This window comes from Bacteroidota bacterium (assembly GCA_013360915.1).
Classification (GTDB): Bacteria; Bacteroidota; JABWAT01; order JABWAT01; family JABWAT01; genus JABWAT01.
In genome coordinates this window covers 1-57,671 of sequence record JABWAT010000015.1, presented here as the reverse complement: position 1 = coordinate 57,671, position 57,671 = coordinate 1, and the positions used below count along the sequence as shown (strand labels likewise).

51 protein-coding genes and 2 CRISPR repeat arrays are annotated in these 57,671 nt (G+C 46.4%); of the genes, 24 read left to right on the top strand and 27 right to left on the bottom strand.

What is annotated here, in order from left to right:
• Nucleotides 1–393: 393 nt before the first annotated feature.
• The 9 genes from HUU10_13020 to HUU10_12980 all read right to left on the bottom strand — a co-directional run bounded on the left by HUU10_13020 (nt 394) and on the right by HUU10_12980 (nt 8,787).
• Nucleotides 394–1,089, bottom strand: coding sequence for a hypothetical protein (locus tag HUU10_13020; protein NUQ82528.1), 696 nt, complete (start codon nt 1,087–1,089; stop codon nt 394–396).
• A gap of 82 nt (nt 1,090–1,171) precedes the next feature.
• Complete coding sequence (locus HUU10_13015) at nt 1,172–2,059, bottom strand: hypothetical protein (protein NUQ82527.1); 888 nt, start codon at nt 2,057–2,059, stop codon at nt 1,172–1,174.
• A gap of 50 nt (nt 2,060–2,109) precedes the next feature.
• Nucleotides 2,110–3,969, bottom strand: a complete 1,860-nt coding sequence (locus tag HUU10_13010) for a DUF2075 domain-containing protein (GenBank protein ID NUQ82526.1) — start codon at nt 3,967–3,969, stop codon at nt 2,110–2,112.
• Nucleotides 3,970–3,971: 2 nt separating this feature from the next.
• Nucleotides 3,972–4,310, bottom strand: coding sequence for a nucleotide pyrophosphohydrolase (locus HUU10_13005; protein ID NUQ82525.1), 339 nt, complete (start codon nt 4,308–4,310; stop codon nt 3,972–3,974).
• A gap of 26 nt (nt 4,311–4,336) precedes the next feature.
• Complete coding sequence (locus tag HUU10_13000) at nt 4,337–4,873, bottom strand: hypothetical protein (protein NUQ82524.1); 537 nt, start codon at nt 4,871–4,873, stop codon at nt 4,337–4,339.
• Between the two features lie 10 nt (nt 4,874–4,883).
• Nucleotides 4,884–6,029, bottom strand: a complete 1,146-nt coding sequence (locus HUU10_12995; protein NUQ82523.1) for a hypothetical protein — start codon at nt 6,027–6,029, stop codon at nt 4,884–4,886.
• On the bottom strand, nt 6,026–7,117 hold the full coding sequence (locus HUU10_12990) for a glycine zipper family protein (GenBank protein NUQ82522.1): 1,092 nt from the start codon (nt 7,115–7,117) through the stop codon (nt 6,026–6,028). The genes HUU10_12995 and HUU10_12990 overlap by 4 nt, the downstream gene beginning before the upstream one ends.
• A 64-nt stretch (nt 7,118–7,181) precedes the next feature.
• Entirely contained in the window at nt 7,182–8,222 is a 1,041-nt protein-coding gene (locus tag HUU10_12985; protein ID NUQ82521.1) for a sigma-70 family RNA polymerase sigma factor, read from the bottom strand.
• Nucleotides 8,223–8,304: 82 nt separating this feature from the next.
• The gene (locus tag HUU10_12980; GenBank protein NUQ82520.1) at nt 8,305–8,787 is read right to left on the bottom strand and encodes a hypothetical protein; all 483 of its coding nucleotides are present in this window, start codon (nt 8,785–8,787) and stop codon (nt 8,305–8,307) included.
• Nucleotides 8,788–9,019: 232 nt separating this feature from the next.
• Between HUU10_12980 and cas2 (HUU10_12975) the strand changes: the two genes are divergently transcribed.
• The 17 genes from cas2 (HUU10_12975) (at nt 9,020) to HUU10_12895 (ending at nt 31,569) form a co-directional block, all read left to right on the top strand.
• The gene (gene cas2, locus HUU10_12975; GenBank protein NUQ82519.1) at nt 9,020–9,286 is read left to right on the top strand and encodes a CRISPR-associated endonuclease Cas2; all 267 of its coding nucleotides are present in this window, start codon (nt 9,020–9,022) and stop codon (nt 9,284–9,286) included.
• 3 nt (nt 9,287–9,289) lie between these two features.
• Nucleotides 9,290–10,390, top strand: a complete 1,101-nt coding sequence (gene cas1 / locus HUU10_12970; GenBank protein NUQ82518.1) for a CRISPR-associated endonuclease Cas1 — start codon at nt 9,290–9,292, stop codon at nt 10,388–10,390.
• Nucleotides 10,391–10,571: 181 nt separating this feature from the next.
• A CRISPR array of direct repeats spans nt 10,572–12,799; the repeat unit is 30 nt; unit sequence ATCTGCTTTTTACCATAGTGGAATTGCGAC.
• A gap of 1,312 nt (nt 12,800–14,111) precedes the next feature.
• The gene (locus HUU10_12965) at nt 14,112–14,894 is read left to right on the top strand and encodes an ADP-ribosylglycohydrolase family protein (protein ID NUQ82517.1); all 783 of its coding nucleotides are present in this window, start codon (nt 14,112–14,114) and stop codon (nt 14,892–14,894) included.
• 89 nt (nt 14,895–14,983) lie between these two features.
• Nucleotides 14,984–15,313 carry a hypothetical protein gene (locus HUU10_12960; GenBank protein NUQ82516.1) on the top strand — a complete coding sequence of 110 codons (330 nt, stop codon included), beginning with the start codon at nt 14,984–14,986 and terminating at the stop codon, nt 15,311–15,313.
• A 24-nt stretch (nt 15,314–15,337) separates the two neighbouring features.
• Nucleotides 15,338–16,114, top strand: coding sequence for a hypothetical protein (locus tag HUU10_12955; protein ID NUQ82515.1), 777 nt, complete (start codon nt 15,338–15,340; stop codon nt 16,112–16,114).
• Nucleotides 16,111–16,908, top strand: coding sequence for a hypothetical protein (locus HUU10_12950; GenBank protein NUQ82514.1), 798 nt, complete (start codon nt 16,111–16,113; stop codon nt 16,906–16,908). The genes HUU10_12955 and HUU10_12950 overlap by 4 nt, the downstream gene beginning before the upstream one ends.
• A 165-nt stretch (nt 16,909–17,073) precedes the next feature.
• Nucleotides 17,074–17,802 carry a CRISPR-associated endoribonuclease Cas6 gene (gene cas6 / locus HUU10_12945; GenBank protein NUQ82513.1) on the top strand — a complete coding sequence of 243 codons (729 nt, stop codon included), beginning with the start codon at nt 17,074–17,076 and terminating at the stop codon, nt 17,800–17,802.
• A gap of 20 nt (nt 17,803–17,822) precedes the next feature.
• Nucleotides 17,823–20,396: a type III-A CRISPR-associated protein Cas10/Csm1 gene (gene cas10, locus HUU10_12940; GenBank protein NUQ82512.1), complete on the top strand. Its 2,574-nt coding sequence runs from the start codon at nt 17,823–17,825 to the stop codon at nt 20,394–20,396.
• 2 nt (nt 20,397–20,398) lie between these two features.
• Nucleotides 20,399–20,863 carry a type III-A CRISPR-associated protein Csm2 gene (csm2, locus tag HUU10_12935; protein ID NUQ82511.1) on the top strand — a complete coding sequence of 155 codons (465 nt, stop codon included), beginning with the start codon at nt 20,399–20,401 and terminating at the stop codon, nt 20,861–20,863.
• A gap of 2 nt (nt 20,864–20,865) precedes the next feature.
• On the top strand, nt 20,866–21,549 hold the full coding sequence (gene csm3 / locus HUU10_12930) for a type III-A CRISPR-associated RAMP protein Csm3 (protein ID NUQ82510.1): 684 nt from the start codon (nt 20,866–20,868) through the stop codon (nt 21,547–21,549).
• 13 nt (nt 21,550–21,562) lie between these two features.
• Nucleotides 21,563–22,639: a type III-A CRISPR-associated RAMP protein Csm4 gene (gene csm4 / locus HUU10_12925; protein NUQ82509.1), complete on the top strand. Its 1,077-nt coding sequence runs from the start codon at nt 21,563–21,565 to the stop codon at nt 22,637–22,639.
• The gene (gene csm5, locus HUU10_12920; protein ID NUQ82508.1) at nt 22,636–24,120 is read left to right on the top strand and encodes a type III-A CRISPR-associated RAMP protein Csm5; all 1,485 of its coding nucleotides are present in this window, start codon (nt 22,636–22,638) and stop codon (nt 24,118–24,120) included. The genes csm4 and csm5 overlap by 4 nt, the downstream gene beginning before the upstream one ends.
• A 1-nt stretch (nt 24,121) precedes the next feature.
• Complete coding sequence (locus HUU10_12915) at nt 24,122–24,484, top strand: CRISPR-associated protein (protein ID NUQ82507.1); 363 nt, start codon at nt 24,122–24,124, stop codon at nt 24,482–24,484.
• Nucleotides 24,481–25,527 (top strand): CRISPR system precrRNA processing endoribonuclease RAMP protein Cas6, encoded by a 1,047-nt coding sequence (cas6, locus tag HUU10_12910; protein ID NUQ82506.1) that lies wholly within the window; start codon nt 24,481–24,483, stop codon nt 25,525–25,527. Before HUU10_12915 ends, cas6 (HUU10_12910) begins: the two co-directional genes overlap by 4 nt.
• Nucleotides 25,528–25,533: 6 nt before the next feature.
• Nucleotides 25,534–27,909, top strand: a complete 2,376-nt coding sequence (gene cas1, locus HUU10_12905) for a CRISPR-associated endonuclease Cas1 (protein ID NUQ82505.1) — start codon at nt 25,534–25,536, stop codon at nt 27,907–27,909.
• A gap of 103 nt (nt 27,910–28,012) precedes the next feature.
• A complete protein-coding gene (cas2, locus tag HUU10_12900) occupies nt 28,013–28,270 on the top strand; it encodes a CRISPR-associated endonuclease Cas2 (GenBank protein NUQ82504.1) in 258 nt (85 codons plus the stop codon).
• Between the two features lie 465 nt (nt 28,271–28,735).
• Nucleotides 28,736–29,919: a CRISPR direct-repeat array (repeat unit 37 nt; unit sequence ATTTAGAGAATTGATTTACCCGTGAGGGTATTGCGAC).
• Between the two features lie 213 nt (nt 29,920–30,132).
• Nucleotides 30,133–31,569: a hypothetical protein gene (locus HUU10_12895; GenBank protein NUQ82503.1), complete on the top strand. Its 1,437-nt coding sequence runs from the start codon at nt 30,133–30,135 to the stop codon at nt 31,567–31,569.
• A gap of 3,091 nt (nt 31,570–34,660) precedes the next feature.
• Here HUU10_12895 and HUU10_12890 read toward each other — a convergent pair.
• The 10 genes from HUU10_12890 to HUU10_12845 all read right to left on the bottom strand — a co-directional run bounded on the left by HUU10_12890 (nt 34,661) and on the right by HUU10_12845 (nt 44,775).
• Entirely contained in the window at nt 34,661–36,487 is a 1,827-nt protein-coding gene (locus HUU10_12890; GenBank protein ID NUQ82502.1) for a hypothetical protein, read from the bottom strand.
• A 78-nt stretch (nt 36,488–36,565) separates the two neighbouring features.
• Nucleotides 36,566–38,278: a radical SAM protein gene (locus HUU10_12885; protein NUQ82501.1), complete on the bottom strand. Its 1,713-nt coding sequence runs from the start codon at nt 38,276–38,278 to the stop codon at nt 36,566–36,568.
• A gap of 430 nt (nt 38,279–38,708) precedes the next feature.
• Nucleotides 38,709–39,425, bottom strand: coding sequence for a hypothetical protein (locus HUU10_12880; protein ID NUQ82500.1), 717 nt, complete (start codon nt 39,423–39,425; stop codon nt 38,709–38,711).
• A gap of 45 nt (nt 39,426–39,470) precedes the next feature.
• Nucleotides 39,471–40,052, bottom strand: a complete 582-nt coding sequence (locus HUU10_12875) for a hypothetical protein (protein ID NUQ82499.1) — start codon at nt 40,050–40,052, stop codon at nt 39,471–39,473.
• An 11-nt stretch (nt 40,053–40,063) separates the two neighbouring features.
• Complete coding sequence (locus HUU10_12870) at nt 40,064–41,734, bottom strand: AAA family ATPase (protein NUQ82498.1); 1,671 nt, start codon at nt 41,732–41,734, stop codon at nt 40,064–40,066.
• A gap of 291 nt (nt 41,735–42,025) precedes the next feature.
• Nucleotides 42,026–42,619, bottom strand: coding sequence for a hypothetical protein (locus tag HUU10_12865; protein ID NUQ82497.1), 594 nt, complete (start codon nt 42,617–42,619; stop codon nt 42,026–42,028).
• Between the two features lie 186 nt (nt 42,620–42,805).
• The gene (locus HUU10_12860; GenBank protein NUQ82496.1) at nt 42,806–43,534 is read right to left on the bottom strand and encodes a hypothetical protein; all 729 of its coding nucleotides are present in this window, start codon (nt 43,532–43,534) and stop codon (nt 42,806–42,808) included.
• A gap of 107 nt (nt 43,535–43,641) precedes the next feature.
• Nucleotides 43,642–43,803 carry a hypothetical protein gene (locus HUU10_12855; protein ID NUQ82495.1) on the bottom strand — a complete coding sequence of 54 codons (162 nt, stop codon included), beginning with the start codon at nt 43,801–43,803 and terminating at the stop codon, nt 43,642–43,644.
• A gap of 95 nt (nt 43,804–43,898) precedes the next feature.
• A complete protein-coding gene (locus HUU10_12850; protein ID NUQ82494.1) occupies nt 43,899–44,213 on the bottom strand; it encodes a hypothetical protein in 315 nt (104 codons plus the stop codon).
• Between the two features lie 7 nt (nt 44,214–44,220).
• Nucleotides 44,221–44,775 carry a hypothetical protein gene (locus HUU10_12845; GenBank protein NUQ82493.1) on the bottom strand — a complete coding sequence of 185 codons (555 nt, stop codon included), beginning with the start codon at nt 44,773–44,775 and terminating at the stop codon, nt 44,221–44,223.
• Between the two features lie 257 nt (nt 44,776–45,032).
• Between HUU10_12845 and HUU10_12840 the strand changes: the two genes are divergently transcribed.
• The 3 genes from HUU10_12840 (at nt 45,033) to HUU10_12830 (ending at nt 47,409) form a co-directional block, all read left to right on the top strand.
• Entirely contained in the window at nt 45,033–45,368 is a 336-nt protein-coding gene (locus HUU10_12840; GenBank protein NUQ82492.1) for a hypothetical protein, read from the top strand.
• A 93-nt stretch (nt 45,369–45,461) separates the two neighbouring features.
• A complete protein-coding gene (locus tag HUU10_12835) occupies nt 45,462–46,274 on the top strand; it encodes a hypothetical protein (GenBank protein NUQ82491.1) in 813 nt (270 codons plus the stop codon).
• Nucleotides 46,275–46,848: 574 nt separating this feature from the next.
• Entirely contained in the window at nt 46,849–47,409 is a 561-nt protein-coding gene (locus HUU10_12830; GenBank protein NUQ82490.1) for an IS1595 family transposase, read from the top strand.
• On the opposite strand, the gene HUU10_12825 is transcribed toward HUU10_12830, so the two are convergent.
• The 7 genes from HUU10_12825 to HUU10_12795 form a co-directional block, all read right to left on the bottom strand.
• Complete coding sequence (locus HUU10_12825) at nt 47,410–47,979, bottom strand: hypothetical protein (protein NUQ82489.1); 570 nt, start codon at nt 47,977–47,979, stop codon at nt 47,410–47,412.
• A gap of 88 nt (nt 47,980–48,067) precedes the next feature.
• Nucleotides 48,068–48,406 carry a hypothetical protein gene (locus HUU10_12820; GenBank protein NUQ82488.1) on the bottom strand — a complete coding sequence of 113 codons (339 nt, stop codon included), beginning with the start codon at nt 48,404–48,406 and terminating at the stop codon, nt 48,068–48,070.
• Nucleotides 48,406–48,735, bottom strand: a complete 330-nt coding sequence (locus tag HUU10_12815; GenBank protein ID NUQ82487.1) for a DUF1232 domain-containing protein — start codon at nt 48,733–48,735, stop codon at nt 48,406–48,408. The genes HUU10_12820 and HUU10_12815 overlap by 1 nt, the downstream gene beginning before the upstream one ends.
• A 54-nt stretch (nt 48,736–48,789) precedes the next feature.
• Nucleotides 48,790–49,530 (bottom strand): hypothetical protein, encoded by a 741-nt coding sequence (locus HUU10_12810; protein ID NUQ82486.1) that lies wholly within the window; start codon nt 49,528–49,530, stop codon nt 48,790–48,792.
• A gap of 126 nt (nt 49,531–49,656) precedes the next feature.
• Nucleotides 49,657–50,829: a PD-(D/E)XK nuclease family protein gene (locus HUU10_12805; protein NUQ82485.1), complete on the bottom strand. Its 1,173-nt coding sequence runs from the start codon at nt 50,827–50,829 to the stop codon at nt 49,657–49,659.
• A gap of 296 nt (nt 50,830–51,125) precedes the next feature.
• Nucleotides 51,126–51,644, bottom strand: a complete 519-nt coding sequence (locus HUU10_12800; protein ID NUQ82484.1) for an alpha/beta hydrolase — start codon at nt 51,642–51,644, stop codon at nt 51,126–51,128.
• 32 nt (nt 51,645–51,676) lie between these two features.
• Entirely contained in the window at nt 51,677–53,623 is a 1,947-nt protein-coding gene (locus HUU10_12795; GenBank protein NUQ82483.1) for a DUF2779 domain-containing protein, read from the bottom strand.
• Between the two features lie 216 nt (nt 53,624–53,839).
• Between HUU10_12795 and HUU10_12790 the strand changes: the two genes are divergently transcribed.
• Nucleotides 53,840–54,832: a WYL domain-containing protein gene (locus HUU10_12790; GenBank protein NUQ82482.1), complete on the top strand. Its 993-nt coding sequence runs from the start codon at nt 53,840–53,842 to the stop codon at nt 54,830–54,832.
• 25 nt (nt 54,833–54,857) lie between these two features.
• Here HUU10_12790 and HUU10_12785 read toward each other — a convergent pair whose 3' ends face one another.
• Complete coding sequence (locus tag HUU10_12785) at nt 54,858–55,289, bottom strand: hypothetical protein (protein NUQ82481.1); 432 nt, start codon at nt 55,287–55,289, stop codon at nt 54,858–54,860.
• A 336-nt stretch (nt 55,290–55,625) separates the two neighbouring features.
• Between HUU10_12785 and HUU10_12780 the strand changes: the two genes are divergently transcribed.
• Genes HUU10_12780 through HUU10_12770 form a run of 3 tightly spaced genes read left to right on the top strand, consistent with a single transcriptional unit; the run spans nt 55,626 to nt 57,315 of the window.
• The gene (locus tag HUU10_12780; protein NUQ82480.1) at nt 55,626–56,600 is read left to right on the top strand and encodes an alpha/beta fold hydrolase; all 975 of its coding nucleotides are present in this window, start codon (nt 55,626–55,628) and stop codon (nt 56,598–56,600) included.
• A complete protein-coding gene (crcB, locus tag HUU10_12775; GenBank protein ID NUQ82479.1) occupies nt 56,597–56,974 on the top strand; it encodes a fluoride efflux transporter CrcB in 378 nt (125 codons plus the stop codon). Before HUU10_12780 ends, crcB begins: the two co-directional genes overlap by 4 nt.
• A gap of 2 nt (nt 56,975–56,976) precedes the next feature.
• The gene (locus tag HUU10_12770) at nt 56,977–57,315 is read left to right on the top strand and encodes a DUF190 domain-containing protein (protein ID NUQ82478.1); all 339 of its coding nucleotides are present in this window, start codon (nt 56,977–56,979) and stop codon (nt 57,313–57,315) included.
• Nucleotides 57,316–57,671 lie beyond the last annotated feature (356 nt).

The window sequence follows — 57,671 nt, the reverse complement described above, 5'->3', positions numbered from 1 at the left end:
TTGTTCCGGTGCCTTCGAGCGGTCCCCGAACGAAGCCGAGGGGCAGGCACCGGAAAAACCCGGACCCTGAGGTTCTCGAAGGGTCCGGAAGGAAATGCCTTCTAATCCGGTGCCTTCGAGCGGTCCCCGAGCAAAGCCGAGGGGCAGGCACCGGACACATTCCCTCATCCTTCCGACCAAAAATCCGTCCTACCCCACTCATGCCTGCAGGTATTGCACCGCCATTGGGGTGAGTCAGGTGAAATACAACACCCGCCCATGACAATCTCACCAGCCTCGGCCTTTTTCCATACCTCTGGATTACTTATCGGCATTCCATATTGAAATCGGGCCACTTTATCAGAACCGCATTGCGGGCAGACGGTTGGTTTTTTGGATTTGCGTTTCATGGGGTTACCAGACTTTTACATTCAGTTTTTCCAGAGATTTTCCCAATTGAGTGAATGCCAGATTCAGGTGTTCGGATTTTTTTCGATCAACCAGAAAAAATCCGACCTGCCCCGTTTGAATAACCCGCACGCTGGTGGCACCACAAATCATTTTTAACTGGTTGATTCGGTTTGGAATGTAAACATCCCTTTTCACCCGTGGGAAATGCTGATAAATTAAAACCGGTGCCTGATCAAGCAACCGGGTAATTTCATCGAAATACACATACCGGACTGACCTGATACTGTTTTTTGATGTGGAAGGAATCTCCATTCCGTTATCTGGATCCAGGAAAATGAGACCCGAACCGTTTATCACTGATTGTGCTTGCTGCCAATATGCTTCCCGGCTTCCATCTGCTGGCATTGGAACCAGTTTATCAAAATAGCGGGCGTTGGGAATCAAACCAATGGCATCCAGATAACCGATTTTAAGGTGTTCTCTCCCTTTATTGATGTCAATAAGCTTGTCATACAGTTCCGGATCAAGTGACTGAAACTTCTCTGGTTTGTTTATATGATGTTTTGTTCTCCCATCCGTACTTCCATCATCCGGCGTCAGCATCCAGATCACACCAATCTGGCGGGTAACCGCAGATAATTGCCGAAGAATGTAATACTTCAGAAAATCGTGGGTATCACCGAGGTATTGGAGTTTCATTTTCTAATTACTTTGGATGATTTAATTCAGATTCTTTTTAAATGATACATAGTTAAAATGTTTTCTGCCAAGTTTTTACTTATCAGGAAATTATCGCTGCTTTAATCTTGTCAATACAGAACCCTAGTTTTTCTCGTCTTTCTAAACCTGTGAAACGAAGAACCTTGAATCCGAGTAATTGAAGATCTCTGTCAATGTTCCTGTCTCTTGTTGCATCTTCCTCTCGTCGCTCATGATAGGTGAACCCATCTGTATAAATGCAAAGGCTTGAAGTAGTTTTAAAATACTTATCTTCCTCCCTTTTTTCTATAAAGAAATCCGGCTTTGTTAGAATTTTACGTTTGTCTAATTCATTGAGATATGGATGAACTGATCCATCCCTATAAATTTGTTTCTGCAATTCAGGAGTTATACCCTCATTTGCCAACGCCAGCAAGAGAATTCGCTCCAAAGGACTTTCAACTACCTTCACACATTCAAAACAAAGTTTGCCATCAAACTTACAACTCCGATTGCTTTTCTTGAATGCATCTACTTGATTTTTACATTCCGGAATATTCTGCTTAACCTTTTCTATCTCTGATACAACTGATTTCAACTCTGTTTTTATCTGAATGTCAGTGAATCCATATTCCTTCATTTTCCTGAATGTGTGATTTTCTATCGGATCCTTCCACTGAAAGACACATTCATAGCAATCGATGTATTTCAAACGACAAAACTTGCATATTTTCTCAGAGACATGCTTCTTAACAATTATTCCAGCATCCTGCTTGGAACAACCAAACCTTTCAATCAACCTATCAAATCCAAGAAATTTTTCGATTTCATCTCGCAATAAAAGTAGGTCACCCTCAACTTCATATTTTTCGAGTTCAAAATCGAACTCCCCTTTTTTGTTTTTCAGTATTAGGCTATAACCAAAAACCGATCCATTTAACCGTTCCTTCTTAATAATTGAAAATGACATTAATATTTGTCCTTTCTACTTTTCGTTAAATCTCTGATTTTCCCATTTTGCTATGCCCTGAAATGTTTTTTCAAATACTCATTCGTTTCGACATCCACTGCATACACATAACATCCTTTAATTCCCCGAGTCATTAAGGTACGGTAGGTGTTTTTAATAATCGATCGGATTTTTTCCTTTGCCAGCTCCCCGTGTTCTTTCACCAGTTTCTTATATCCGAATAATGTTTTATCCATTTTTGAACGCTTAGCCGGATCCACCAATACGGTCCCATCTCTGACAATTAAATCCGGACCAATAATTACACCAACGTAATCAACTTCAAGTCCCTGACAGGTGTGGATACAACCAATTTCATTTACAGAATCATGCTTCACGATCCATAAACTGGAATCAACAGATAAATTCCATTTCATGCTGAAGCCAAATTCAGGAAAAACTATATCATCCAGACGAGGGTTGTTCTTACTCACCCAATCCCAGCAATACCCCGCAACCAATCGCGCCCGGTTTGCTTCTTTGTTCTTCTCAAAAATCAGGTCTCGCAGATCACTTGGTGTATCAAGGACACGGAAATCAAAATTTAAGCCGCTAACTGACTGGTTAGCTGTTTCCCTGATCTGCAGCAAGTGATCCAGGAAAGCCATATATCCATCCGAGCCATTACACCTGAATTGGGAAACCAACTCCAATTCTGTAACATCTGCACCTGCCAATGTTGCCCATTTTCTGATTTCGTCCTTACTCCCGATATCCTTCAAGGTGACCCGCTGATCTTCATCGATAAAAAACACCGAACCTTTGGACGCATGGATGATTTCCTTAATTTGGTTATCACCATCTGCCCCATATAACCCGGACTTTTCATTCAGCCGATGGGCTTCATCCACGATCAGCAAGTCATAGGCATTTTTCGGAGCTTCGATAAACCGACCCGATCCCTGAAATAAAGCAGAAAACCGGTTCTTTTTCATGGATCTTGTTAAAACGGACTGAAAGACAGCCCGGGGAGCGGCATTTTTGGTCACGTATTGGGTGATTAACTCCTTTTTAGTAATTGCATTAAGGAGATTAATTGCAATGACTGATTTTCCGGTTCCCGGCCCCCCTTCTACTATCAAGACCTGCTTCGGGCCGGATTGTGCCATGGTCGTAAGATCCAGAGCCGTTTCATAAACCAACTTCTGTTCATCCAGCAAAACAAATTCCTTTCGTCCCGCCATCATTCCGGAAAGCGCATCGATGAGAAACTTCGATGGCCGGATTCTTCCCTGATCAATCCGGTACATCATCTCACCATTATCACCGGTTTTAATAAACTGACTGATAAAGGCACGTAATTTCAACTGATCTTTTTTTAGGAAAACAGGAGCCCGATCGAGGTACTCCTGATAAAATGGATGCCGGATGACATCATCTTCCAGATAATTGTGCAGGTAAGCGCATGGGCGAAGTGAAATATCTTCGCGTTCAACGGTTTCTGAGAAATCCCTGAGCAGGGATGCATAGGAATAAGCCTGATAAGAAGGATGAGCAGTTTCATGAAGACCGCGTCCAAGAGCCGTTTTAACAACACCATCTTTTGGGGTTAATTCAGCAGAAGTCCATTGCTTTAATTCAACAATAACCACATGTCCTTTTTTATGCTCATCCTGGCCCGAAATGATGAAATCAATCCGCTTGCTGGTTTGTGGAATCTGCAGTTCAATGGCAATACCTGCCGAATCTGGAATCACCGGATCATCGATAACCCGGGACATAAAGGTCAGTGAATTCCAATATGCATCCAGTTCCTTTTGTGCAACCCGTCGATGGAGACGTTGAAGCATGGCGTCGGCAATTTTTTGCTCAATCTCACCATGAACAACATGAGACTGAAAGGTTGATTTATTTTCCCGATAAACCAGCATGACTATAACTCGGTATACTTCCTTGACGAACCCTTCGATTTGTCAATGGGATACTTTTCACCATTTATTCTGATTTTTTCTGATATGATTTTCTCAACATCCAGATCATGTTTATGCGCAAGCAGAAGGGCATAGGCAAAAACATCTGCCAATTCCTCGGCCAGCTTTTGTCTGTCAACCTTTTCAATATCCGCCCCGTTTTTCCAAAGAAACAGTTCATTCAATTCTGCTGCCTCGATGGATAGGGCAAGTGCCAGGTTTTTTGAATCGTGAAACTGCTGCCAATTCCGATCATCACGGAATTGAATAAGCAGTTCGGTCAGCTGTTGAAGTTGTGTCATTATAAAGGGTCTTAAATAGGTAATTCTTACCCGATTCTGAGAGAATGGAAGAAACAGATGATTCTTTTCTCAGTTTTTGGGTGACGAGCCCTGAGTACTTTTTCCAACTCTGAAGGAGTTTCAGTTGACTGTTCAGCCAAATACATTTGTGTTCCAATTGTCTCATTCATTTCTGTAATAGATAAAATTGACGCCAATTTCTCAAAATCAACATCAATCTCCTTAAATGAGTTTTTATATTTTACCTCACAAACCCAATCTGCCCTGAAGGTTCCGGTATTCAGATCTGATTCACTTTGATCCTCGCTCAGCAAAATAAGATCCGGATGGTAATTATTTTTGACGTATGTTTCTGCCAATAACCTTGATACTTTAATTTTCCTGCCATAATTGCTATGCATAATTTCGATTGTTTGTCGCGTTTCATCAATTCTGCACTTTAAACGGTGCGCCAGCTCAATCTGCACATCAATTTCCTGAAGGTATCTGTGGGGTTCCATCACAATATCAGCAATCAATTCGTCAACAACTCTATTGATCTTTTGAATCAGGGTTGCATTCACATATACTCCATCAGGTAATTCGCAATTGCGCACCGGGTCGCATGCTCCCCGGATTCCTTGAATAAAACACGATATAATATCCACCGGCTGAATCATACGCAGCAGCCCATTGGCAATGATTTTTTACTTCGGCACCAATAAAACCCATCAGCCAGGATGCACGAAAATTGTCAAATAAAAGATACTTGCATTCTTCCTTCGGAATTTTCCCAAGCCAGTTTTCAAGCCGAAAGTGTGAAATCAAGTCAGCAGAGTATTGGATACCAGCGGGCACAGCCAATGACAATTTCAACGCACCTGGCATGGAGTCTGTTTTTTCGCGACCAATGGTCATTTGGCGGGAACCGGGGACCTGAATCCCTTCCGGCCAGCACAGTGACACCACATCGTCCAGGCTTGAAAGAGGGAAAATGATTGGTGCCTGCATTTTTAAACTTTTACCAACATCACTGGTGGCAGGTACAATCAGTCTGGTCAGGTGTGGTTGTTCATCCGCAAGTATACTTGCCTTGTCAGGAATATGACTGACTGGCAATAACCGGCCGTCTTCACTGACATGACCAGTAAATGCCATGTCGGAAGGAATCGGTTTCTGAATCAGGTAACTGATGAGAAACATCACCAACGGAAGGATCATGGAATCTCCTTCAACGCGTTCCTCAGATTCCCCGGAATCATCCGGTATTGAATAATGACCAAAAATGGTCTGAGCGGACGGCGATAATAGCAAGGTCCATTCAGGCAGAAAACCAGTTAGCACACGGCTGGCCAACCGGATGATCAGATCCCTTTGATCGGCATTAACAAAATTTAGAGTGCCAGGCTCTCTGAAACGGACCGGAAGCACACAACTGATGAAGGGATGGACTGGGTTTACAACTACCACAGACCCATCACCGGGCAGAAGGGCTGCGTCAACAGGTACCGGCGTGGGAATAAGATCCCTTCCTGATCTGGAAAGCATGTCATTCAGCGCCTGAATGGCGGGAGGATGACACTGACTCAGCCGCCCGGGATTGGAAAGAAATGCTTCAAGAAATTGAATCTGATCACGTGAGGGAAGGTTCAAAAAAAAGCCTGCGAGATACTGAACTGCCCGGTTGACACTACCCATTTCAAGCAACCGGTACCAATCCTGCTCTGAAAACCGGTTCATATCACTTTGGAAAAGGCCCGGCGGCCCTTGGGTTTCACCTCAATCCGGATGGGTTTACTGAAAAATGCAGGAAAATCTGTTATCACTGGTATCTGAAAAGCGAAGGCAAGACCGGATTTTCCAAAATGACTAATGGTTTGTAAGGGTAACCCGGTTCCTTCAATTTTTACCCAGTCGAGTTCTTTAACAGAGGCATCGGTAAAGGTTAACCACAATTCCAGATGCCCATCCACCGGTTTTAACCGAAAAAGCAGATCGTCATTTCCGTACAGAACCTCGCCAGTATCAACAAAGGCCTTTAATTTTTCTGTTAAACTTCCCATATGTCTACCACCAAGTGCACCCAAAATAGCACCAATCCCAGGTGCTACTATTCCAGAAATTGCCCCTGAGTTGAAAATTGCACCAATTCCTCCCCCACTACTTGCCGCCAGTTTATTTCCATAGTCCTGAAAACCCTGAATCAACGGCAGGATGGTATCAGCCAATTGGTTATGCCGGGAATCCATTTCCTCCGCCCATTCTAATGCCCGGAATGTCTGCTGCCGCATCCACTCCTGAACGCCCTCCTGATATCCCAGCGGATCTTCCCATTCAATAATATTATGATCCGATAGCCAGTACAGTTCATCATCGTGAATCGAATTCAGATTAACAGTGGATTGTAAAATCTTTTTAGTAATTTCTTCCGGTATTTTTTCTGCATACCGGTTCAATTGGGACTCGTTCATTGTGCCAACGGCTCGGATCATAAAAATTCGCGGGAGTCCCCGCCCGGTCCAGACCGGATCACCAACAGTCCCCTGTTCTGCACGCATGGTGACCGGTACCACACGAAAAAGAAAATTGGTTTCCGGAGAGGGAGTGGTTAATACAAGGACTTTCATTTGCGGATTATCAATCTGCCAGATTTGACCGGATTCGGGCGAACAAATTTCTTCACCTGCCATTAAATCTGAATAGGATTGCTGAATGAATTCTGGTGGCACGTCATTCTGATCCCAATCCGCCCGGGTTGGAAAATTAAACTGGATCATATCGGCGTAGTCAGACCACTGTCTGTCTTGCGAGACAAGTTGATTGGCCAAATCCCCTTCAGTTATTGAGGTTTCCTTCCAAACCCAGCGACGGATGAGGTCTCCCCGATCCCCATCAGAGTCCAGGATAGGTTTCACGTCCATATTTTTCATATAAATCTTTTGTTAATCGTTTAAGGTCCGAAATAAACCGGGTTTCTAAATCCATCAAAAGTTTACCTGCCGATTCGGAATTGTTCCAATCGGGTAAACGGGCCAGCCGCCGGCGCCAGATTAAAGGTAGGCTTTCCGAACCATTTTCATCATTCAAAATCCGCAATTGTTTTTTAAGGAGGTACTCTGCTGAACTTGTTCCTCTCAGAAGCAAAGCATTCTGAACGGATTTGAGCGTAAAATCAGTATTGAACACCAGATACCATGCAGTAGCCACGAGTTCACCAGGCGGTTTACCTGCCATAACCTGATTGACTAATTCAGCGGATACATCAGAAATAAATTCAGTGTATGATAATTCAACGGACGGGTCAGACCATTCGACCCCCTCGTTTAAGGAATTTGACTGGCCGTCGGTTTCTTCATCCTCCCGGGACGAATCGTGAAACAATTCCCGGACAATTCCAGCCTTACTGGTAATTGCATTGGTAACCGATCGTTTCCATGACCATCCGTTCATTTCTGAAAAGGTGAGTGTCAGATTTTCTCTAAGTTGAGTTTTCATTGCCGGCGTCCAGTTGCCTGCCGGTTCCGGAAATTGCTGGTGTTGGGTTGATTGAATCCACAATCTGAGAAAATCATCCGTATCAAATTCTTCCCTGTTCAGTAAATCCGCTGTGCGTGCATAGCGCTTTTTCTGATAAGAGGCCAGAACATGATCATTTTCCAGTTTATCAAGTGCCTCGGTAATCACTTCCTCAAAATTATTGTACCTGGGATTGATGTGTGAGTACCTGTATTCCATCAATTTGTTTCTGGCAACTAACCACAAATAGGATGTCGGATTATCGGGAACAGGTGCACCATTGCTAATTGCCTGCCAGACACTGGAAACGACGTCGGTAACAATTTCATGAATAAAACCATAATCCTTGCGGTAACTGGTGGTATAAACGATGTCACGGACGTACTGATAGAGGAAGGAATGGGTAGCTGCAGACATTTGGCCTGATGTCATACCTTCAAAGATTGATTTGAATTGGTCCTTCTCCTGAAAGGAACGAGAGTGTGGTGTTTGAAAATCTTCACTCATAGCTTTGAACGAACGCCGCCAGTTTTTCCATCAGTTCATGTTTCTTTCCTTCAGAAAGCTTCCCTTTTTTATCAGTCAGCGTTTTCGGCCGGAACCAGAGAAAATGGTCAATTAATGCCACACAGGGTTCATCCACCGGTTCGGAAACCGGATCGAGATAAACGATGACTTCCGCTTGCCGGTTTTTCAATTTGGTGGATAGTGGCACCCACTGAACCGTGCGGGATGGTTCGCTTGGTTCCTGGTTTCCGGTTATGCCCGGCCGGAAGTCGTGATCTGTACGGGTTTTACTTTCATCGCGGAACTGTACCCGGGAATCAGGAACCAGCCAGACCTGGCCCGGCTTCAACCCGGCCACCTTTTCTTCTTCCTCCGTTAAAACAGCCTTCCGCTCCCGGTAGGCTCTGATTTTTTCAACGGTACGGGTAAAGACCTCATCATCCGGATCTGAAAACAAACGATTGAGAAGATTCATAATCAATCTGCTTTAGTTTCAGTTAATATAACTGGAAAGAAATCCAAAATAAACCTCTTATCGGGGTGGGGTTCTCCCGGTAACCCGATTTCCAGGCAGGTCGGTAAGTAGCCGGAAGGGCTGCCGGCCGGAGTTTGGCATTTTCGTTGCAGACACCAATCTGGCCTCATTGGGAGAATCCGATCACAACGTGACGAGGTCAATTAGACAATTTATTAACCAACTAACCATCATGTATCTGATCGCTGTCTATGACATCGGCACCCGGCGGTTGCCCAAAATGCTGAAACTGTTCCGGCAGTATCTGCACTGGGTTCAGAACTCGGTCTTTGAAGGAGAGCTGACCGAGTCACAGGTGCATGTGCTGACTGAACGGGCTGGTGCCCTGATGGATCCCGACACAGATTCGCTCATCCTATACCGGTTCAGCGGCAATAAATACCTCAGAAGAGATATCTATGGATTGCAAAAAGGTCAGACTGACCACATACTGGAGTGAACCATGAAACAAGCTTTCTATTTATTCCACACCGGCCGGCTGCGCCGCAAGGACAGCACCGTCTGGTTTGAACCGCTGGTTGATGAAACCAGTCATGCCGATGGGTATGATGATACCCTGCTGGCTTCTATCGGAGATGAAATGACGCCGGAATGGAGCCTGAAACGCAGTGACCGAAACATCCGCGAAAAACGGGTCATCCCCATCGAGGAAATCGATGCCATGTGGGTCATGACCGAACTCTGCATGAACAACCGGTTTTTTGAACTCCTGTCCAGACATCAGATTCCGCTCTTTCTGGTGAACTACCGCGGAAATGTGACCGGTACCTGGTGGCCTGGCCAAATGGCTGGTGAGTCACCTGTTCTTTTAAACCAGGCATCCAGTATTCTGAAGGCGGAGCAAAAAGCCTATACGGCCTCAGAGATTCAGTTGGCATCGGTGGTAAACATGAGGCAGGTACTCAGGGGTCACCGGTATCACGGTTGCCCGTTTGGCGATTCCATTGCCATGCTTGAAGCCGAAATTGAACAATGGGACCGGCTTCCCGATGAAAGTGCCCGGTTTCTGGCCGAGGCACGCTGCAAAAAGGAGTATTACACTGCTATCGGAAGTCTATTGAATCCGCCATGGACGTTCAGTGGACGTGACCGGCAGCCCCCGGGAGACCCGGTTAATGCGGTGATTTCCTGGCTGAATACCTTGTTGTACGGTACCGTGGCAACCGAAATCGCCCGTGCCGGTTTGCACCCGGGATTGGGCTATATTCATTCAAACCGGGTAAACCGCCAGAGTCTGGCTCTCGATCTGGCCGATATCTTCAAACCCATTCTGGCTGACCGCCTGGCACTTACACTCTTTAACCGCCGGCAATTCTCACCCACCGATTTTGAAACCTCACCCGACAAGGATGGGGTATGGCTTAACCGGGCGGCCCGGATTCTGGTCACACGGGAATGGGAAAACCGGATTAAAACCACTTTGCTTCACCCTGTTCACAAGAGAAGCATGAACTGGAGGCAGATCATCCGAACCGATGCCATCTGCCTGAGACACTTCATTGATGACGGGTCAGATCTGCAGTTTTTTGAACTGCCGGTCTGACCTTGAACCGGGACGTTTTTTAAGGACCAATCGAAACATTCTGTCACCGGATTGTAACAACGGGCCAAAACGGGGTTGTTTTTGTATCCCTCAACATGGGTAAGCGAAGCCTCCCGGCGGGTTGTTCTGCCCAGTTAGTGGTTGAAAAACCGGCAAATCCGTCTTATTTTGGCTATGTCTTATCTGCTTTTTACCATAGTGGAATTGCGACTCAGGAGACAATCGCCGGAGCGGTAACGGCTTCCAAATCTGCTTTTTACCATAGTGGAATTGCGACCTGATGTGGACCCACCTGCCGAACTCGCTGATCATCTGCTTTTTACCATAGTGGAATTGCGACCTATTTAAGCGACTCCCGTCGCTATGGCTACGCCATCTGCTTTTTACCATAGTGGAATTGCGACCTAATTTAGTAAATCTACCGGTACGTTTGTCACGAATCTGCTTTTTACCATAGTGGAATTGCGACGGAATCGACGCCCGGATTGTTGCCTTATGCAATCCATCTGCTTTTTACCATAGTGGAATTGCGACCTCCATAAATCCGGCTTTGACGCTTGTCGTAAATTATCTGCTTTTTACCATAGTGGAATTGCGACTTTCAGGCACAATTTTACCATCAACTTCTACGTCATCTGCTTTTTACCATAGTGGAATTGCGACCTAATGTGGTGGTGAACAAACGCTTCTGCTGGTGATCTGCTTTTTACCATAGTGGAATTGCGACCAATTGGTGACATCCCTTACAATATATATACACACACATCTGCTTTTTACCATAGTGGAATTGCGACATCATCTATATCAATGAAAAAACTACCGCCAACAAATCTGCTTTTTACCATAGTGGAATTGCGACCTTCTTGAGCTAACCTTAAAAAATCTACCATTGGTATCTGCTTTTTACCATAGTGGAATTGCGACACGATGTAATTATCCCATAACTGTCCGGCCGTTTATCTGCTTTTTACCATAGTGGAATTGCGACTAGCGTAATTTAACCGGATAGAGGGGGGTGGGAAATCTGCTTTTTACCATAGTGGAATTGCGACCTCCGATTTTATTGTGATGGTTTCTTCATTGTGAATCTGCTTTTTACCATAGTGGAATTGCGACTCAGAGTCCCGGCGGCTGACAGCGTTTCGAGTTCATCTGCTTTTTACCATAGTGGAATTGCGACCTTTTTGTAACCACGAACCTATCACCAGCCATACTATCTGCTTTTTACCATAGTGGAATTGCGACACTCAGCAAAGAGTCTACTACAATCGTAGTACTAATCTGCTTTTTACCATAGTGGAATTGCGACCATTGTTGTCTCCTTTTTACGTTAATCACGGACTTATCTGCTTTTTACCATAGTGGAATTGCGACACCGGCTGAGAGAAGAGAATATGGTGAATCTGGCATCTGCTTTTTACCATAGTGGAATTGCGACGCGGGTTCTGTATACAGAGACCCGGCCGCCATCTATCTGCTTTTTACCATAGTGGAATTGCGACCGATATCCAATGCCTTAGCAATGGAAACCTTTGTATCTGCTTTTTACCATAGTGGAATTGCGACCATCCCTTTCTTACTATGGTTGGTTTATTTTTGACATCTGCTTTTTACCATAGTGGAATTGCGACCAGGTTGGGCGAATGCATCCGGAAGGCTGTTTGTATCTGCTTTTTACCATAGTGGAATTGCGACGTTTTAATCACCTTAAGAGGCCATTCACCGAAACGATCTGCTTTTTACCATAGTGGAATTGCGACTTTATCTTCAATCACTACAGCCGTAGCGTCTTTAGCATCTGCTTTTTACCATAGTGGAATTGCGACTTGTACAGATATCTTCCAATGCCAATCGGCACGAATCTGCTTTTTACCATAGTGGAATTGCGACCAAACAATTTGACCAATCGTGTGTTTGCTATGTCGGTATCTGCTTTTTACCATAGTGGAATTGCGACATCTTTCCGGTGTATTTGGCATTGCAGACGTTGTATCTGCTTTTTACCATAGTGGAATTGCGACTGAATGTGCTTCTGCCGGTTGGTGTACTGCTCGAATCTGCTTTTTACCATAGTGGAATTGCGACATCCGTACTCTTTCAATAATTCAATTGCTTGAGTATCTGCTTTTTACCATAGTGGAATTGCGACTCAGATCGGTCCGGTGCTGTGATATCCAATTTTTTATCTACTTTTTACCATAGTGGAATTGCGACAGCACAGCATCAATCGCTTTGTCAAAATTCAGTTCATCTGCTTTTTACCATAGTGGAATTGCGACCCATTAAAAATAATGGGTGAAATTATTGGCTTACCATCTGCCTTTTACCATAGTGGAATTGCGACGATCGTTTCCATTGACTAACCCACCCTTTTTTCTGATCTGCTTTTTACCATTGTGGAATTGCTGGCTTTGCCAGTGAGTAGTGATTGGTGATGAGATTAATTCATTAAATACGGGTAAATGGGTTTTCATTGATAACATTCCCAGATACGGGGAGTACTTTTCCTACTCGTCATTCTTTTCTTGTCACTCATTCCCTTTTTTGCCTATTTACTATCGTGGAATGGCCGGCTGCACCAGTGAGTAGTGTGCGTGGCCAAAAATAACTTCTGAGGCTCATGATCTTGTATTGAACAAACAGGCACTTAGATGGGACAAACCGAGTAAAATCAGTGGATTCTGAAGACCGATTCGGATGAGCAGGACCGACTTTTCTGCGGCAATCAGGTTTCACCCAATGAGAAGTATTTTATTAACCGATAGGCAAAAACGGCCATCCCGGATATTGGTTGCGGAACAGGTCACCGAACCTTTCCGGTATGGACAGAAAGAAACCTTACCTTTTTCGGGATAGAAAAATCTGGTAATTTAATCCGTGACAGCCATTTATCCGATCAATTTATTCATGGGGACATCTCTGATCCTGATTTGATAAGTATCATCAGAACCCTGCCGTTTAAGGAATTTTATATTGCATTTCTGATTGTCGGTGTTATAAATGGAATTATCGACAAAAACCTTCAGATAAATACCTGGCGTAACTTTTCTTTATTGTCAGACCATTGCAATTTCATTTTGATTGATACCCTTACCCATTTTGATTGGTTTGATGCCAGGGCTTCAGGAACAACAAAAAGATTATATCACTCCTTTCCAACACAATATTTTTATTCTGCATCCGAGATGGAAAGACTGAACAGAGAAAATGGTATCGAAATAATTGAGCGCATGTCAGAATGTATCGGGTCATTTGAACGAACTCACTTTTTGTTGAGGAAAATAAAAAGGTAAGCCAATAAACATTCAATACATGCTGCGGCTTCTACTCTGTTTTTCTTAACGGGTTGTGCAGTGGGAAGATGCCTCCGCTGGCGGTGCTGACAGTCGGATTCACAATCATTCAATACGGGTAATCAGTGAACGAATCTGCAATCCCGACAAACAGTCATTCCCAGCGGTTGATTAACTTATAGATTCAATTCCTGAAATAGTCCAGAAAGCACACAGGTACTATTTTTATCTGTATTCACATCCCATTACCAATGACATCTTTTATGGACGGGTTAAGAGAAACGCCAATCCGATCAGGTATGTAAACTGCTGAACCACGTTCGGCCAGAATTTCATGTCGTGGCCACTGGTTTCCAGTCCTGATTCATTTTTTGTATGTTTTATATCATGTTGAAAGGGGCCCTGTCATGAACACACTCTCACACACCATTCTTGGTGCCATTGCCGGCGATGTGATCGGCTCGGTTTTCGAATGGGACAATTGCCGGTCCACCAGTTTTCCCCTGTTTGTGACTGAATCGGATTTTACCGATGACACCGTCCTTACCGTTGCCGTCGCCGATTGGCTGGTTCACGGCGGGGATCTTTCCCGTTTGCTGCATGGCTATGCACGGGCCTATCCGGGCAGAGGATATGGCGGCCGGTTTAAAAAGTGGATTCAATCAGAAAAACCACAACCCTACAACAGTTTTGGCAACGGGTCTGCCATGCGGGTCAGTCCGGTGGGATTTGCGGCAACCACGCTCGTGTCCGCCATGGAACTCGCCAGAGAAAGTGCGCAGGTTACTCACAATCATCCCGAAGGAATCAAGGGCGCACAGGCGGTGACTTCTGCCATCTTTCTTGCACGGCACGGGGCCGCTAAAACCGAAATCCGTGAACACATCATTTCTGTTTTTGAATATGACCTTGGGTTCACGCCCGGTTCCATCCGCGACTACTATCAATTCGATGAAACCTGTCAGGGATCGGTACCACAGGCCATCGTGGCCTTTCTTGAGAGCAGCGATTTTGAAAGTGCCATCCGTCTGGCCATATCCATCGGGGGTGACAGCGATACCATTGCCTGCATCACCGGCGGAATCGCCGCCGCGTTTTATAACCACATACCTGACAGCATATACCATGAAGTCACGGAACGGTTGCCCGATGAATTTCTATCGGTGCTGGCGGCCTTTGATCAGAAATTTCCGTTAGCCACCGGCGGCTAAACCGGTAACTGTCTTTTTTTGCTTGCCCGTCTGGAAAACCGGCAGGTTTACTCCTCTTATCAGGAAAACAAGGAATAAACTGAACGGCCATGGAAAAAAAGAACACATCCCCGGTTTTTAAGAAACCACCCGACTTTATGCCCGACGCAATCAAAAAGTATTATCTGACCGAAGAAGAGGCCTTTGATATCATTTACCGGTATCAGCTGGAAATGAAGGCCCGGTTTGTTTTTCCCGGCCAACCGGCTGAAACTGTCATTTATCTGTTCTGCCACAAGGATCACGCTTTTTCCATTCAGAAAAACATCCGGACCGATTCAAACACACACCACATTGAATCCTATTTCATGGTCACACCAGAAGAAGATCCGCCTGCAGGTTCGCTGAATGCCGTCGATACAGGAAATCAACTCAATTAATAATCTGAAGAAGAACAGAATCCGATGAAATCAACGAAGCAATTTCACTGTCCGCTCTGCGGAATTTCAGCAGCCTCGGAGCACCATTTGCAAAAGCACATCAACGGCAGCAGCCGGTATGGCGGACATGATGGCATGGGACGGACCGATCAGCCATCACCAGTTCCCCGGCCGGCACTTTCAGAGCCAGCCGATCCGTTGTTACGGGACTACCTGGTTTTGCTTAACCGATGGCGTGCGGTCCCGAAATACCAGTATGAGCGGGCCACCGGCACCCTGCTGGCTCTGTTTCTCCCTTCCTTTCTCGAATGGAAACTGGGAGGATCGGTTACACTGATCGCGCCGGAATTTCCGCTGAAAAAGGCGGGGTCTGCTCAAAGCACCAATGCTGATTTTCTGCTGAACCGCCGGGATCCCTCCGGTCAGGATGAATGGATTCTGGCAGAACTGAAGACCGACCGGTCCAGCAGGCGGGATGATCAATTGCAGGTTTATCAGGCATTGCTGAAAACAACACCCGGCGTCCTGATGCGTGGACTGCAGCAGGTCGAGGCCCGGTCCGCAAAAAAACAGAAATACCGGTATCTCCGGGGACTGATCGGTTCATCTCCTTTGCCAGACAAGGTCCGGTTTGTGATCATTTCACAAGACCCTGAAAAGGACGCATTTCCAGAGTTTATCTGGCTGACATTCCGGGATTGGCAGGAAATGCCGGCACCACCCAGGTGGGATACCCAATGGCCGTCCGTCCGGGATCACCTGATCGGTCCGCTGGCAGATGAGGAAAAGAGGAGTTCATGACGATCGGGCCAGATATTGTCTACGCCTGTTCCGGTTGCGGAAACCCCCTTGCAGTTGCCAGCATGGACAGCGGGAACAATTTTGATGCCATTTATTATTGCGATGGATCAGTTTACGGACCCGGTATGATGGAAATCTGTGAAATCGGAAAATGTCCCCGATGCCATCAGATTGTCTGGTATGAAAAACTGGAACAGATCGGGAAAATCCGCCGGGTTCCGCCCTGGGAAAGAAAATACCGGAAGGTAGATTTTGAGTTTGAAGGAGAGGTGGAACGAATCAAGGCCGGATTTTCACGGATGATAACCACCGTGGACGACTTTATTGAAACAGTGACCCGTGGGATTTTTGAAACGGATTCCGAAGAAAGGTATCTGCGAACAGGTATCCTTTGGATGACCAATGAGAATGAACGGAACGGCCTTCCTCTTTTTAATGTCGCTGAAACGGAGACCGTTTTACATGAGAACAATCGCCGGCTGTCTGCGCTTCTTGAGGTAACGCCCCCGCCTGCACCGGCCTATTTTAGTATCCGTGACCAGACAGGGATCCACCGGTATCAGTTACAGCAAATGATCATCGGCAACACCTGCATGATCGAACCACTCATCAGTGCCCATCTCCTGCGGCGGAACGGTCAGTTTCAGGCATGCACCGATCTGATCGGTCATCCTGCATGCACCATACCGGTGCCTGTTCAGGAAACACTCAGGCGGTTGTGCCGGCAAGAAGACCGCATTCAGTTTTGCTGGGACGATGAGTACCGGTTTTACCGGGCAGGCAAGCCACGATAACCCATTTATCCGATCCGAAATAAAATTTAATTGACTTTTAATCATTAAAAAAATAAATAATACCCAATTTCATTGTATTGATACTCGGGGAAATCGATGATTTTAAATCTTCAGTGCCGACCGTCGCCAGACGTTTTTTCTCTCCCTTCAGATTATTCGTACCTGATGGCATCAGCCATTTACAACCTGTTCAGAAAAAGCGATCCTGAGTTTGCTGCCTTTCTTCACCATCAGGGCTGGTCCGAAAGTTCCAAACGTTTTAAATTTTACACCTTCAGCCGGCTGAAGGGGGTGGAAAAGGATGCGGTCAACCGTCAGGTCATCATACGGAAACCCGTGTGGTTCCGCTTTCATACACCCCGACATGAAGTCATGGATCATTTTCTGGCTGGCCTGTTTCATGGCAGAAAGCTGGCTCTGAACGGATTCGGCGATCTGAAAGTCGGATTGGTTGAATCGGAACCCTCTCCTCAATATACCGATGAGGAAGCGGTGCCCTGTTATACCCGGTCGCCGATTACGGTACACCGTAAAAATCCGGATGGCTCCAAATGGAACATCCGGCCCAATGACCCGGACTGGGAACAGGCCGTTACCAGCAACCTGCTCGAAAAATACACCCTGTTTTACGGCACACCACCGCCGGAGGGAGCCGGTCCGTTACGGGTAACTGTGGATCACGCGTACTGGGCACCTAAAAATTACGGATTTATTCGCACGGGTCTGGGTCCCGAACGACTGACCGTCTTTGGTTATCAGTGCGCCGTTACCCTGCACGGTCCCGCAGCCTTGAAACAGTTTGCAGTAGAATGCGGATTGGGCGAATCGACTGCCATGGGATTCGGCTGTCTGGAACCGGGGAATCCAGTTCAATCAATTGAAACCAATGTTTAGAAAGGAAATGGGAATCCATCATGTCTGATCGTAACAACGTATACTTCGGGGCGCTGCTCCATGACATCGGAAAATTTGTTGAGAGGGGCAAACTTGAAGAGATTCAACGGGCAGCCAAATCCTATGTGGATCGGGGGGATGCCTCAGAGACCTACGCCCATAAACGGTATTCTGCCTGGTTCATCGATGAATTCCGTTCATACATGCCCTTTCTGACCAACGCTGTTTCCAGTTTCGCCCTCTGGCACCACCGGGGCAATGATCCCACCAAAGGGGACTTCGAATCCATCGATAAAAAGGGGGTCCCTCTTAAACTGATCCGGATTGCCGATGACTGTGCATCAGCAGAACGGATAGAAGATGCAGAATTAATGCCAGAAAAATATCACCTTGCCCGGCTGCAATCACCCTTCCGGGACGTGAATATTGATGTATCGGTCGACGGTAAGATCAGTCAATTGAAGCCGGAAAAAACCAGGTATCTCGATTTTTCCTCCCTGTCGACCGAACGCAACGCTGCCTTCCCCGATCACCTTGAATCGGCAGTTCAGGATGAGAAACTGGTTCCCTATCGCCCATTGGTACAAGAGTTTCTGGAAGCCTGCCGGTCAAAGCCAACAGAGGAGGGCTTACTCTATCTGATGGAGAAATACCTGTCCAATGTCCCGGCACAAACACCGGTGGAATTCAACGGCAAGGAACGCCTCTCTAAACCAGATATCAATCTGTACGACCACAGCCGCGTAACAGCTGCGTTAGCTGTTTGCCTGTATGATGAATATCTGCATGGTTCCTGGAAGGGCAAGGATTCTGCCATTCTTTCAAAGGATGGCTACCATGATCTGCCTGCACCGGTCACCCTTGTGTGTGGAGATGTATCGGGAATTCAGGATTTTATTTTCAATATCCCGTCCCGTCTTCTCGATGAACGGGGAGAAAAAATTTCCACAGCCAAATCGCTGAAAGGCCGGTCCTTTTATGTACAGACTCTTTCCGATGTGGTTGCCCGCTTTCTGCTCGATGGGTTGGATCTGAAACCAGTCAATTTGCTCTACAATGGCGGTGGTAATTTTTATCTGGTTATCCCCTCCTGCAAAGTGGAAAAACTCCGGTCCCTGATTCCGGATATTTCCCGTGCACTTCTGCAGGATAATTTATTTATTGCCTTCGGTTTTACGCCGCTCAGCATCACTGATTTTATTAAAAAGGATGGAGGAAACAAAATCACCGACCGATGGAAAGAGGTGGGCGAATCGGTTAACATTGCAAAAAGACAGCGGTTTAAAGAACTGTCTGCAAAGGAAATTTTTGACCCGCTGCCTCAGCAGGACGGACAGCCCGTTCGCCGGGTTGATGAACTGAGCCGGAATCTGTACAATGCAAAAGGACTATCTATCCAGCCACTGCCTGCCGGAACGACTGAAAGGGCGGGATGGCAGAAAACCATCCATGACCTGGGCTACGAGCTGATCATTTCTCCTTCAGACAAACTGTCACCATCCTCAATCCTGCTCAACGATACACGGTTTTGTGGGCCTGGGTGCATTTCCAGAAACACGCTGGCCGGCTTCCGGTTTCTGGTAAAGGATGTCCCGGTCTGGCGGCATACACCTGCCGACGACAACGGTCCTTCCTCAATGGAGTATTGGAAATCGATCATGGAAAAGCTGGAAACTGACGATCTGAAAAGCGAGGAAAAACCCATACCAGAGCAGGCCATTACCTTCCATCACATGGCCCGGTTCGCTGAATCCAGAACCGGAACACCCAAAATCGGAATTCTGAAAATGGACATCGACAATCTTGGAAGTCTGTTCGAAACCGGACTGCCCGAAGAGTTAAAGTCCATCTCGCGGATTGCGTCACTTTCCAGAAACCTTCGATGGTTTTTTGAGGGGTACATAAACACCATCATACAGGAACCCGATTACCGGTATGACATATACACCGTTTTTTCGGGCGGTGATGACTTTTTTGCAGTGGGTGCCTGGGACAGGCTATTCAGTTTTGCAACCCGGATCCGGTCTGATTTTAAAGAATTCACCGGCAATCACCCGGGAATTACCTTGTCGGCCGGGCTACTCCTGGTAGATGACAAATTTCCGGTTAAACGGTTTGCCCATCTGGCCGATGAGGCACTGGATGAAGCAAAGTCCAGACAAGATGCGGCAGGGAATCTGGTTAAAAATGCCATAAGCGTTTTCGGATACACCCTCTCCTGGGATGAATTCGATGAAGCGAGACAGTTGAAAGATGATATTCTCAATCTGGTGAAGCAGAAAAAAGCACGATCGGTGATCGGTAAATTGTTGCTTTTTTCCCGGGAACTTGAACCGCTTCGCCGCGGAAATCGCAAATCTCACATCCCGCTGCCGAGACTCTGGCGCCTGGCTTATTCCTTCCGGGAAACAGCCGGCAAAGACACGGACTCGCCTGGTAAAAAACAGACCGACCAACTCATCGAAAAAATCAACCAGATCGTTTTCAAACGATTAAAGGGTCAGGATACCGAACCCATGCTGGTGGCCGTGGCCGCCCGTTGGGCCGAATTTGAATCACGTCTCATTAAAAACCAACCGAAGGAGCAAGAGTAATCATGCAATATCAACAGCGCCCGCAAAATAGTCCTGGTCCAAGGCCGCAGCAAGGAGGGGGCAGACCAGAAAGACAAACAGCAGAGGACAAGCTTTCGGAAGTTAAAAAGCAGTTTGGTGAAAATTTTTACCAACTGATTTTAAGTCCGAAAAGCCCCGAAACCTACAATGAGTATATTGAAAAGGTTAAGGGTTTTGTTGAGAAAAATTCGAATGAAATGACAACCTCTCAGATACGAAATATTTTCTCGACACTGAAACGACCCGACCTGACTGTTCTCGATGTTCACAAACTCCGGCCCAAAATTGCCTATGCCTATGGCCGGGCTGAAAAGGAGGGATTTAAAAACCTGCTTCTTTTACTGGACGATCAATTCAGACAAGTCAAAACGGACAATCAGAAAACTGAATTAGTTGAATTTCTTGAATCAATCATAGCCTTTCACCGGTTTTTTGGGAGAAAATAACCATGCACAAACTACAGTCAAAAATCATCATCTCCGGTTCCATCGAGGCCGTAACCGGCCTTCATATCGGCGGCTCAAAATCAGCCATGGATATTGGCGGCATTGATCTGAATGTTATCAAAACGGCCGGCGGGGTACCGTTTATTCCCGGCAGCTCCCTCAAGGGAAAACTCCGGTCCATCCTGGCCCGCGAACAAGGCTCAGAAAAAGTGGATAAGGACAATGAAGAGATCAAGGAATTATTCGGTTATCAGGGTGATCGTGACGGCTCCAATGCACAGATAACCCGTCTGATATTCAGGGATGCCCTGCTCGATGTGAAGCATTTTAAAAACACTCCTGAATTTAAAGAGCTGGAACTTCCTTACTCGGAAAGCAAGTGGGAGAATACCATTAACCGTAAGACTGGCACAGCCGAGCATCCGAGGCAGTTGGAAAGAGTGCCCGCCGGGGCCCGCTTTTCTTTCGAAATTGTGTACAACCAGTTCGATGATGGCAAAGAATCCATCCACCTGGATATGCTGGCCAAAGCCATGCGAATTCTCGAAGATGACTATCTGGGCGGACAGGGAAGCCGTGGCTATGGAAAAATCCGGTTTTCTGATGTTGTCAGCACGAAAAAGACCATTCGCGATTATGAAGAAAATGCCAACGGTACACCTGTGACCATCAATTTCACCAGATAGGATGGGAACGACGATGTTGCCAATTCTTCTACGGGTTCCCTCCGGTTCCCGGTTTCATCTGGGGAAAACCGATGTGGATGATACGAGTCTGTATATCCACTCGGATACCCTTTTTTCTGCCTGGGTCAACATGTTTCAGTGGATGTATGGCAGTGGTCAGGAGATGATCGGCACTGCAAGGGCAGGGCGGTTCAGACTTTCTTCAGCATTTCCCTGCATCGAGATTCCCGAACTGAACCGTGTGGTCCGCTTTCTTCCCCGGCCCGATATTGCCTACCGGCAGGAAGGATCCGATGAGGTGAAAAACCGGAAAGTTCTCAAAAAAATTCAATGGGTGAGTGAGGGTGTCTATGCCCGGATTTCCGCAGGACTTTCCGTAAACGGGAATCACATCGGTACCAGCTACTCTCTGCAGAAATCAAACAAGGATCTTATCCGTCTGGGAAAATCATTCCTTGCACTGACAACCGAGATCCCGGTCGGTGAACCCGGCTTTTCCTTTCTGGAAACCCTCGAACTGCCGAAGGTAACCGTTCATACCGATGATAAAACGGGCAGTCTGTATCAGGAAGCTTCCTTCCGGTTGACTGAGCCGGTAAGGGTACAAACCGGAACAACGGAGATGACACTGGTTCCGGCATTTTACTTCCTGCTGGACCACCAGCTGGAAACACCGGAACTGAACCGGTATCTGGCCGCCCTGCGCATGCTGGGCGATGAAGGCATCGGTGGCAACCGCTCAACGGGCTGTGGTAAATTTTCACCGGTGGTACCAAACGACTTTCAACAAAAACCAGACAGAACAAGTCCGCTTGTCTTTTGCCTGTCGGTACTGAGTCCGAAAGACGAAGGCGATTTTGGCCGGTTGCTCCGGTATGACCTGTTTATTCGCGGTGGTGGGTCTCTTGGCCGGTTCGGAAACCAGGATCTTCATCGCAAGCAGGCCCGGTTCTGCAAGGAAGGTGCCATCGGGCGACCGGGAATCGACGGCCGTCTGGTCGATCTATCACCGGCACAGAGCGGAAACGATCACCCGGTGTTCAGAAATGGAATTGCTTTTACCATCCCATTCGGAGTATCTGAATCATGATGTCTGAAAAACTTAAAACCAACCCGATGGTTCTGGAAACCATCACACCGATCTTTATCGGCAGTGAAAAAGGGGACGTGCTTTCACCGTACTCTGATTTTATTGTTGAAGGTAATTCCCTGCTGATTCTGGATACAACTAAAATCATTGAGGACCTGATTAATATCAGCCCGGATTTGATTGATCGGTACACGGAGGGAATTAAGGAAAAAATTTCCAATACCCGTTCAAATTTCGACCTGAAAAAATTTCTGACAGGGCATTTAGGCGATCTGACACCCTATGTGTCCCGGGTGAGTTCAATAACCGGTCGAAGCGATGAAAAGTCGGTTATTTCACGGTTTATAACCAATGCGGGAAACCCCTTTATTCCAGGAACAACAATTAAGGGTGCTGTCAGGACAGCAATCATTTATCATTGGTTGACTGAAAACTCAGAAGGAAAGGCTCAGATGAACCATATGATTTCCTTCATCAAGTCAAAATTAGGAACGAATTACGCGAGAAAAGATTTATCAGGAATGGATATAGAAACCAAACTGTTTGGTTCCCTTTCTGACAAGGAAAACGGGATGGATTCACGCCATTTTCATTTCTCAGACACTACTGTTATTCCTGCACAATACCTCGAGATCCGACATGTTTCAAGGAAAAAGGTGTTTGACCTAACTCAAGTGTCACCGCAATGGAGTGAATTGTTACCTGCCAACATTAAAACTGGCTTTTCATTCTCCATTGAATCTGGTATCAGAAATCACTTCCTTGCCGGTTTTTCAAATGACCCGTCAGGTACTCTGTTGAAATGCATCAATGCATTCAGCAAGGCCTCCATTGAATATGAGATTAACCGGTTGTCAAAGTCACCGGATTTAAAGGGAAAAACGGTAAAATTTTATGAAAATTTACTGGAACAGTTAAACCAAAGCCAACAAAAAGGTTTTCTCAGATTGGGACGGTTTAAAACCTATTTCGATAATTCAATCGGTCTGGCAATTCGTCAGATAGATGCTGAACTTTTCGAACAATTCCGCAAGGCAATGGAGCTTGGTAAAAATCCTATCACAAAAAAAGTAGTTGAATCCGGATTTCCCACTACCCGAAGTTTTACGGAATCTGATTTACACCCCCTGGGCTGGGTGAAAATCTATCCGGGAATAGCCGGCGAACTTCCCGTTCCAAAAACTGAAATGCCAGTCATTACTGTTATGACCCCCCCTCAGGGCACCAAATCTGGTCAGTCGGCCGCACCAACCAACCGTCCATCGCCTTCTCAAGGACAGGTCAAAGCCGTAATCACCGATTCAACATCGAAACCACCACGGGTGAAAATCCTCGAGGGACCCTTTTTAAATGCGGAAACCATTCTGTCAGGTGTGAACCTGAATGGACTGGGTCTCACTGCCGGCCATGAAGTACTGGTTGTTCTAGATGTGATTAAAGGAAAGACCCTTCAGAAGGCCACTTACAAGGGGAAGGTCTGAGGTGCTGATCAATTGCACAAACCACCCCTCGGCGGGGTGGTCTGCTGCTCAGACAGAGGCGGCTGCTCAATTTGGTGAGATTCTGGATGTTGCGTTTCCTGCCGTCAGTCCGGCCATGAGTACCTCAGAACTGTCTGAACTGGCAGAGAAAACAGCTTCCCTTCTGAAAAGTCACCTGAATGACCCTGTAAACGATGTGGTACTGTTAATGGGGGAAATGAGCATGACGTACTCACTGGTCAGGCGGTTGCGGGAAGCAGGAATCCGGTGCCTGGCAACCACTTCTGAACGGGATTCGTCAGAAACCGGCGACGGCCGTAAACTGGTCCGCTTTTCCTTTGTCCGGTTCAGGGAGTATGAATGAACGTTTTTACAAATGCAGCACTGCCTGGGGATCTGCTGATTCTCCCGCTCGAATTTCATCTGAAGGCACAGAGCAGGCTGTCAGTCCCCGAATTTTCGGGAAGTGTTTTCAGGGGGTTGTTTGCACGCGCCCTCAAACAGATGATCTGCACGCACCCGGACCGTCAGGCAGGACTGCAGGATTGTAATCCGTGTACGCTTCAATCGGGCTGTTCCTATTTCAGATGGATGGAGCCTGCCAACACCGACAGTCTGCCCTGGTTTAAAGGAAGCGATATTCCCAGACCCTATCTGATTATTCCTCCAAAGAGTAAGGTGAATCCGGATAAAACGGTCCGGTCTGCATTTCGTTTGCGGATGAACCTGTTTGGGCAGGCGGTTCAGGCTCTGCCTCTCTTCATTTATGCAATGGAACAAGCCGGTAGACTTTCCGGCGAAGACGGCCCATACAGGGGCCGGTTTTCCGTTCAGCGGGTTTTTCTTTCATCCTGGAGCGGTAAACGAACACTTTTGTACGAATCAGCTGACCGGCAGATCGGCACATTCAGTCCGCTGATGCTCAACGATCTGATTGCAGAAGCCACACAGGTCGCTGCCGGGCTCGATCGTTCCGCCCCGCTCCTGATTCATTTCAATACTCCGGTTAATCTAAAAAGCAGCGGTCGTCTGATGGGACCCGGCCCGGAAAATGCGCCTTTTTCGGTTCAGAAGGTAGCAGACAGTCTGTTGGAACGTCTGGCGATCCTGGCTCACTTCCATCAGTCAGCCAAAGCAGATGACCGGCCATTCTGGCATGGTCCGCTTCCCCCGGTTCAGTCCGGTCTCCGCTGGCATTCAGTCAAACGATACAGCAACCGGCATCAGTCCTCACAGGTGTGGTACGGCTTTACAGGATCAGCCACCATATATCCTCCCTGGACAGACCTTTTTCCGTTACTGTGGTGTGGTCAGTATCTATCACTGGGACGGCATACCACGTTTGGGTTCGGACATTACCGGGTCCATGGCACCCAACTCTCACCACCAGGCGACTTTGTGATCTGAACCACCATGTGGCAGACCAGCAAACAGGAACTGGAAGCCGGTTGGCAACTGATTAAGGTGAAGGGAAAGGGGGGCGGAGTCGATCAGGTTTCACTTCGTGACTTCGGGTTACGGCTCGATCAGAATCTGGAACAGTTACTCACCGACCTGAACGAGCGTCATTATACACCCGACCCACCGCTGACAATCAGTATTCCCAAACCAGGATCTGGTGACTATCGCAAAATTTCACTGCTGACGGTTCGGGACAAACTGGCACAACTGGTTGTTAAACGACAGATTGAACCGGTTCTCGAACCCCTGTTTTCCCCCTTTTCCTATGCCTACCGTCCAGGAAAAGGACACCAGCTTATGATCCGGGCCATCAGCGGAATGATCCAGTGCGGACATGGGTTTATCTGGCAGGCCGATATTGATAATTATTTCGATTCCATCAATCACACCGTATTGCGAAAGCAAATAGCCCCGGTTATTCAGGATGACTGGATGTTGAATCTTTTGGAATTATGGACCCGCATGGGATCCATCCGCTGTGGTGTCTGGTTTGACAGGACAGTCGGTATCCCGCAAGGTGGCGTTCTTTCTCCTCTGCTCAGCAATTGGTACCTGACTGGTTTCGATCAGGCGGTAATAACCGACAGAAAAGGATTTCATTACGTCCGGTATGCAGATAATTTTCTCTTTCTGGGACGGACAGCTGATTGTGTATCTTCCCATATTCCCGCTGCAATCGCCTACCTTGCCGACCCATTGAAACTGAAATTAAATGACACCAGACCCGAACCCCAACCGGTTAACCAACCTTTTTCATTTTGTGGCATTCAATTTTCAATCATGGATGGCACTGCTGCCGTTCAACGGTCCATTGCACCCGGGAAAATGGAAAGAGCCGATCAAACCATACATCAGTACAGGCACTTTTTAAAAGAGGATCCAAAAGCATGGTTGCATCATATCAATGAACTGGTGGCAGGATGGCACCACTACTATGGGCCATGGGAAACGGCCGGCCAATTAAAAATTCTTGAAGGAAAGGTTCTGGAGGAAATACGGTATCAGGCAATCCCGGCATTGTCTGAAAAAGGAAAGTCAAAAACTGAAATCAACGACCTGTTAAAACGAATGCTTCCCGATCTTAAAACCATCTCGCTTCTGCGGTGGCCCCCTGCACCAGTCATTCTGAATCGTGGTCAAAAAATGTCACCTGGGCAACCCACTGTTACCGCACGGTTGGCCACAAGCGCCAATTCAGACGCACCACACCCCTTTTCTCCTGCTGAGGATCAATCAACACCATCCGCCAAACCGGCTGGTGAAACGGTCAAGCGGAAAATTGAACGAAAAAAGCGGTACTACAACCGGTTGCTTTCTTTTCGGTTCGATCTGCTTGCAGATGAGCCCGGGTCAATTTTAGGCAGATCCGGATCTAACGCAGTTCTGAGGGCAGGTAATAAAATCATTAAGAGTAAACCACTTTCAACACTCCGCTCTGTAGCCATTTCGGCCAGGAAATGCTCCATATCCTCTGACCTGCTTCTTGATTGTGCCAAAGAAGGAATACGCATTGAACTATTAAGTTCTGACGGAACCCCGATGGGTTTTCTCACTTCACCCGAATATGTGGGTTGGGAGGTTTCCCGTTTCCAGGAACAGGCAACCCGTAATATCAAAGGATTTACCATTGCTCAATCGTTGGTGTTATCCAAGATTATCAATCAGGAAGCGGTCATCCGGTACTTCATGAAACAACGGGTACCAGAGAACCCTGCACCCGATTGGATCGCCGAAGAACTTACTCGCATGGCAGAATACCGTAAGCGGATTACGGAACTGTCCTTTACAGGTGATTTCTCGTCACGATCTGCAAGCCTGATGGGTTATGAAGGACTGGCGGCTTCTTCCTGGTGGCGGGTTTTCAGATATTTGCTGCCAGACACAATTCCCTTTGAAGGCAGGGTCAGGCGGGGGGCCACCGATCTGGTTAATGCCTCCTTAAATTATGGGTATGGTATTCTGTATAACCGGATGTTATCTGCTGTGGTGCATGCGGGCCTCAATCCGCTGATTTCCTATCTGCACTCCGATCAGGAAATAAAACCAACCCTTGTTTTTGATCTGGTTGAAATATTCAGGCAACCGCTGGTCGACCGGGCCATACTGAAAGCATTCCGGCTGCATAAACTTCATCATTCAGGCAACACGTTTTCGCCTCCGGTCAAACAGGCAATTGCAAGACTGGTTCTTGACCGGTTATATGCACCCTTTTACCATCACGGTAAAGAGACCTGTCTGGATGTGATTTTTTATGAAACGGCTACAGAACTTGCGGAGTACCTGACTGGTAAGAGAGCTCATTTTTCTCCATGGCATTTCAAATGGTGATCGGTGAAAATACCATTGAACACCCCGGATACATGCTAGCACGATAATTGAATACAGTAACCTAAATAAATCTGAAATGTCCGATAAAATCATCCTGTAAATCATGATTGTTGCTGCATACGATATCCGGACAAATATCGTTCGCCGAAAGGTGGCCGATCTGCTGATTGACCAGGGGTTTGAGCGGGTTCAGAAAAGTGTATTTGAGGGAGCAGTAATACCCCGGGTACAATTTACTTCTCTGCGAAGAAACATTCAGCATTTACTCAGAAAAGGTGATACCATCCGCTATTATTTTCTTTGTAACGCCTGTTTGATCAGGATCGAAACAGATGGGTACACCCGACATGAGCGAACATGATCTGAGAAACCGGCTATTTCCATGCATCTCATTGATTCTCTTTATGTTAGTAGTCTCCATTTATATTGGGATACTGTCGGCGGATTGTCGAATTTCTTATTACGGAGGGCTTAAACAAACCGATTTGAGAAAATGCCGGAAATTTGGTAACCAATTATATACCATGGCAGGGGGTCAGTTTCTCAATCCGGCAATGGGGTTATCGGAACCAATCAGATTGAGAAGACGAAAGGGGCACTTCTAAGTTTATATAATTATTGAAGTTATCGTTGCATTCACGATTAAAAATATTGAACTTAACCGATGGGGTTAATTGATTAGTCGGGGGAGATTGAGAAATTGCCAGTGAAACGAAGCCATTTTTTGTCTAAATGATTGATAATATTGGTTTTATCAAGCATGATTATTGTTCTTTGACAATATTGGATAAATCTGCGGTTTTTATAAGTCTTTGAAAAAACAGTTATTTAGAGAATTGATTTACCCGTGAGGGTATTGCGACCTAACGGGACGAGCGCAGCAAGCTTAATTTCTTAAACTCACCATTTAGAGAATTGATTTACCCGTGAGGGTATTGCGACGATAGGTTTCAAGTGCCCTCAATTTGGCACTTAACCAGTTAGAGGCAAATTTAGAGAATTGATTTACCCGTGAGGGTATTGCGACATAACCATTGCTGCGCGGAGCTGCTCGTCTGTCTTGGCGGACAGAACCTATTTAGAGAATTGATTTACCCGTGAGGGTATTGCGACGTCACAATTGGCAAACCAGCCATTGCTACAGCATACCAGTGTGCATTATTTAGAGAATTGATTTACCCGTGAGGGTATTGCGACACTCAATGCCTTGCGTCCAGCCTGATGTGCCAAAGATATTACTATTTAGAGAATTGATTTACCCGTGAGGGTATTGCGACGGTCTCGATGACGTTGTCTCCTGTATCTGTTGTATTATGGTCTATTTAGAGAATTGATTTACCCGTGAGGGTATTGCGACAATATTCGCCGATTCGTAGTCGGGGAATAATGTTCCGGATAACCATTTAGAGAATTGATTTACCCGTGAGGGTATTGCGACAATTTATTGTTTTTTCTTACGCCTAAGCTACAGAGGTGTCACAATTTAGAGAATTGATTTACCCGTGAGGGTATTGCGACACTGTCTTCCTCAATTGAGGTGAATTGACTCTTTGAGTTTAAATTTAGAGAATTGATTTACCCGTGAGGGTATTGCGACAAAGCTGCAAGCAATGATTGCGAAATGAACGGTTTTAGGGTATCCAAATTTAGAGAATTGATTTACCCGTGAGGGTATTGCGACTCCTTATCATTTTCTTTTTTCAACGATAGCATGATTTTGTCTTTCGACTCTACTTATTCAGAGAATTGATTTACCCGTGAGGGTATTACGACATTTTTTTTTGTAAGGAAATATTATAAAAAGAGGGTCGAATGATTTAGAGAATTGATTTACCCGTGAGGGTATTGCGACGTCCGCCGGTCCACAGGTGCTGGACCAGTTAAGTTGCGCATTTAGAGAATTGATTTACCCGTGAGGGTATTGCGACTATTTCTGATTCTTCTTCCATGATGGAACCTATTGGTTCTTTCATATTTTGAGAATTGATTTGCTCGTGAGGACAAGGCAACCGTGACAGTATTCTTCTTGTCTGTTCCTTTGTCCGGTTGGGTAGCCCGGTGTTTGTTGATGCCAGTCAATGGGATTTTTGGTTCAAAACAACCCAATTTGGGGCAAACTATGGTTAACTACCGGTTTCAGCAGGACCATTTCCTTTTATTTTCTTCAGGCTTATTTTTAAACATGCATTCCGGTAATTGGATTCATCAAAGGGAGTATTCATCATGCTGATGATTGGAGTTTCAACGGAACAAAACAGCAGTAACCTGGTTCCTGCTATTCAATTGGGAATTTCTTCCTTCATGCCCATCGAAACCTCCCGGGCCAATGGTGAAGGTTGGTCAACAGGTCTCATTCAGGTGATGCAGAGTCATTCAATCCGGGTCACCGAACCGGTCATTCTGAAATCAGACCAGGATAGCAGAATTGACGAAATAATCCGGGTTGTAAGGCAACGGCTACCCACCTCCGAACCGGTTATCTGGTGCCTGGGTGGTGGCCAGAAGCCCCAGCAACTGGCCTGCTGGCAATTATTTCTCGGGCGGAACCAGGCTGGTATTCCCGATCGTGCATGTTATGCGAATCCGGTAAATCAACAATTGGAAACATGGCTGATTTTTCGCAATGAACCAAAACTGGAAACCACCACCCTATCAGTCAACCTGACCGCGGAGGAGATATTAACAGCCTTCAACTATCGTTTGTTAAAAACTGATAAATCAGTTTCCATCTATCCGGTATCCGGCTTAGACCCGGTTACAGATTTTTACAGTAACTCAGAATTCCGTGGCTGGATGAAGGCCGTATATTCCCAGCTTCCCTCTTCCACGGATATTTCATTAAATGAATTCAGGACATTGCTCGAAAAACGAAAACCTGAAATCAGAAAAAAGGTCACTGACTTTATTCAGCTTTTCAAAAAGGAGATTGGCACACCAAAAGAACTGAATGCAGTTTTCCGGGAAATGGAAACCAGTATTCCCGGTAAACTGGGTAACTGGCTGACCAGTAGTTTCATCAGGGATATGATCACAGACGGTTCCTCACCAGACTTCACAGTTACCGATCCGGAACTGACCCGGTTTTTTGGTCGAAATCAGGTTTCTGTATCAATGGAAGAATTTGAAAGGCTCACCGGAATGCGACGTCCTTCCGATTATTTTGAACGATCCGTTCTGAATTCTTTTCAATCCCTGATTCAGCAGGAAAAACCGTCGAAACTGAGCGAAGCAATTGCTAATGTGGAAATAACCCCTGTTTCAGGCAAACTGCCATCAAACGCAGAGATTGATTTACTGATTGTTACCACAAGCGGTCAGTTACTATCAGTGGATGCAAAAAGCTATTCCTTTGATAAAAAGGATGCAGATGCCCGCATTTACAACCTGCAAAAAGCTGGCGGACGCTTCGGTAAATTAATTGCTGTTATTCCCTTCTACTTTGCTGACCTTGACAGTGATGCAATGGATAGACAAATACAACTGCTCCCCAATGATCTTCAGATGAAAAATATACCTTTTTATGCCATGACCGATTCACAGGAACCTGTCACCCTGTGGATGACAGGTTCAAAAGGCATAACCAGAGAGGAATCTCCCGGTTTTCCTCAGGTTCAGATCCGCCCCCTGAACTCCTTTTTCCGCTCTGAAAGGCTGATCTGATTTTATAGCCTTTTTGGAAAAGTTCAGACTTTGCCACTCTTATCTGTTGGTCAGATTATTAATAGAAGGAAAAGGACCAACATGCAAACAAAAACGATCATCACCATTGCAAGCGCCGTTGTCACCGCCGCTGCTGCTATTGTCACTGCTGTCGATCAGGGCAAAAAGTAAACGGAGACCGATCCATGTCACCCATCATAGCAGGTACCGATACATCAATCCCGACCACCACACCGGTCATTATCCGGATTATTATACGTGATATCACCGGTCCTGTACAGTAAAGCAGAATGGCCAACAATGATATGACGCATCCAACCTGTCAATAACAGACTGCCAACCCGACTATGCATCGGCTGGGGGGGGCGTGACTGTGATTGATTTGTATCGAGCCAGGTTCCTATCTTAAGCCTCCTGTTGCATTCTCTTTTTGCATTCTGGTCCGGATGGCCGGAAATGATACATCCCACATTTACCTTCCCAGACACAACGCTCATTCACTTCCAGCTCAATACTTTTTCTTACAGTTAACTGGAAATCTTTCAGGTTCTCTCCTCTTATCAGTTGATCACCACTAAAAAGAAAGGATACGAACCGCTATGCAAACCAAGACCATTGTTGCCATCGCCAGCGCTGTAGTCGCCGCAGCTGCCACCATCGCTTCTGCCGTTGACCAGGACAAAAAATAACTGGAGGTAACACCATGCAAAGAATTGCACCAAGTACCGAAGAAATCATTACCACCACCGGTATTCCGGCCATCATCCGGATCATTGTCAGCACCATTATTAAATAGAAGCCGGAAGGAAGTAACCGTTATGCCGCAAAAACAGTTGTTACTGAAGCAGAAAAATCAGAAAGGAAATGGACGGGTCATTAAACCCGGATCAGGAAAAAATCAGGTTTTTAAACTTTGAAAGTCTTAGTAACCAATTAAAAGGAAAAGTTACCACCATGTCACCTGCAGCAATTATCGCCATTGTATCAGCCGTTGTTTCTGCCGCTGGCACTATTGCCACCGCCATTCAGGACGACGAAGAATAGGAGCAATCCATGCAACGAATTATTCAGGTTTCTGTCCCAAATATTCCAACATGCATTCCAGAAATCATCCGGTTTATTATCCGTGATTTAATTGGCCCCGTTTAATAAAACAAGGCGGCCGTCAATGATCCGATGCATTCAACCTGTCATAAACTGGCTGTCACCACGACTTTACATTGGCGGGTGAGTTTATACTGTGATTGATTGGAATCCAGCCTGTTCCCAATCTTGAGCCTTGTTTTGCCATCTCTTTTTGCATTCTGGTCCGGATGACTGGAACTGATACATCCCACATTTACTTACCCCGCCACAACTCCCATTCTTTTCTATCTCAATAATTTTTTCACAGGAAACTGGAAATCCTTCGGGTTCTTTCCTCTTATCTTTTGGTTCCAAACTAAATTGAAAGGATACGAACCGCTATGCAAACCAAGACCATTGTTGCCATCGCCAGTGCTGTAGTCGCCGCAGCTGCCACCATTGTCTCTGCTGTTGACCAGGACAAAAAATAACAGGAGGTAACCATGAAAAAAGTCGTACAAAGAGTCGTACCGGAATTCCCGATCAGCATTCCTTAAATCATACGGATTATTTTTGGTCCGATTTCCAGACCCCCTTTCTGAAGGGGGTCAAGTGTGCTCCTGGGCATACTTGAAATGTTTCTGATTTTTATTGGCCCAACTTCCTGAAGTAACCGGCAGCAAGAAATCATCATGACGCAATAGCAGTTGCACCTTCTGTAAAAAGTTCCGGGAAATATTCCACAGTTCTGTAAATCCGTGCTTGCAATTATTTCGACTTACCTGCTCTTTTCAACCTGGCAACTTTTCAGAATCAGGAAGCATCAGCATGTCGCCAGCAGCAAACATCACAATCCGTTCAACCTTTACGACTGCGCCGGGTACCATTGCAACCGAAATTCACGAAGACGATGAACATGGACGAGCCGGTCAACGACTTGAACAATTCAACAATCCCTAAAAAACAACCAGCCTTCCCTTGTTCATTATCTGGCATAGCAACTGTCTGCCCCACCAGGCATGAAAAATTGATCATAGTCCATTGCAAATAACCTGTAATAACAAGGCTATCTTTTGGCTATCCCGGACCATGCGACTTACACGCAAATGACATTTACCAACCCTTCAACAGCATCCCTCAACCATTCACCCCCTGATACTCCTTTTTTTTTCAGAGTGATCTGGAAAAATGGTCAGTTTTTCTCTCTTTACTGTTGGAAACTTAACAAGAAGGAGAAAGAGACCGTTATGCAAACGAAAACCATTGTAGCCATCGCTACTGCAATTATTTCGATCATTGCAGCCGTCAGCGAGGATAAAAAATAAAACAGAACTGAAACCAGGAGTAAATCCAGATGAGAAAAAAAGAATCCAGTGCAGACATCCTGGAAAACAACCTGGTTTTCGTCTCTTATACAATGGTATCAAAAAGGTATATCAGGCACCTTGTTAATCTGTGAAGAACAATAGAAGGAATAGCACATCATGCAACGAATCATCCCGGACACCGGTCCTTGTATTCCAACCTGCGTTGTGGATATTATCCGGATTATCACCGGTCAGACAATTCCCAAACATCAAGGTTGTTAATCTGAACCATAAAAGATCTGATAAATATGAAATCTGCCCATTTTATTGATTGGTAATGGCACCGTAAAGTCTGTCAGTATCTCGTTGACTCCTTACAGGCTGGTTCCGTGTCAGAAGGTCAAAAGTTCTATTTATTTTTAACAATGGAGTGACTATGAGTTTCGGCTATTTCGTGTACTTAGTCAGTACAATCCTATTTGGTAAAAAGTAAACAGAAAAGCAGGCCTTCATTCTTATGAGTGAAACTTGTGGGACAGAAGTAGGCCGATTGAAATGATGGAGTTTACCTCAGGGAAATCTGATATCAATTACCCATTGGTTTCTGGTGTTGTCTGACGCTTCTTTTTCTCGATTCTGCTGCTCATACCCTGCCGTTGAACCCCGGAAATTGTATCCCGCTGACAACTTCCGGGGTTATTTTTTATTGGCGTTTGTCTTCAATGGCCGGTGAAACTCTCCAAAACCATTTCTTCAAGACTTACCATAAGACGGTGTCTTTTATCCGGCAACAGAAACGTTACTTCGGCTGAATGTCGGATCATCTGAAGCAGATCAATTCTCATGAGTCCGGGTGCCAGCCGGCTGGCCAGCAGGAAGTTATCTGTAAGTCCTGCACCAGAAATACCCGGATTATCAGTATTGGGAAACGCTACAATGCCAGTTCTCAGATAATCAAGTAACGGGTATTCCAGAGTTCTGATTTCTGACTGTATCCCATCAAGGAAAAACGGGTTGGTCTGATAATTGGAATAGGGGCAAAGTTCCACACCAATCCGGCGTTCCAGTACCGTGCGTTTAAGGTCGGGTGAATCGTTCAATCGAAGGGCATGTCCCAAGCGCCGTGCATGAAGCTTGTAAACGGCCTGCCAGATTCCCTCAGCATCATCATTTTCGCCGGCGTGTGCAGTTACTGCAATCCCGCACCGGTGAACGGGTTCAAAATCCACCGAGTAATACTCAGCCCTTGTTTCCTTATTCTCGAATCCGGCCAGATCAACCCCCACCAACTGCACGTCATGGCCGTCGTCAAATTCCTGGAAGGCAGTCACTGCAAGTGCCAGATGCTTACTTATGGAAGATAAATCCCCTTCTGTTTTCCGGGTCACAATGATAATCAGATTAATAAGTGGAGTAAATTCCTGACGACTGCGACTATCTTCAATGCACTCACGGAATGTTTCTCTGATAGCAGTCAAAACCGACAACGGTGATCGGCCTTTTGCATAATTAACCGGCGAACACCTGATTTCTGCATAGACAATCCGCTCCTTTTTTAAATATTTAAATAATTGCCTGCATTGTTCCTTCAAACAACCCGGATCGTATAGAATTGCTGATCCATTGTTATTTCCCAGTGTCATATAGCTGTTTAATGCAATGGGGGCGGCTGGAAGTGGCCAGTGAGAAGGATAAGAAATTGGAATCTCAGAAGGCAGCAGGCCTGGCTCATTTGCCCGATTCCGAACTATTTCAAGCAAAGTGCCTTCTGTTGCGAATCCGCCCAGATGAAGATGAAGATCAATTTTGGGAAGCCGGCTAATCCATTCACGATCCGTTTGTGCATTTACGGGTTGATGGAGCCAGTCCCAAATTCCCGGACTGAGGAACTGCAATGAACGGAAAGGAAGACCAGCTAATCCTGTAAACAAGTTACTTTGAATCCGATTTAAAACACCGGCAAAATGGGACCGGATCTGGTGCGGGCCAGGTTTAACAGACCAACCCCATTCGGTTATTTGTGTATTATTCGTAAATCCAACCAGATTACGGGCAAAAGCCCACCCGGGTTCATGGCCCATGCTGAAAAAGGTTAAACGGTGTTCCTGTCTTGCAATCTCCACATCCTGCCAGGCTTTTACACTATTTTCGTTTTCCACCAGAACATGGAAAATATCCCTTGCCCCAAACCAGCCAGCTGCCTTCTGCATACTGGCACTAATGGATTTATATCCGCCACTCAGACATACCCACGTTTGGTCCGGTGAATAATGAGTCAGGTACCACGTGAATAAGATTTCCTCAAATTCTTCGAAATCCCGATGGGTTTTCCAATCAGCGATTTCAGTCGTGACCGTTATTTTTAGCTCCGTCCTGGAATGAAGTGCAGAAAAGGCAGACTGCAGGTCGTTAATCGCCTTCTCAACATCCTTGTGGTTGGTGGTAATCACATGAACCGTATCGAACCCATCCGGCAGAAAATAAGCAGCTTCTACTGCTACCATTGGTGACTTTCCTGCGGTACAAAGAAGGGTGGTTAATTTCATTGGTTTATACCTGGCTTTTATAAACGATACATGCAACTGCTCAAATTAAGAGAAAATCAACGATGACTTATCCAAAGTTTATTCTTCACTGGAAAAGAACTTTTTTTCATCAATGTATTTGAAATTCAAAAGTGCTCCATTACCCATGTTCTGCCTGGCAATATCGAGACTGGGGTAAGAATCTACGTGCAAATCAAATACATGCGGATCAATGGCCTTTTCAACACTTCTGATGACACCATATTCGAAACCAGAGAAAAGACTTTTCTGATCTCTGATCAGAATTTTATTCGATTTCGTTAATATAATGTGCTGAAATTCCTTTGGACCGACCCTTTTCCATCGGACCACTATCGGGAAGAATGAACGGATAAATGGTGTATTAACAGTAACCTGTAAACCGATTGTCAGCTTTTTATACCTTGTGTACCCGAATTTGGAGTGGATAACAAGCCGGAATTCCTTTGGTATGGTTGCCAATAATATTTTCCCATATCCTCCGGAATTTTCCGCATTAAACTCAAACTTCATCGTTCCGGATTTACGGTTTATATCCTTCCATTCTTCAGCTGTAAAGCTGGATGATTCCTTAACAATGTCAATCGGGCAACCCTCGAACATCGGATAAACTCTGATTTTCGTGTCATCTTCCTTAATTTTGCTGTTCTTTGGTATTCTGAGCGGAAATGTTGAGATGTTTGATTTCTTTGTTCCGCAATCGATCAGAAAGCGAAAACTATCTGTAAAAGTTTTCTTTGTCTGACCCGGTATGCCATAGATCAGATCGGCTTTATACTTTATCCTGTTATCTCTGAAAAAGAGAAGAACCCTTTTAATTTCCTCAATTTCCCTTCCAGCCTGTTCTCTGTTCTCTACCCTCCCGATTGTGACCATTTCATCAGGAACAATGGTTTGAATGCCAACTTCCGGGAAGATATTCCTGTACCTGATCAGGTTTTCTAAAAACTTGTCCCCGTTTTTACCTTTTATTGCTTCGATTCTTGTCTGTATACTGAAAGTGATCCCCTTTAATTCACCCATTGCATCCATCAGGGTCAGATAGGAGTCCTTTGTGTTAAATGTCCCATCCAGTACATTTATTTTCTCAAGATTTTTAAGAGTGGAAAATAATTTTAATTCTTCATGTAATCTTTCAATCGGTAGCTCAATCACTTTTCTGCCGGCTACCTGACTCCATTCGCAAAAGGTGCATCTGTATGGGCACCCACGTTTTGTCTCCCATCGAAGCATTTTGACCTGATCATGTATTGTAATTACCTTTGAAAGGTAGGGAGAGACCAGACGATTGCAATCCGGGGAGCCAGTTATTAAAAGGTCAGTTTTTTTGCCCAATAAAATCGCAGCCAGTGCTTCCTCTGCATAACCGCTGATCAGATGATCTGCAAATGGGTAACCTTCGCTAATCTGCTCCACCCTGACGGGTGTAATTTCTGGCCCGCCTAAAATCAGCTTTACACTTGGAAATCGTTGTTTAAGATACGCAGAAACAGGTCCCGTCAGATTTCTTGACCATATATATTCAGAAAGTGCCACCACATCAGGTGACTGAATAAGTTTCTCATCCAGATGCTGTATTACTTTATCAATATCGGTGATAAAATGGGATTCGTACTCTCTGTACAGGTTTATGGATAGATGATCGATATCATATTGTTCTGAAATCTGCACATCGGCACGGAGGTAAGCCAGTATGGTTGCGATTGAATATGAAATGTCCGGTTCTTCGGTTCTGATTAGGTCAAAAGAAATCAAAGTAAATCGTTTTTTCATTTCAACCTCGCTGCAGTGTTTCAGAAGCCAATGTGTCCGTTTATTTTTATGGTGTGGTGTTTGACAGTGTATTTCTTACAACAAAAATCACTCTGCATTCAGATTATTTCATTTTTTTCTTACCCATCCGGTGAGCGTGCATTGCATCGATAGATTATTACACAGACCAACGAGTGGTAAAAGCGGCTGTTCCGATCCAGCCCTTTTTCCTTTTCCCGGACCAAACCAACCCTGTAAGTTTTTCTTAACAATGGTCAGTTAATGAAAGTATCAGTCTTTTTATTCAGATACAAAGGTCGGTTAATTAGAAATTCATTTAACTTTTATTAAATCCACCGTTGAGGGTCCAGTCCAACCGCAAGCCCAACAACATCACCTCCCCCTCCATCCTGTATTTACGGTGTCGGAAGAAAGCGTTAACAAATGCACCTTACACCGGCAAACCCTTCTCACCATTCCGGTAAGCGATCTGCAGCTTTTTCAGGAAAGAGAGCCGGTAAAGCAGCAGATCCTTTTCCCGTTTGAACTTCCGGGGCCCGGCATACCGGCCGAATACCCAGTAACCATCGGCCAGGCAGGTGTCGTCAATCCGGTCTGCCACCCACAAAACCGGTAACGTGATACCAAAGACCATGTATCTTGATAGCAGCATAACCATAAACCGTTCAACCGGCAGGAAGGAGCTGAGTATCCCATTCAATTCCGCAATGATATTGGCGGGGACGAATGCCGTTCCGTTTTCCCGCATTTCCTCCGGTGTGGAGCAGTAGTTCAGGTCCAGATTCACCCACGGAGATTGTAACCCAACTTTTGCCTGATTAATCACCCGCTGTTCCAGCAGCAGCAACGGCGGTCCCGGATTGAGCCGGAACGCCCGGTCCCACTGAATCTCATCATCAACCGTCAAAGGGAAGGTTCTCCCGCTGGCTTCCATCATGGTTGACAGCACACAATAAGTAAAACTGGTACGAAGCCGGTCTTCAGGCGGAATGAATTCATTGTACTGGATGATCTTTAACTCAACCATGAATTGCAAAGCCCGTTCTTCTGTCAGAGCAGGAAACGGATTGCCCAGATGATTGTTAATGGGGTCCCCATCTTCCAGCATGATATACCGGTTACCTTTCACCCGTTTATAGCTGTACATCGCTCATGGCTCCTTTCTTTTTCAATGACGGCGTTTAATTTCGGTTCAGTCGATTCTCGATTTCAATTCTGTATAAATCTGCAGAAACAGGCTGGTATCCCCTTCCTCCGGCCGGAAGTCCCGGTCAGCCAGCATGGCTTCCACAAAGGCAGTGGTGGTGATTGGCGGCAGATGGGTGCCAAAAAACCGGTCACATTCCCAGATAAACAGATTAACCAATTCTTTCACCTCATCCGGGGTTTTGGTCAGCGTGGTCAGGCCGGCCTGCACCGGCACGGTGAGCAGTTTCTTCGGCTTCTCATAATGAAGTCCGAAACCCGCCCATCCGAATTTGGGGTACCGGGTTTGTACCCGGAATACCGGATAGTGCGACCGGAAGTGAGAAAACATCGTCAGATCAATGACGGTAATGACAAACAGACAGAGAATGAAATTGTCGAGGTTTTCCTTATCCACCCATCTGAGATCCGTTTCCATGTTTTCCCAATCCGGTCCGCCAAAGAATACGGTGGCGGAATCAATCCGCCATTCCTCAGGATGTTCCATGATCAGATGGTTTGGTTGCTTGAAATGAATGCTTGTCAGATCGGAGAGAAACTGAGTATACAGGTAGGCATGGAGGTTCATATTGTTTCCTTTCATTTTAATGCAAATCCCATGGGTTTTTTAAGGCTGCGGTTCAGCAGTTCTTCTTCACAGAAGCCGATGATTTTACTCAGCGTGGTGTCGGTGCCGCTCAGGATGGATTCCAGTTCGGACTTTCTGGTAACGTTTTCAATCTGTCCGCCGGAGAGTTCGAAATCGCCGGCCAGAATCGCCGCTTCATCGGCCGACAGAAAGGGCAGCCGGCTGATCCAGATGCTGGCGCGTACTTCAGCCGGCGGTATCGGGAATTCCATCTTGAACAGGAAGCGGCGTTCAAAGGCCGGATCCAGATTTTCAAGCAGATTGGTCGTGGCAAAAAACAATCCGTCAAAAGTCTCGAGCTTTTCCAGCAGGATGTTCTGCATGGCATTGTTCATTTGATCCACACTGGAATTCACCTTCAGGCGGTTTCCGATGAGGGCATCGCTTTCATTAAAGAATAAAATGGGCTCAACTGACTGTGCCTTTTTAACCGTTTCGAAATAAGAGAAGATGCTCTCGAGGTTTTTCTCGCTTTCGCCCACCCATTTATCCCGGATTTCCGAAATATTCACCTTAAAAACAGCCCGGCCGCTTTCCCTCGCCAACTGATTAACCAGCTCGGTTTTACCGGTTCCCGGCCGTCCGTAGAATAAAAAGGTCAATCCTTTTGATACAGCCCGGGTATTCAGCCGAGTCGATACCTCACGGTATCCGGTCTCACTCAGCAATTTCCTGATCATCCCGATCCGCGGTTCCAGGTCGGTTGGAAAAGACAGACTGACCGGCGGTATTTTATCCGGCAGCGACCATGCTCCCAGATTGGTGTTGGGTAACTGGTCCGTATCCATTTTCTGAATCTGACCCAGCCAGTCGGTCACCACCGACGGTGTCAGTTCCATGATCAGTGATTTTCGGAAATGATCCTTGATAAAGACCAGCATTTTATTCCGGATGACACCGAGTTTACCCTGAAGCACCATCTGTTTTTTCACAATGGCCTCACTTTTATGATGGGCGCAGAATTTATCATAAAATTCTTCCAGATCCAGTCCCTCTTTCATATTCAGACATTCACCGGCCGCCAGCAACATGATCAGTTGTTCTTCGGGATCCGTAACACGGTTAACCAGCCACTGGATTTCACTCATCCCGGCGCAGTGTTCAATCAGACCCGACAATTCTTTCAGCACGTCCCTGCGGGTCAGATCGGTTTCATCGGGTAAGCGGGCCAACTGCTCGGCACGAACGATCAGATCAACGAAGGTATCGGGCAATTTATTCTCGGTGGAAGGATCTTCACCTTTCAGTATTTCATGAATATGGCGACGGGGAATGAAGAAGGAGAGTCCCTCACGTGATTCATGAAAGAACGTATTCCGTTCGAAAAAAATCAGCTTTCTTTCCTTCAGTGTCAGCAGGCATTGATACAGCCACGGACTATCGGCCATCTTCAGTCCCAGATTCCCGAAAAAATCGCCAAAATCCAGTGAAGACTGACGGATGGACATGGTAACCATGGCCGCATACAGAATGGCGGTACGCGGATCGAGCTGCAGGCGGTCTGCCAGCTCGGTTGTCGAGGCAGATTTCAGGTTGCGGTTGGTGAACGGATTGCCTTTGTCCTCTTTTTCCGGATTGTACAGTACAATCAGATCGATCAGGTTTTTGCCGGTCTTGCTCATGGGTTTATCCTCCCTTTTTTACATAGGTACGAGGGCAAACCATAACCGGTTTATGGTCTGATCAGACCGGAAAAATTTTGGTTGTTTTTTGGCAGGTAAGCCGACAAACAGGCCCTATCGAGAGGCCTGCCTGTTGGTCACTGTCTCCGTTCAGGCGGCTTCGATCCATTCAGGATTTGATCAGGAAAAGAGGTGGGTTAACTGTCCCTGAACCCAACGTTAAGAGTGGCCGGTTTAACCTGCACCACAGAAATGTCCATTTTCTGCAGGTATTGTGAGGGGCAGGTTGTTCTAATCAGTCAGCCACCGGAACCAGGTCTTTTGATCAATCAACGGGATATTGTTCTGTTCGCAAACGGTCATTGTGTGGCCCGTTCCGCCGGCCATTGGATTGGTTAAATCGTCATAGAAAATACCAAAAGAGGCCTGCCTGATATCGACTGTCCCGATTGCTTTTATGGTGTCCCGGATTATATACGCTGCTTTTATGGTGTAAGGGTTTTTCTCGCCGGCGACAAACTTGTCAATCAGGTTTCCGGTTTTTTTATGTTGTTTGGATTGATACACCACATCGGATTCAGCCGCAATATTGATGGTATCCAAGGAAATGGTTTCGAATGCCCGGTTGGTTTTTCGTCTGTGTCCAGAATACGGAGTAATGACTTGTAACCGTCTGTTGTCGACGGCGGTAACTCCATCAGAAAACAATTGGTCAGACCCTTCTGCATTTCCGCTTCTGAATACCATGTCTATGGTAGAAGACGCTAACAACTTTCCAAGTGCTGTCAGCTTTTCCTTATCTGCATCAATTACCTTTCTTTTTCCTTCAAGAAGAATAACAGAACCGCGTTTATCGAACTGTTTAATAAAGTCGTTTAATGTCATTGTTTTATCCTTTACAAGTACCGCTGGCAATTGCTTTTAAAAATGGGTTGTGGTTTCCGGACCGGATGTCTGAAGAATCAGACCGAATCATTTGATTGAGAAATCAGGACAACCTGCAAATAAGGAAAAATATTGGCACGTCAGTGAGATCAACGCGCTGTATGTCATTGACCGGCCGTCAGTCGTTCACGGCCGGAAACCGGTGAGAAGCCGATCTACCAGCCGGTAAATGGCAGCCACTTCACCAAACCGGAGGAAATCTCCCGGGCGGTGTGGTTCATAGTACCCTGCCGAAATATTAACACACTCCATGTGAGCAGCCAGATAATAGGTATCGGCCGACTGCCCCGTTTTTATTTCCAACGGATGGCCCGCCTCGTGAGAAAAGCGAATCAGCCTGCTGATAAACCGGTTGGAAGCCAGTTGTTTCCCCGCATAGGACGTGATGAGGTCATTCGATCCTTTACGGTCGAGGGTGAGTCCCCAGCTTGATTTTTCGATCAATTCGGGATGTACGGATTGAATGCCGATGGAGCCCACTTCCTCCCCCACCGTAAACAGCACCCGGAAGGGCGTTTTTGTGCATCGTGCAAGCGTCAGAATAATGGCAATTCCTGCTTTATCATCCCACCCGATCTGATGTCCCGGTGAAAACCAGCAATCTTCTTCCACCACCAACTCGCCCATGACCTGGTCATCCGGCCGCTGTGCCGTATCCATGTGAGCATTGAGGAGCGGGAGGAGCCCGGTTCCGCGGAAACCACCCACATTTCCGATTTCATCGGTCATCAGGTCAAATCCGGCTTTGGTGAGTTCCCGTTCAATCAGACTGGCCACCACCGCTTCATGCGGATGGCGGGCATAGAGTGGTGCCAGGGTCAGCAGGTAGGATCGTATGGTTTCTTCAGCCGTCATGTTACAAAAATAATCCGGCAGACCATAATGGGTTTATGGGAGTGAAGGACGGTCAGATTTTCTGATTCAATGGCCATACCTGGCAGAAGGCTCTTTACACCTTTCCCCTACTCCTCTTTCCCCCAACTCCCCACCAGCCAGCCGACCAGGCCGGCCAGAATGACCGGCAGCCAGGACGTGGACTCCGGTTTTTCGGATTTCTCCGGGGCGGGCGACCGCAATATCCGGTACGCCAGCCAGATAGCGATCACAATAATCAATCCGGTCATGAGCTTGCTCCTTTACTTCATTTAATCCAAAGTCACTTTTACTTTTTTGCCTGTTTTTGTCAATCCATCAACTGTTTTTCAAAAATCCCTTTGGTCTAATAGGGCACCTGTTCATGCTGATGTTTCAGCTTTTCGGTCAGAGTATTTGCCCGGTTGATCATCCGGATGAGCATATCCATCTGCTGCTTCCTGTGCTGCCTCAGCAAGTGGCTGGCTCTGTTCATCAGTTCTGCACGGCGGTTTTCAGGCCACCGCTTCAGTTCCTCGGTGACCTGATCCGCCAGATAGTCCAACCGGATCCAATCGTTGGCGGATCGAGGCCGGGTGCGGATCATCAGCAGAATCCCAAATCCGGCCAGGACTGTCAGATAAATAATCATCAGCATTGTCTTCAGGATTTCGGTTTCCATCTTTTTATCACTCCGGTTTTGCCGGTGAATTCAGACGATCATCCATGAACCGATCCAGCAGCGTTTGCAACAGAGATTCCAGAATGGGTTCCAGTAAACGGGTCAGCTTCTCCTCTGAAAGTCCGCCGGTTTTTTTCATTTGCAGATTGGAAATCAGTCCGGAAAGCGTGGCCAGTTCGGAACGGTGTTCCTCCATCATTTTCCTGATTTCCTCGCGGGTGGTCAGCACCGATAACTCGGACTTCATGGCGGATTCGGTCATTTTCCGGTCGGTCCGGATGGTCTGACTTTGAACGGATGAAACCAGGGTGTTAAACTGTTCTTCCATCACGGACTGAAACAAAGCCTGATCCTCTGCAAGCGCTTCACTGGTTTGCCGCAGAATCGCTTCACTATCTGCCCGGATGGTGACCTGCATGTGGTCGAGTTCCTCGAGTAGAGTGTGGATCTGTTCCACCGCCCGGCCTAAATCGGGCTGGGCTTGCGGTCCGGTGCGGATGACCAGAATAAGCCCAAGGCAAACAAGAATCACCAGGTTGGCAATCAGCAAATAGCCGGTCATATCCATTTTTCACCATTCTCATTTTTCCGGCAAGGTCGGTGCTGACTCCATTTCCTATTTATGGTCTGATCCATTTCGCCATGATTGGTGATAATCAGTAGACTTCAATGCGTAGTTGATGGTGGATTGGTTTGATCAGAGAGCGGTTTTGGTTCTTTTTCCAGTCGGGTCCCTACTTTCCGTTCACACCATACATTGGTTACGTTGGTACTTTTTATCTTTATCCGGCATCTGCCAGCACAGAAAGGAATTAACGAATGGAAGACCATTATCATTTTTTAGATCTGGATAATTACTGCCCGGCCTGCGGTGAGTATCAGAGCGTGGTTGATATCGAAACCGGTGTTGAGAAAAACACCTACTGTGAGCACCTTGTATTTCATTATCTCAAGACCAAAAAAATCTTTGTCTACCAATCACCCGCCTTCAGGGAGCAGTTTTTACGGTTGGAACGCCCCGACCGTCTGTCTGTGTATGATATGCTTTCCCGGTGCGGATTCTCATTGGATTCCATGGAATTTGTGGAGGATACGGGCAATCTGATGGGAGCAAAAAGCTATCTGTATGGGTTCATGAAAAGGGGAAATTGGTAGATCCCTCCGGAGGAATCCGGACTCCTTTCTCTCTCCTCAAATCCACTACGGAGTGGTTGACTGACCTTTGTTGTAACTGACGAAGGAGCTTTCATGCAGCCAACCGAAAAACCCCGGCCGCTGACTCACTTTACCGAAGAAGATCGGAATGAACCCGAGGGAATTTTCTGGGATCCCGATCCCAATGCCTTCCCGCATCTGATTCCTCTGAATCAGCAGCATGGGTCACCGGTAACGATTGTAATTCCCGGTATTAACGGCACTCAGGCTGTCTGGTCTGGCCTAGCGTCTGCGGTGCCGGGTCCGGTGTACCATCTGGATTGGGACAACCAGCTTGATTTCCCTGATCCGGATATCCGGGATGTGTCTCTGAGCTCATTTCTGAGACTCGGTGCCTGGGTTCTCGAATACACCGACCTCAACCTGAAAGCATGGGAAGCCGGACGGCAACTGGGTTTTCAGCTCTCAGGCAACCGGCCGGTTCAGTTTAATCTGGTTGGCCACAGCATGGGCACAGTCGTGATTGCCGGATTTCTGAGTACCGTTGGCTATTGCCGGATCCAGTCGGTGCATCTGGTGAACGGAGCAGTGTCTGGTACGGCTCCTGTCCTTGACTGGACGTATCACCGGAACCGGTTGGGTGTGCCGGTGACCAATTGGTACAATCCGGCCGATCCGGTTCTGATGCCACTGAAACTGGCCCATCAGATTCTGAATTTCACCAGCGGTGTAGCGTTGAGATCAGTTCCGCTCGCCACGCGGTTTTCCACACTTTCCGATTTACTGAATCCATGCGGTTTGGGTGCCTTTCCTGCTTTCGATGAAAACCGGGATGTGGAATCGATTCAGGGGGAAAGTCACGATCCGCAACGGGTATTGGAAGAGTTGGCAAAAGGGTTGGGGTGAAAACCCGGACCCTGAGGTTCCGGTATAAACCGGACCCTGAGGTTCTCGAAGGGTCCGGTAGGTGGTGATTTCTTTTCCGGTGCCTTCGAGTGGTAATGAGTTTTAAGTTTACCCCGATGAAGTCGGGGAAGGGCAGCCACCGAAAAAACCCGGACCCTGAGGCACCCGAAGGGGCAAGGGTCTTTCCGGCACAATGCCCTCGATTCCGGTGCCTTCGAGAACCTCAGGCACCAGGTTAATAAAACTACCCATGGCAGTTTACAAATTAATCATTTCTTCCATTCATGTTCAGGTGATCCAAATTTGATTCGATGGTAATCGATATAAATTTAGGTGATTAGGGAATTTCCGGACTAAGGGTTACCTTATCAGCGTTATGATTGAAAATATAAATGAGATTATTTCTGGTAAAACGTGTATCAAATGTAAGGGACAAAAACTTTACATACTTGGTGATGGACGCTTCAAATGTTCCGACTGTGGTCATCGATTAAGTCCAAGGAGTCTTAAAAATGAACTGGCAGCAATTCACTACTTTTGCTTGGAAATTACAGCCAATTAAACGGCCAGGGATTTGGGAATCGATTACAAAACAGTTAGTAAGATATTTAAGCAATTGAGAGCAGAGATAGCTGGTTTTATTGATGTTGACTTTCAGGAACTTCATGGCGAAATAGAGTGTGATGAATCTTACTTTGGTGGCCATCGAAAGGGAACCAGAGGACGCGGATCTGCTGGCAAAACCATCGTTTTTGGTCTTTTGGAAAGAAAGGGTAAGGTTTTCACAACGGTTGTAGAGAATGTCGAAGCTCAAACGCTTTTGAATGAAATAATTGCTCATACTGAAAAAGGAAGTGTTTTCTTCACAGATAAATTTCGATCCTATAAGTCCTTGAAATTTTATGGTAAACATCACAAAATTGATCATTCACGTGAGTATGCAAAGAAACGAATCCATATTAATGGTCTTGAGGGATTTTGGTCCTTTGCAAAAGAACGCTTTCAAAAGTATCATGGTGTAGGCAAAGAGAACTTTCCATTGTATTTAAAGGAAATGGAATTTAGATATAATCATAGAAAAGAAAACTTGTATCAACTATTGTGTAAAATTCACTTTGGTCCGGAAATTCCCTAATCACCTAAATTTATAGTATAATAGATCTGCTGGATCCACGATTTTTTTCCAGTCAGTACTTAACCCGTCTGGTTTATTCTCTCCCTTTGATTTGGTAACAAAATCGAGAAGAATAATGTGGTCCGCACTCTCAGATAGTTCCCCTTTGTACTTTTCGTAATCCATGGTTGATTTATAATCTTCAGAACCAAACCGTTGTTTGATTTCAATGATAAATTGCGGCTTCAGATTTGTCCACTTTAATAGGTCACGGTCTTGTTCTGCTTTATTCCTCCATACAACAATATCCGGGTAGGACTGATAGTGTAAACCAGGTATATTTGGCTCACACGAAACCCGTCTGACCGAAATTCCCTTATTAATATCGCATTGTTTCTGGTATTCTGTGTGTTCGATGTTCCTGATTGTCTCACCCCGAAATTTTTCAACCAACCGTGAATACAATTCGCATTGATAGTCTATTTCCTTCATCCAAAAAGTTGGATGTCTTCTGAACTCAAATGCAAACTCCTGAATGGCTGAAAACACTTTATCGTTATCGGACTTGTGCGTTATTTCAAATGTTGACATGTGTGGTACTTTCGGTTCTATTCAATCGTTTATGTCGAAAAACTTGTTAAATGAAGAGATTAGAAAACGCCTGCTTCAATGTTGCAACTTACCGCTCCTCTTCCAATAATCTGATGTTAAAATTCAGAAACAGGAGGCCGGGCTCAGATTGTTGCAAGGTGAGACTCCTGGACTGGTTGATCAATCCGGATTCCCGGCAAAGGGTTTCGATCTCAAACAAGCTGAATTTTTCTGCGAAAGAAGTGACCGGGATAATGAGACTTTCCCCGATGACCCCTTCCCACAACCAGACTTCATGAAGAAACGTGAGCGATTGAATAACCACCGGCCGGCTTGCCAGAATACGGGTACCTGCATCCGATGGAAGATGTCTCATCCAGTCATCGGTACTTACGGCACCCGGCATGGTATCTGAGCTGTCGGTCATTATCTGCACTTCGTGTATTTATCCAGATCCAATGCCAGTTGGGCAAACGTCCATAAAATAATTCCCACATCATCCATCAACCCGGCAAAGGGGATGAAGTCCGGCACGGCATCGATGGGGGAAATCAGGTACAGCAGCGCAGCGATGGCCAGCGCCTTTCCTCCCCAGGGAGCATTCGGATCCTGAATCATCCGCCATAAAGCCATCACCTTATCCCAGATATCTGCAACCGGACCGCGCTGCATCGGTCCCAGGTTGTTATTAATTTTCTGAATGTCCTGTTCAGACACAGTGGATTTCATGTTCTCGAAGTGTTCGTTTGTTGACATGGTTTTTTGTCTCCTGTTTTCTGATGAGAGAGTAAAAGTGACCGAATTTCCAGTTCACTGATCATCGGGGATTTCTTCCACGACCCAGTCCGGATTTCGTTGCAGAATGGTGGGACCGGCCACATCCATGAGCAGGCCGGTTTTTCGCATATCACGGATAAGTTCAGACAGATGCACATCCGAGTCGGGCAGGTTCAATTTGCAGTCGTGATGGACATGGTTTCCAAGGGCCCGGAGTCGCGCATGAACATCCTGTTCCGGCATCATCGCCATTGGTAACATCATTGCCAGACGATACAGGCGTTCCAGCCGGCGTTTCGGCCAGCGGGAAAAGCGGTCACGGAAGGCTTTCGGCAGTTGGATGGTCTGGCAATACGAGCGGATATCCTTCCGGAAGTTCACATATCCCACTTTGAAAATGAGATACTGAAGAAGCTGTTCCAGGCCAAAGCAAATCTGAAAATGGATATTCCACCTGTAGGTATTCTGGAGATCAAATTCCATCTGAAGATTGGATTCCGACCAATCGAAGTAAAAGATGGGGTCAGCGTGTGCATCCTCGGGAACCACAATGGCATACGCCTGATGCATGGTGTCTATCAGATACCAGGCGCAGGGGACTTTAACCGTTGTTCCGCACTGCTGGCAAATAAATGAATTGAGTTCCCCCTTGTCGATACGCTCGAAGAGATCGGGTTCGGTGACGGCATTCACAATTTGCTTAAACGTGAACGTCTGTTTGTTGTCACAGGAAGGGCAGTAATGGTGTCGGGTGTTGTTTTCGGGATGGACCATGGGCACTCCTTTTTTTTACAAAGGTGTTGTGCCCTGTCCGTAATGGATGTGAGGGGGGAGACTTGAAATCGGTTGTCATAAACGACCGAATAGTCTTATTTACTTAGTAGTCATGCTTTTTTAGCATTACCAAAAAGAACTATGCGATTTAATGGCCTCTTTAAGAAAGTCTGCAATTTTCCTTAGTTCTGTATTTTCATAAAGTATTCGGATTTTTTCTTCCAACTCATCATTATCATGGAAATCTTTTATATCAATAGTTGTGGTATATAAACGCGTAAAAACACCGGTTTCTGTTTTGGATGATGGACGTAATTTGCAACCAGCCCTCTCAATTTCGAGGAGAAATGAAAGACGGTCGTTGCCACTATCAAATGGTCCGACTTCTATACCTATTTTAAGTTTGTTATCAACTGGCTGAATCCAATACTGGACCGGATTTCCCCCTGCCCATTGATGTTTCATTTTATTTTTGATAATAAAGTCGACATCCACAAAGGAAAACCAGAGTGGGTTTCCCCAAATAACTTTAAGATTATCCCTCTTTTCTGAAAACTTTTTACCAGCTATTGAAATATCTATTGCATTTCCAACTGAATAAATAAAGTCAATAGCTGTCTTATTATCCTTGTAGATTCTACGAGCGATATCTTGTAAAGCTTGGTCTCCCATAATTTTCTCCTTGATAATGGTCTGATAGTATTTGATAAAATCATGAATTGGAATAGGTATTCTTCTATTAAATATTTCAAAGACTTGTTCAATTGAGTCTAATATTTGTTGATAAGAAGCCGCAAAGTACTCAGATTGGGATGGTTTCAATCCCTCCAAGGAAAGTAAAATTGGAATAACAGTGAAGTCCCTATACTGAGACTTAGCTCTTGATAAATACCTTGCTAACTGATCACTGTGCTCCCCCGAATTATACTTATTCTCAATAATTATGGCAATTTGGTTTTTTTCTGAAATGCAAAAAATATCAATATTTGATAGTTCTCTATGAACTTGAATATCTGTGTAATCACCTAATATTATTTTTTTCAAAAAATCTGATGCCGATTCATTAGACTCATTTTCACTTGACACTAGAACAGTTCTGATGAATGATTTAAAAAAGTGTGATCCGAACCCGTGATTCGATTTCGGATTCAATAACCATGAAATGATATTTGAATGTCTGATTTCTCCTTCGGTTACGCCAAGTACCTTAAGGGGATTGAACTCATCAAATCTAACAGTAAGGTTCTCTATCTCTGGAACACACGAAATAATGTCTGTTATTGATAATTCAGAATCCATTTTATATTCACCTTTGAAGTTATGTTTAATGAATCGAAAACAAGATAGTTCAAATAATACTTCTGCTCTAAATGTATTCAAAAATTAAATTATCTACCATTTTACTTACACATTTTCCATGAACCACTCCCATACCATGGTTCATTTATCCCCGGTATCTGCCCACATTCTTTGGTGTCTATCATCCTGCTGTTTTACATGTCTTCCTCTCCAGAACCAACTCCTGCACCGGAAGAGCACAGATTTTAATACTTTTAGATTTTGCTTCATTTATGGTCATGATCACGCTGTATTCATCAGCCAGTCCGATCTGCTATTTTGTGAGGCGCCAGAAAGAAAAGAAACTGCTGAAATAATCCTTCAATCACTTCTAAGGACGAGTTCAACCGATGATCGCCAGAAATTAAATGCAATGCACAGCTCACACTCCTCGCAAACTTTATTGAATTATCTGGCGGTATAATTTCATCAGACCAGCCGTGAACAATTTCTACATGGGTCCTCTTACTGTAAGTTTGTTTTTCAAACCCTGGAATGTACAATGCAGGCGCCAGTAAAAATACCCCCTTAGCCTCAACCCGCTCTGATGCAACCAAAGATACATATCCCCCCATGCTGGACCCAACCAGCGCAAAGTCATCCACTGATTGATTCAATACATTCAACAGAAGTTCAACTCTCGAATCCGGATCAGGAATATCCGTATAGTCGATGCTTTCTACCTGATGACCCTGCTTTATCGCGATAGCTGCAAGTCTGGTAATCTTTGTACCCCAAGGACCACTTTCTTTCCCATGTGAAAAATACACTTTCATTTGTCACCCTCTCTTTTCATATACCAGTTGTTTTAATAGGCACTGCCTGCAACCGCATTTTCCCTGAACCACTCCCACACCATCACCATGGCGAGGGTATCTAATTCGCAGTAGCGGAACAGTCCCTGGCGGATCCGCTGGCGTTCTTCTGTGAGAACGTCTTCAAATTGCAGTTTGGCCCACGCCGTCATGGCGGCTCCGCCATCGGCCAGCGACTGTCCGTTTTCGGTTACGGCCAGTTCCAGCAAATCCTCTTGTTCAAACACCGGTGGCAATAAATCGTATGGATTCCGGATGGTACCGTATTCATCCCGTTCCACCCAGCACTGTCCGTTGAAATTCAGACTGGGGATTTGTGTTCCGTATCGGGTGCCGGAATAGGTAGTCTGCAAGAATTTGGAATGATGAATGACCGCCGGGAGCACTTTTTTTATGGAATTCGAACCTTTCATCAGCGGGGAATAAAATGCCTTCACTACCCATTCCCGTAAATCCACCATGTTTCGTTCGCCTTCATAGACTTCTTTACCGGTTTTTTTCTTCGTGATGGATTCGAGAAAATCAATGAGTTCCTGCCGGTCAGGTTCTTCCGATTGTTCCAGCTGATCTCTGATCTGATTCAGTACCGTGTTTTCATGCGTCGCATAGCGGAATATGGTCCCGGTATCCTTGTCCAGTTCGGCCTTCAGCGCACGGACGAAATCAAAATTGGGAAACACGCCCGGTTCATCCTGCAACCACTGTCCGGCATGACGAACCGATCCATCCGATTCAATGACATGGTGCGAGAACTGAAACGCCACCATCTGATAGGGTTTTTGGCCTTTGAAAAAGGGAATGGCCACCGAACTGGTTTCAAAATCGATCATGTGAACAGGAAAGGTGAGACGGGAAAATTCGTGCCTCAGAAAGTCATGATCGATCCAGGGTGTCTGGTCGCCCGATGCCCGTTTCTCAATTTGCAGCCATTGCCTTTCTCCGGTATCTGTGGTTCCCACATCGGCCCGGTTCAACTGATCCAGGAAAAATCGTTTTTCCACAATCAAATCATCCTTTTTCCGGTAATTCCAGATTTCAAAAATCATGGGTTTCAAAAAATCGGGTGGGGTAAATCCTTCCTTCTTCATCCAGCAATATTCAAATCCATCCGATTTTCCTTCTTTCCGCTGATCGGGCGTCGCCCGGTATTCACAATCCTGACAGGTTCTGTTAACCGGCCGGTTAAAGAAAGACCCTTTCTCATATCCATCTGCCAATAAAAAAACAGCCTCCGGAAACGAAAGGGACTGATCACCCACGGTCAGATCAGAATTGCGCAGAAATTGGGCCTCGCGTGACACATTTAACGACACCAGCAGGTTGGTATCCACCGGTTTTTGCTCATCCACCCGGATGGAAATCCGTCCGTTGTTCCGCTGTACTCTGAACTTTTGATTCAGCTGATCGGCAGCAGCCAGTTTCGATTTATCCACAAGTACCAGGTGTGGTGTAGTGGTGAATCCCGGCATGGCCTGCTGAATCACCCATTCCTGAAAGGCCACATCGTACAGATAGGACTGCCATCCCCCTCTGATCGCTGAGTGGTCCTTATTCCAGAATTCCGTTTCCGGTAACCAGGATTTGGCTTTGACTTCGAACAGATCGATGTGAGTCCCGGTTTTTACGATTACATCTGCTCGGATAAACAGGTTTTTAAAACGAAAAGCCGCTTCATACAGTGTGCAATCCCCGGCAGCCAGCAGGGCCTGTGTGGTTTCCACCGGTTTCAGGTGTCCCGGGTCTGTAATTTCAGTTCCGCCAGCGAACTTCAGCTTGGCCAACTCGCCCACCTGATAGCCCCCTTCAGCCAATGCCAGCAGGAATTCATCGTCCAGCTTCTGACTGGGAAATTGATCGGCATGATGCACGAAATACAGCTTATCCGGACATTCCAGTCCGATTTTGAAGCGGGACTTGGTAAGAAACCGTGGTGTTGCCATGATATACTCGTTTTAAGTGAAGAGGTTAAATGTAAGAGCCGACCCTTTTCCTTTAAACAGGTCAGCCTGTTTCCATTGTTAATTTTTCATTAACTTGGGTTTTAACTTTTTCAAATCAGCCAACTTAAGTTGAAGTTATTGGGATTTCCTTCTTACCATGTAAGTGTCGGAGACCGAACCGTAACCTATTTACGAACCAGACCCCAAATCTGAACCATGCCATCTAATAAATTTGCCATCATCCGTTACCGGATCATTGACGATCTGCTGACCAATAAGTATAAAAAGTACCCTGGAATTGATGACATCATTGCAAAATGCCTGGAGGTCATGGGAATACCGGTTTCGAAGTCAACAGTTGAAAAGGATCTGAATGCCATGCGCTTCGATGAAGCCCTCGGGTATCGCGCCCCGATTGCCTGGCATGCAACCGAAAAGGGATACTACTATACCGATCCGGAGTATTCAATCCGTTCCCTGCCCTTGCAAAACGACGAACTGGAAGCCATCAAGTTTGCATCAGACATTCTGTCACAACTGGCCAGCACACCGCTATTCCGTCATTATGCTGACATTATCAATACCCTGGCTCTCGCCGGATTGGATAAAGCCACCGATGAATGGCCGGTGATTCAGTTTGAACACAATCCTGTCGCTTCAGGCACAGAATGGCTGGAACCCCTTTACCGGGCGATCAAAGAACGGAAGCAGATTACCCTCGGCTATCATTCCTTCGACTATGAATCGGGTGTTTCTCTTATGGTGGAACCCTATCTGCTGAAATCTTACCGGCTGCGGTGGTATCTGATTGCCCGGAATGTGGAACGGAAGAAAGTGCGGATTTACGGACTCGACCGGATTGTCCGGGTGGATCTGACTTCACAGACCTTTGAATTACCCACCGATTTCCGGCCTGCTGATTATTTCCGCTACGCCTTCGGCATTTCCGTTCTGGATGATGAACCAGTGGAAATTGAATTTCAGGCCTCTCCTGATCTGACCCCCTACCTGATCAGCCAGCCATTGCATCATTCCCAAATCCAATTGCCGGAGAAGAATAATGACTGGACCACCTTCCGGCTGAAAGTCTGGCCAACCCGTGAACTGCTCATGTCGCTGATGGGATTTGGAACCGACATCCGCATTGTCGCCCCGGAAAGCATCCGGGAAGCGATCCGGAATTCTCATGAGCAGGCAGGCAAGCCCTGATCACTTTAGATAACTGACCGGTCCGCTATTGCTTATACCACAGGTCAAAGCCTTCTTTTGATATGGTATTGGCCGGATATCCGATATCATGATCTGTTAAATCCAGACATTCATCGACCCATTGCTGTTCCTCCTGATCCCACACCCGTCGCATATAGGTGTACTGGATTTCAGTCCCTCCTCTGTCGGCTGCTATTTTCCATGCCAGGTCAATTACCTGTCCATCGGTAAAGTTTCTGAGTTTCTTACCTGCAGGTCCATATTCAATCAATGGATTCCAGGCATGGCAATCCGGTTCAGTTCTAAATGGAAAGTGTTCATCCCGCTTGATCAGAACCTCTTTCAGTGCAAACCAGATTTCCCCATAAACCCCAAAAATGGGTGGAAAGGTATTCAATCCCTTCAGGATCGATTGCAGCCGGGTGATTTGCTGTTTAGTCAGACCCTCAATATTCATTGGAACCTCCATGACTGGTACAGACAATACTATCGAATCAAAGAATCAATGGCAACTAAGATATTATGTAAAGCTGAGGTTGTGCACTGATCCTTTTAGCTAAGTCACTGCCCGGTGGTATCGACTTGGTCATTGAGCCGGTCCTTTAGTTTAAAGTTCACCCCGATGAAGTCGGGAAAAGGTAGCCACCGGCTTCTGGGTGCTGGGTGCTGGCTGCTGGCTCCACCGGTGGCTTCGAGCGGTCATTGAGCCTGTCGAACCTCAGCCACCGGATAATGTCTCCTGACACCTGTCTCCTGCATTCTGTTTTCTCCTTCACGGTTTTTATCTTCCTTCATGCCACTGATTCACTCCACCTACCCGGCGCCATTCTGGCTCAGAAATCCCTACGTTCAATCCATCTGGCCGTCGCTTTTCAGAAAAATTTCACTTCCCGATCCCATCCGCGAACGGATTGCCACTCCGGATGATGATTTTCTCGATCTGGATTGGTACAAAGTCTCCGACCGGAAACTGGTTATTATTTCACACGGACTCGAGGGCAATTCCACCCGGTCGTATGTGAAGGGAATGGTACGGGCGTTTACCGGTGCAGGGGTTTCTGCTTGTGCCTGGAATTTCCGCGGATGTTCGGGTGAGATGAACCGGCAATTCCGGCTGTATCATTCCGCCGCCTGGGACGATCTGGAAACGGTGATTCATCACGCCATCCGGCAGGGGTATTCGTCCATCGGTCTGGTCGGATTTTCTCTCGGCGGAAACATGACGCTGAAATATCTCGGCGTTCAATCCGATCGGGTGCCGCCGGAAGTCCGTGCGGCCATGGCCATTTCCGTTCCGCTTGATCTCACCTCTTCGGCCATTGAACTGGATAAACCAAAGAATAAGTTATTCATGATCCGCTTCCTGCGGATGCTGGGTGAAAAGGTGAAGGCGAAGGAATTGCAATTTCCTGATCGCATTTCATCGGCCGGATACGATCAGGTGAAAACCTTCCGTGCGTTCGATGATCGGTACACGGCTCCGATTCACGGATTCCGGGATGCAGAAGATTACTGGAACCGCGCCAGTTCCCGGCATGAACTTCACCAAATCAACCGTCCGACTCTCATTTTCAGTTCGGCCGATGACACGTTTCTGGCCCCGCCCTGTTTCCCCGTTCAGCAGGCGGAGCGATCCGATTACCTGCATCTGGAAATGCCGGCGCATGGCGGCCATGTCGGATTCATTCAGCCGGGTCCGATGTACGCCTCAGAGGTACGGGCTCTGGCCTTTCTGCTTCCGCACCTGAAGGAAGGAGATCCATCATGACGCTGCTGACCATTTTCATTGGCGGCGGACTCGGGGCGGTTTCCCGTTATCTGGCAGGGTCCTGGGTTAACCGGCTGATGGGTCCGGAGTTTCCATGGGGAACCCTTCTGGTGAATGTGGCGGGCAGCTTTATCATCGGATTTTTCCTCACGTGGATGGAACATCGTCTTCCGGTGTTTCCCTACTGGCGTCCGCTGATTGCCATCGGCTTTCTGGGCGGATTCACCACGTTTTCTTCTTTTTCCTGGGAGACGGTTGTCTTGCTGCGGAATGGCGATTATCTGCTGGCCGCCCTGAACACCGGCGGGTCGGTGCTGCTCTGTCTGACCGGTGTGATACTCGGAATCTGGCTGGCCCGTCCGGCAGGAGGCTGATCATGTTGCAAACCGGTGACGCTCAATTGCTGCGCATTTTTATCGGCGAGTCCGATACGCTTCACCACCATCCCTTGTGGGAAACCATTCTGAATCAGGCACGGGCGGCCCATCTGGCAGGCTGCACCGTCTTCCGCGGCGAGGCGGGTTTTGGTGCCTCCAGCAAGATTCATAAAGCCGGCATCCTCGATCTGTCCACCGACCTCCCCGTGCTCATCGAAATCGTCGATCATCCCGACCGGATCCAATCCTTCCTTCCGCAACTCGATTCCCTCATGGAAGAAGCCGGCAGTCACGGACTCGTCACGGTTGAAAAGGTGGATGTGCGATTTTATCGGTGAGTGGTGAGTGGAATACCAGTGAACAGAAATCAGTAAAACACAGTCCCCGTGTGCCGAATCCGGTGGCTGCATTTCGACTGCGCTCAATGACCAAAGTTTACCCCGATGAAGTCGGGGAAGCCATCCGGATGAGGATTATCGAGGGGCCCGGTTTATCATGCCTTTTCCTCAACTTCTGCACAAAACTGCGAGTTTGGTTTGCACCGCAGGGTGACTTTTTTCACAAAAAAGTCACCCTCCCTCGGCTCCGCTCGGGAACCGCCCAGCCTGAGACCCCGATAGTAATACGGCACTTCAATAAACTCTGTGTACCAGATTTCGGAGTACCTCAACTCGTTCGTGGCACTCCAGGCCTA

Bases quoted from the DNA above. Each gene is read 5' to 3' on its own strand.
- HUU10_13020 (NUQ82528.1), bottom strand. From the start codon at position 1,089: ATGAAACTCCAATACCTCGGTGATACCCACGATTTTCTGAAGTATTAC.
- HUU10_13015 (NUQ82527.1), bottom strand. From the start codon at position 2,059: ATGTCATTTTCAATTATTAAGAAGGAACGGTTAAATGGATCGGTTTTT.
- HUU10_13010 (NUQ82526.1), bottom strand. From the start codon at position 3,969: ATGCTGGTTTATCGGGAAAATAAATCAACCTTTCAGTCTCATGTTGTT.
- HUU10_13005 (NUQ82525.1), bottom strand. From the start codon at position 4,310: ATGACACAACTTCAACAGCTGACCGAACTGCTTATTCAATTCCGTGAT.
- HUU10_12995 (NUQ82523.1), bottom strand. From the start codon at position 6,029: ATGAACCGGTTTTCAGAGCAGGATTGGTACCGGTTGCTTGAAATGGGT.
- HUU10_12985 (NUQ82521.1), bottom strand. From the start codon at position 8,222: ATGTCTGCAGCTACCCATTCCTTCCTCTATCAGTACGTCCGTGACATC.
- HUU10_12980 (NUQ82520.1), bottom strand. From the start codon at position 8,787: ATGAATCTTCTCAATCGTTTGTTTTCAGATCCGGATGATGAGGTCTTT.
- cas2 (NUQ82519.1), top strand. From the start codon at position 9,020: ATGTATCTGATCGCTGTCTATGACATCGGCACCCGGCGGTTGCCCAAA.
- cas1 (NUQ82518.1), top strand. From the start codon at position 9,290: ATGAAACAAGCTTTCTATTTATTCCACACCGGCCGGCTGCGCCGCAAG.
- HUU10_12960 (NUQ82516.1), top strand. From the start codon at position 14,984: ATGGAAAAAAAGAACACATCCCCGGTTTTTAAGAAACCACCCGACTTT.
- HUU10_12955 (NUQ82515.1), top strand. From the start codon at position 15,338: ATGAAATCAACGAAGCAATTTCACTGTCCGCTCTGCGGAATTTCAGCA.
- HUU10_12950 (NUQ82514.1), top strand. From the start codon at position 16,111: ATGACGATCGGGCCAGATATTGTCTACGCCTGTTCCGGTTGCGGAAAC.
- cas6 (NUQ82513.1), top strand. From the start codon at position 17,074: ATGGCATCAGCCATTTACAACCTGTTCAGAAAAAGCGATCCTGAGTTT.
- cas10 (NUQ82512.1), top strand. From the start codon at position 17,823: ATGTCTGATCGTAACAACGTATACTTCGGGGCGCTGCTCCATGACATC.
- csm2 (NUQ82511.1), top strand. From the start codon at position 20,399: ATGCAATATCAACAGCGCCCGCAAAATAGTCCTGGTCCAAGGCCGCAG.
- csm3 (NUQ82510.1), top strand. From the start codon at position 20,866: ATGCACAAACTACAGTCAAAAATCATCATCTCCGGTTCCATCGAGGCC.
- csm4 (NUQ82509.1), top strand. From the start codon at position 21,563: ATGTTGCCAATTCTTCTACGGGTTCCCTCCGGTTCCCGGTTTCATCTG.
- csm5 (NUQ82508.1), top strand. From the start codon at position 22,636: ATGATGTCTGAAAAACTTAAAACCAACCCGATGGTTCTGGAAACCATC.
- cas6 (NUQ82506.1), top strand. From the start codon at position 24,481: ATGAACGTTTTTACAAATGCAGCACTGCCTGGGGATCTGCTGATTCTC.
- cas1 (NUQ82505.1), top strand. From the start codon at position 25,534: ATGTGGCAGACCAGCAAACAGGAACTGGAAGCCGGTTGGCAACTGATT.
- cas2 (NUQ82504.1), top strand. From the start codon at position 28,013: ATGATTGTTGCTGCATACGATATCCGGACAAATATCGTTCGCCGAAAG.
- HUU10_12895 (NUQ82503.1), top strand. From the start codon at position 30,133: ATGCTGATGATTGGAGTTTCAACGGAACAAAACAGCAGTAACCTGGTT.
- HUU10_12890 (NUQ82502.1), bottom strand. From the start codon at position 36,487: ATGAAATTAACCACCCTTCTTTGTACCGCAGGAAAGTCACCAATGGTA.
- HUU10_12885 (NUQ82501.1), bottom strand. From the start codon at position 38,278: ATGAAAAAACGATTTACTTTGATTTCTTTTGACCTAATCAGAACCGAA.
- HUU10_12880 (NUQ82500.1), bottom strand. From the start codon at position 39,425: ATGTACAGCTATAAACGGGTGAAAGGTAACCGGTATATCATGCTGGAA.
- HUU10_12875 (NUQ82499.1), bottom strand. From the start codon at position 40,052: ATGAACCTCCATGCCTACCTGTATACTCAGTTTCTCTCCGATCTGACA.
- HUU10_12870 (NUQ82498.1), bottom strand. From the start codon at position 41,734: ATGAGCAAGACCGGCAAAAACCTGATCGATCTGATTGTACTGTACAAT.
- HUU10_12865 (NUQ82497.1), bottom strand. From the start codon at position 42,619: ATGACATTAAACGACTTTATTAAACAGTTCGATAAACGCGGTTCTGTT.
- HUU10_12860 (NUQ82496.1), bottom strand. From the start codon at position 43,534: ATGACGGCTGAAGAAACCATACGATCCTACCTGCTGACCCTGGCACCA.
- HUU10_12855 (NUQ82495.1), bottom strand. From the start codon at position 43,803: ATGACCGGATTGATTATTGTGATCGCTATCTGGCTGGCGTACCGGATA.
- HUU10_12850 (NUQ82494.1), bottom strand. From the start codon at position 44,213: ATGGAAACCGAAATCCTGAAGACAATGCTGATGATTATTTATCTGACA.
- HUU10_12845 (NUQ82493.1), bottom strand. From the start codon at position 44,775: ATGACCGGCTATTTGCTGATTGCCAACCTGGTGATTCTTGTTTGCCTT.
- HUU10_12840 (NUQ82492.1), top strand. From the start codon at position 45,033: ATGGAAGACCATTATCATTTTTTAGATCTGGATAATTACTGCCCGGCC.
- HUU10_12835 (NUQ82491.1), top strand. From the start codon at position 45,462: ATGCAGCCAACCGAAAAACCCCGGCCGCTGACTCACTTTACCGAAGAA.
- HUU10_12825 (NUQ82489.1), bottom strand. From the start codon at position 47,979: ATGTCAACATTTGAAATAACGCACAAGTCCGATAACGATAAAGTGTTT.
- HUU10_12820 (NUQ82488.1), bottom strand. From the start codon at position 48,406: ATGACCGACAGCTCAGATACCATGCCGGGTGCCGTAAGTACCGATGAC.
- HUU10_12815 (NUQ82487.1), bottom strand. From the start codon at position 48,735: ATGTCAACAAACGAACACTTCGAGAACATGAAATCCACTGTGTCTGAA.
- HUU10_12810 (NUQ82486.1), bottom strand. From the start codon at position 49,530: ATGGTCCATCCCGAAAACAACACCCGACACCATTACTGCCCTTCCTGT.
- HUU10_12805 (NUQ82485.1), bottom strand. From the start codon at position 50,829: ATGGATTCTGAATTATCAATAACAGACATTATTTCGTGTGTTCCAGAG.
- HUU10_12800 (NUQ82484.1), bottom strand. From the start codon at position 51,644: ATGAAAGTGTATTTTTCACATGGGAAAGAAAGTGGTCCTTGGGGTACA.
- HUU10_12795 (NUQ82483.1), bottom strand. From the start codon at position 53,623: ATGGCAACACCACGGTTTCTTACCAAGTCCCGCTTCAAAATCGGACTG.
- HUU10_12790 (NUQ82482.1), top strand. From the start codon at position 53,840: ATGCCATCTAATAAATTTGCCATCATCCGTTACCGGATCATTGACGAT.
- HUU10_12785 (NUQ82481.1), bottom strand. From the start codon at position 55,289: ATGAATATTGAGGGTCTGACTAAACAGCAAATCACCCGGCTGCAATCG.
- HUU10_12780 (NUQ82480.1), top strand. From the start codon at position 55,626: ATGCCACTGATTCACTCCACCTACCCGGCGCCATTCTGGCTCAGAAAT.
- crcB (NUQ82479.1), top strand. From the start codon at position 56,597: ATGACGCTGCTGACCATTTTCATTGGCGGCGGACTCGGGGCGGTTTCC.
- HUU10_12770 (NUQ82478.1), top strand. From the start codon at position 56,977: ATGTTGCAAACCGGTGACGCTCAATTGCTGCGCATTTTTATCGGCGAG.